This is a genomic window from Bacillus sp. FJAT-25509 (assembly GCF_001420605.1).
In the GTDB taxonomy this organism is placed as follows: Bacteria; Bacillota; Bacilli; order Bacillales; family Bacillaceae_G; genus Gottfriedia.
The window spans coordinates 288,356-346,026 of the sequence record NZ_LJIZ01000021.1; the positions used below are offsets into that span (position 1 = coordinate 288,356).

52 protein-coding genes and 1 pseudogene (1 of these 53 cut by a window edge) are annotated in these 57,671 nt (G+C 34.4%); 37 read left to right on the plus strand and 16 right to left on the minus strand.

Annotation, left to right across the window (positions count from 1 at the left end):
• Positions 1 to 97: 97 nt before the first annotated feature.
• Positions 98 to 178 (plus strand): annotated as a pseudogene (locus AN960_RS24080) (IS200/IS605 family transposase); the annotation flags it as partial.
• 34 nt (positions 179 to 212) lie between these two features.
• On the plus strand, positions 213 to 1,346 hold the full coding sequence (gene tnpB, locus AN960_RS14475; RefSeq protein ID WP_056472818.1) for an IS200/IS605 family element RNA-guided endonuclease TnpB: 1,134 nt from the start codon (positions 213 to 215) through the stop codon (positions 1,344 to 1,346).
• Between the two features lie 321 nt (positions 1,347 to 1,667).
• Here tnpB and rpsT read toward each other — a convergent pair whose 3' ends face one another.
• Positions 1,668 to 1,934, minus strand: coding sequence for a 30S ribosomal protein S20 (gene rpsT, locus AN960_RS14480; RefSeq protein ID WP_056472820.1), 267 nt, complete (start codon positions 1,932 to 1,934; stop codon positions 1,668 to 1,670).
• 219 nt (positions 1,935 to 2,153) lie between these two features.
• Here rpsT and gpr point away from each other — a divergent pair, with 219 nt between their 5' ends.
• The 11 genes from gpr (at position 2,154) to mtaB (ending at position 15,305) form a co-directional block, all read left to right on the plus strand.
• Positions 2,154 to 3,254 carry a GPR endopeptidase gene (gpr, locus tag AN960_RS14485; protein WP_056472823.1) on the plus strand — a complete coding sequence of 367 codons (1,101 nt, stop codon included), beginning with the start codon at positions 2,154 to 2,156 and terminating at the stop codon, positions 3,252 to 3,254.
• A 24-nt stretch (positions 3,255 to 3,278) separates the two neighbouring features.
• Entirely contained in the window at positions 3,279 to 3,629 is a 351-nt protein-coding gene (locus AN960_RS14490) for a DUF3679 domain-containing protein (protein WP_056472826.1), read from the plus strand.
• A gap of 109 nt (positions 3,630 to 3,738) precedes the next feature.
• On the plus strand, positions 3,739 to 5,559 hold the full coding sequence (gene lepA / locus AN960_RS14495) for a translation elongation factor 4 (protein ID WP_056472831.1): 1,821 nt from the start codon (positions 3,739 to 3,741) through the stop codon (positions 5,557 to 5,559).
• 283 nt (positions 5,560 to 5,842) lie between these two features.
• A complete protein-coding gene (gene hemW / locus AN960_RS14500; protein WP_056472835.1) occupies positions 5,843 to 6,979 on the plus strand; it encodes a radical SAM family heme chaperone HemW in 1,137 nt (378 codons plus the stop codon).
• A 200-nt stretch (positions 6,980 to 7,179) separates the two neighbouring features.
• Positions 7,180 to 8,208, plus strand: coding sequence for a heat-inducible transcriptional repressor HrcA (gene hrcA / locus AN960_RS14505; protein ID WP_056472836.1), 1,029 nt, complete (start codon positions 7,180 to 7,182; stop codon positions 8,206 to 8,208).
• Positions 8,209 to 8,265: 57 nt separating this feature from the next.
• Complete coding sequence (gene grpE / locus AN960_RS14510) at positions 8,266 to 8,838, plus strand: nucleotide exchange factor GrpE (protein WP_056472839.1); 573 nt, start codon at positions 8,266 to 8,268, stop codon at positions 8,836 to 8,838.
• Positions 8,839 to 8,932: 94 nt separating this feature from the next.
• Positions 8,933 to 10,756: a molecular chaperone DnaK gene (gene dnaK, locus AN960_RS14515; RefSeq protein WP_056472842.1), complete on the plus strand. Its 1,824-nt coding sequence runs from the start codon at positions 8,933 to 8,935 to the stop codon at positions 10,754 to 10,756.
• A 225-nt stretch (positions 10,757 to 10,981) separates the two neighbouring features.
• Positions 10,982 to 12,115 (plus strand): molecular chaperone DnaJ, encoded by a 1,134-nt coding sequence (gene dnaJ / locus AN960_RS14520; protein ID WP_056472845.1) that lies wholly within the window; start codon positions 10,982 to 10,984, stop codon positions 12,113 to 12,115.
• A gap of 146 nt (positions 12,116 to 12,261) precedes the next feature.
• Positions 12,262 to 13,212, plus strand: a complete 951-nt coding sequence (prmA, locus tag AN960_RS14525) for a 50S ribosomal protein L11 methyltransferase (RefSeq protein ID WP_056473115.1) — start codon at positions 12,262 to 12,264, stop codon at positions 13,210 to 13,212.
• 1 nt (position 13,213) lies between these two features.
• Positions 13,214 to 13,966 carry a 16S rRNA (uracil(1498)-N(3))-methyltransferase gene (locus AN960_RS14530; RefSeq protein WP_056472848.1) on the plus strand — a complete coding sequence of 251 codons (753 nt, stop codon included), beginning with the start codon at positions 13,214 to 13,216 and terminating at the stop codon, positions 13,964 to 13,966.
• 4 nt (positions 13,967 to 13,970) lie between these two features.
• Complete coding sequence (gene mtaB / locus AN960_RS14535; RefSeq protein WP_056472851.1) at positions 13,971 to 15,305, plus strand: tRNA (N(6)-L-threonylcarbamoyladenosine(37)-C(2))-methylthiotransferase MtaB; 1,335 nt, start codon at positions 13,971 to 13,973, stop codon at positions 15,303 to 15,305.
• A 92-nt stretch (positions 15,306 to 15,397) separates the two neighbouring features.
• Here the strand turns inward: mtaB and AN960_RS14540 are convergent, their stop codons facing one another.
• A complete protein-coding gene (locus AN960_RS14540) occupies positions 15,398 to 16,876 on the minus strand; it encodes a S8 family serine peptidase (RefSeq protein ID WP_056472856.1) in 1,479 nt (492 codons plus the stop codon).
• A 279-nt stretch (positions 16,877 to 17,155) separates the two neighbouring features.
• Here AN960_RS14540 and AN960_RS14545 point away from each other — a divergent pair, with 279 nt between their 5' ends.
• Positions 17,156 to 17,350, plus strand: a complete 195-nt coding sequence (locus tag AN960_RS14545) for a hypothetical protein (protein WP_056472857.1) — start codon at positions 17,156 to 17,158, stop codon at positions 17,348 to 17,350.
• Between the two features lie 56 nt (positions 17,351 to 17,406).
• On the opposite strand, the gene AN960_RS14550 is transcribed toward AN960_RS14545, so the two are convergent.
• The 8 genes from AN960_RS14550 to nikC form a co-directional block, all read right to left on the minus strand.
• Positions 17,407 to 18,075, minus strand: coding sequence for a Rossmann-fold NAD(P)-binding domain-containing protein (locus AN960_RS14550; RefSeq protein WP_056473118.1), 669 nt, complete (start codon positions 18,073 to 18,075; stop codon positions 17,407 to 17,409).
• Between the two features lie 243 nt (positions 18,076 to 18,318).
• On the minus strand, positions 18,319 to 19,638 hold the full coding sequence (locus tag AN960_RS14555; protein ID WP_056472861.1) for an SLC5/6 family protein: 1,320 nt from the start codon (positions 19,636 to 19,638) through the stop codon (positions 18,319 to 18,321).
• A 2-nt stretch (positions 19,639 to 19,640) separates the two neighbouring features.
• A complete protein-coding gene (locus AN960_RS14560; protein ID WP_056472862.1) occupies positions 19,641 to 20,339 on the minus strand; it encodes a response regulator transcription factor in 699 nt (232 codons plus the stop codon).
• A 15-nt stretch (positions 20,340 to 20,354) separates the two neighbouring features.
• The gene (locus tag AN960_RS14565) at positions 20,355 to 21,104 is read right to left on the minus strand and encodes a sensor histidine kinase (protein WP_056472866.1); all 750 of its coding nucleotides are present in this window, start codon (positions 21,102 to 21,104) and stop codon (positions 20,355 to 20,357) included.
• Between the two features lie 313 nt (positions 21,105 to 21,417).
• The gene (locus tag AN960_RS14570; RefSeq protein WP_056472869.1) at positions 21,418 to 22,404 is read right to left on the minus strand and encodes an ABC transporter ATP-binding protein; all 987 of its coding nucleotides are present in this window, start codon (positions 22,402 to 22,404) and stop codon (positions 21,418 to 21,420) included.
• Positions 22,404 to 23,432 carry an ABC transporter ATP-binding protein gene (locus tag AN960_RS14575; protein ID WP_056472871.1) on the minus strand — a complete coding sequence of 343 codons (1,029 nt, stop codon included), beginning with the start codon at positions 23,430 to 23,432 and terminating at the stop codon, positions 22,404 to 22,406. The genes AN960_RS14570 and AN960_RS14575 overlap by 1 nt, the downstream gene beginning before the upstream one ends.
• Before the next feature lie 12 nt (positions 23,433 to 23,444).
• Positions 23,445 to 24,365 (minus strand): ABC transporter permease, encoded by a 921-nt coding sequence (locus AN960_RS14580; protein ID WP_056472874.1) that lies wholly within the window; start codon positions 24,363 to 24,365, stop codon positions 23,445 to 23,447.
• A gap of 12 nt (positions 24,366 to 24,377) precedes the next feature.
• Positions 24,378 to 25,280, minus strand: a complete 903-nt coding sequence (nikC, locus tag AN960_RS14585; protein WP_056472879.1) for a nickel transporter permease — start codon at positions 25,278 to 25,280, stop codon at positions 24,378 to 24,380.
• Positions 25,281 to 25,491: 211 nt separating this feature from the next.
• Between nikC and AN960_RS14590 the strand changes: the two genes are divergently transcribed.
• From AN960_RS14590 to AN960_RS14630, 9 genes are all read left to right on the plus strand, one after another.
• Positions 25,492 to 27,048, plus strand: coding sequence for a glutathione ABC transporter substrate-binding protein (locus AN960_RS14590; RefSeq protein ID WP_056472881.1), 1,557 nt, complete (start codon positions 25,492 to 25,494; stop codon positions 27,046 to 27,048).
• Positions 27,049 to 27,154: 106 nt separating this feature from the next.
• Entirely contained in the window at positions 27,155 to 28,633 is a 1,479-nt protein-coding gene (locus AN960_RS14595; protein ID WP_056472883.1) for an amidohydrolase family protein, read from the plus strand.
• A gap of 31 nt (positions 28,634 to 28,664) precedes the next feature.
• The gene (locus AN960_RS14600) at positions 28,665 to 30,152 is read left to right on the plus strand and encodes an amidohydrolase family protein (protein WP_056473121.1); all 1,488 of its coding nucleotides are present in this window, start codon (positions 28,665 to 28,667) and stop codon (positions 30,150 to 30,152) included.
• Positions 30,153 to 30,277: 125 nt separating this feature from the next.
• Entirely contained in the window at positions 30,278 to 31,843 is a 1,566-nt protein-coding gene (locus tag AN960_RS14605) for a glutathione ABC transporter substrate-binding protein (protein WP_056472886.1), read from the plus strand.
• A gap of 462 nt (positions 31,844 to 32,305) precedes the next feature.
• Positions 32,306 to 33,577 (plus strand): amidohydrolase family protein, encoded by a 1,272-nt coding sequence (locus tag AN960_RS14610; protein ID WP_502692552.1) that lies wholly within the window; start codon positions 32,306 to 32,308, stop codon positions 33,575 to 33,577.
• Positions 33,578 to 33,600: 23 nt separating this feature from the next.
• A complete protein-coding gene (locus AN960_RS14615) occupies positions 33,601 to 34,842 on the plus strand; it encodes an amidohydrolase family protein (RefSeq protein ID WP_056472891.1) in 1,242 nt (413 codons plus the stop codon).
• Between the two features lie 33 nt (positions 34,843 to 34,875).
• Positions 34,876 to 36,120 carry an amidohydrolase gene (locus AN960_RS14620; protein WP_056472895.1) on the plus strand — a complete coding sequence of 415 codons (1,245 nt, stop codon included), beginning with the start codon at positions 34,876 to 34,878 and terminating at the stop codon, positions 36,118 to 36,120.
• Between the two features lie 392 nt (positions 36,121 to 36,512).
• Complete coding sequence (locus AN960_RS14625; protein ID WP_056472899.1) at positions 36,513 to 37,418, plus strand: DMT family transporter; 906 nt, start codon at positions 36,513 to 36,515, stop codon at positions 37,416 to 37,418.
• Between the two features lie 19 nt (positions 37,419 to 37,437).
• Positions 37,438 to 38,733, plus strand: coding sequence for a uracil/xanthine transporter (locus AN960_RS14630; RefSeq protein WP_056472900.1), 1,296 nt, complete (start codon positions 37,438 to 37,440; stop codon positions 38,731 to 38,733).
• Between the two features lie 160 nt (positions 38,734 to 38,893).
• Here AN960_RS14630 and AN960_RS14635 read toward each other — a convergent pair whose 3' ends face one another.
• A complete protein-coding gene (locus tag AN960_RS14635) occupies positions 38,894 to 39,628 on the minus strand; it encodes an alpha/beta hydrolase (protein WP_056472902.1) in 735 nt (244 codons plus the stop codon).
• A gap of 217 nt (positions 39,629 to 39,845) precedes the next feature.
• The gene (locus tag AN960_RS14640; protein WP_056472905.1) at positions 39,846 to 40,925 is read right to left on the minus strand and encodes a GIY-YIG nuclease family protein; all 1,080 of its coding nucleotides are present in this window, start codon (positions 40,923 to 40,925) and stop codon (positions 39,846 to 39,848) included.
• A gap of 195 nt (positions 40,926 to 41,120) precedes the next feature.
• On the opposite strand from AN960_RS14640, the gene AN960_RS14645 reads away from it, so the two are divergent.
• Together AN960_RS14645 and AN960_RS14650 are read left to right on the plus strand one after the other, a co-directional pair.
• Positions 41,121 to 41,459: a hypothetical protein gene (locus AN960_RS14645; protein WP_156339690.1), complete on the plus strand. Its 339-nt coding sequence runs from the start codon at positions 41,121 to 41,123 to the stop codon at positions 41,457 to 41,459.
• 205 nt (positions 41,460 to 41,664) lie between these two features.
• Positions 41,665 to 42,399: an AAA family ATPase gene (locus AN960_RS14650; protein ID WP_056472911.1), complete on the plus strand. Its 735-nt coding sequence runs from the start codon at positions 41,665 to 41,667 to the stop codon at positions 42,397 to 42,399.
• A gap of 43 nt (positions 42,400 to 42,442) precedes the next feature.
• On the opposite strand, the gene AN960_RS14655 is transcribed toward AN960_RS14650, so the two are convergent.
• Both AN960_RS14655 and AN960_RS14660 read right to left on the minus strand, forming a co-directional pair.
• The gene (locus tag AN960_RS14655) at positions 42,443 to 42,790 is read right to left on the minus strand and encodes a DUF952 domain-containing protein (protein WP_056472914.1); all 348 of its coding nucleotides are present in this window, start codon (positions 42,788 to 42,790) and stop codon (positions 42,443 to 42,445) included.
• Between the two features lie 16 nt (positions 42,791 to 42,806).
• Positions 42,807 to 43,553, minus strand: a complete 747-nt coding sequence (locus tag AN960_RS14660) for a hypothetical protein (RefSeq protein ID WP_056472916.1) — start codon at positions 43,551 to 43,553, stop codon at positions 42,807 to 42,809.
• Positions 43,554 to 43,713: 160 nt separating this feature from the next.
• Here AN960_RS14660 and AN960_RS14665 point away from each other — a divergent pair, with 160 nt between their 5' ends.
• From AN960_RS14665 to AN960_RS14675, 3 genes are read left to right on the plus strand one after another with little or no spacing between them, the layout of a single operon-like run.
• Entirely contained in the window at positions 43,714 to 45,168 is a 1,455-nt protein-coding gene (locus AN960_RS14665; RefSeq protein WP_056472921.1) for a spore germination protein, read from the plus strand.
• Positions 45,169 to 45,188: 20 nt separating this feature from the next.
• A complete protein-coding gene (locus tag AN960_RS14670) occupies positions 45,189 to 46,286 on the plus strand; it encodes a GerAB/ArcD/ProY family transporter (protein ID WP_056472923.1) in 1,098 nt (365 codons plus the stop codon).
• The gene (locus AN960_RS14675; protein WP_056472926.1) at positions 46,283 to 47,404 is read left to right on the plus strand and encodes a Ger(x)C family spore germination protein; all 1,122 of its coding nucleotides are present in this window, start codon (positions 46,283 to 46,285) and stop codon (positions 47,402 to 47,404) included. The genes AN960_RS14670 and AN960_RS14675 overlap by 4 nt, the downstream gene beginning before the upstream one ends.
• Before the next feature lie 38 nt (positions 47,405 to 47,442).
• On the opposite strand, the gene AN960_RS14680 is transcribed toward AN960_RS14675, so the two are convergent.
• Positions 47,443 to 48,627 (minus strand): MFS transporter, encoded by a 1,185-nt coding sequence (locus AN960_RS14680; protein WP_056472929.1) that lies wholly within the window; start codon positions 48,625 to 48,627, stop codon positions 47,443 to 47,445.
• Positions 48,628 to 48,629: 2 nt separating this feature from the next.
• A complete protein-coding gene (locus tag AN960_RS14685; protein ID WP_056472930.1) occupies positions 48,630 to 49,073 on the minus strand; it encodes a MarR family winged helix-turn-helix transcriptional regulator in 444 nt (147 codons plus the stop codon).
• Between the two features lie 174 nt (positions 49,074 to 49,247).
• On the opposite strand from AN960_RS14685, the gene AN960_RS14690 reads away from it, so the two are divergent.
• The 9 genes from AN960_RS14690 to AN960_RS14730 form a co-directional block, all read left to right on the plus strand.
• The gene (locus AN960_RS14690) at positions 49,248 to 50,126 is read left to right on the plus strand and encodes a YitT family protein (RefSeq protein ID WP_056472933.1); all 879 of its coding nucleotides are present in this window, start codon (positions 49,248 to 49,250) and stop codon (positions 50,124 to 50,126) included.
• A gap of 183 nt (positions 50,127 to 50,309) precedes the next feature.
• A complete protein-coding gene (locus tag AN960_RS14695; protein ID WP_056472936.1) occupies positions 50,310 to 51,968 on the plus strand; it encodes an FAD-binding dehydrogenase in 1,659 nt (552 codons plus the stop codon).
• Between the two features lie 41 nt (positions 51,969 to 52,009).
• The gene (locus AN960_RS24915; RefSeq protein WP_216600080.1) at positions 52,010 to 52,429 is read left to right on the plus strand and encodes a hypothetical protein; all 420 of its coding nucleotides are present in this window, start codon (positions 52,010 to 52,012) and stop codon (positions 52,427 to 52,429) included.
• A 153-nt stretch (positions 52,430 to 52,582) separates the two neighbouring features.
• Positions 52,583 to 52,948 carry a MerR family transcriptional regulator gene (locus tag AN960_RS14705; RefSeq protein WP_082459519.1) on the plus strand — a complete coding sequence of 122 codons (366 nt, stop codon included), beginning with the start codon at positions 52,583 to 52,585 and terminating at the stop codon, positions 52,946 to 52,948.
• Between the two features lie 47 nt (positions 52,949 to 52,995).
• A complete protein-coding gene (locus tag AN960_RS14710) occupies positions 52,996 to 53,757 on the plus strand; it encodes an SDR family oxidoreductase (protein WP_056472937.1) in 762 nt (253 codons plus the stop codon).
• 247 nt (positions 53,758 to 54,004) lie between these two features.
• Entirely contained in the window at positions 54,005 to 55,723 is a 1,719-nt protein-coding gene (locus AN960_RS14715) for an alpha-keto acid decarboxylase family protein (RefSeq protein WP_056472941.1), read from the plus strand.
• A gap of 206 nt (positions 55,724 to 55,929) precedes the next feature.
• Positions 55,930 to 56,235, plus strand: coding sequence for a hypothetical protein (locus tag AN960_RS14720; protein WP_056472943.1), 306 nt, complete (start codon positions 55,930 to 55,932; stop codon positions 56,233 to 56,235).
• 35 nt (positions 56,236 to 56,270) lie between these two features.
• Complete coding sequence (locus AN960_RS14725) at positions 56,271 to 57,218, plus strand: LacI family DNA-binding transcriptional regulator (RefSeq protein WP_056472948.1); 948 nt, start codon at positions 56,271 to 56,273, stop codon at positions 57,216 to 57,218.
• Between the two features lie 47 nt (positions 57,219 to 57,265).
• Positions 57,266 to 57,671 carry the 5' portion of a Cof-type HAD-IIB family hydrolase gene (locus tag AN960_RS14730; protein WP_056472950.1) on the plus strand. Its footprint extends 365 nt past the window's final position, so only the first 406 of its 771 coding nucleotides appear in the window; the start codon lies at positions 57,266 to 57,268; its stop codon lies off the right edge, out of view.

Genomic DNA, 57,671 nt, shown 5'->3' on the forward strand with positions numbered 1-57,671 from the left:
ATTACACCGGTAATAGGTGGGAGATGAATATCGGTTAGGCGGCATGTCTAAAGGCTTTTTTATTGTCTGCTTCAAAACTTAATGAATTAGAAAAGAGCTATTGGAAGAAATGTTTTGGTCAAGAAGTTTCTGCTTACTAACTACTGGTGGTTCTCCCATCAATGTAGTTAAGAAATAAATTAAAAATCAAGGAATGAAGTGAGGTGAAAACAATGCTAGTCAATAAAGCATATAAATTCCGTATCTATCCAACTAAAGAACAGGAAACACTAATCGCCAAAACGATTGGATGTAGTCGTTTTGTATTCAATCACTTTTTAGGACACTGGAACGACTCATACAAAGAAACCGGCAAAGGATTAACGTACAATTCTTGTTCTGCTGAATTAACAAAGTTGAAAAAAGAATTAGTATGGCTCAAAGAAGTTGACAGTATTGCTCTTCAATCCTCACTGAAAAACCTCGCAGATTCGTATTCACGATTCTTCAAAAAGCAGAATAAAGCACCTCGCTTTAAGTCTAAAAAGAATCAAGTTCAATCCTATACAACAAAAGAAACAAACGGAAATATTGCAGTTGTCGGAAACAAAATGAAACTTCCTAAACTTGGTCTTGTTCGCTTTGCTAAAAGTCGAGAAGTACATGGTCGTGTTTTAAATGCGACCGTTAGACGAACTCCAAGTGGTAAATACTTTGTATCCATTCTTGCAGAAGTAGACGTAATACCACTCGAGAAAGCTGAATCATCGATTGGTATCGACTTAGGCATCACTGATTTTGCCATTTTTTCTGACGGTCGCAAAATTGACAACAATAAATTTACTACCAAAATGGAAAAGAAACTAAAACGTGAACAGCGAAAACTTTCAAGACGTGCGTTACTTGCTAAACAGAATGGGATTAACCTTTTAGATGCAAAAAACTATCAGAAACAAAAACGAAAAGTCGCTAGATTACACGAAAGAGTGATGAATCAACGTGATGATTTCCTTAACAAGTTGAGTACAGAAATAATCAAAAATCACGATCAAATCTGTATCGAAAACCTGAATACGAAAGGAATGTTACGTAATCACAAATTAGCCAAATCGATTTCTGATGTATCATGGTCTGCATTTGTATCTAAATTAGAATACAAAGCTAAATGGTATGGTAAAACAATCATGAAAGTAAGTAAATGGTTTCCATCCAGCCAAATATGTTCTGATTGTGGGCACCAAGATTGCAAGAAATCTCTTGCAATCAGGGAATGGACTTGTCCAATTTGCCATCAACATCACGATAGAGACATAAATGCCAGTAAAAATATTCTAGCTGAAGGCTTACGAGCATTGGCTTTGGCATAAATAATCATAGAACCGTAGGAATCTACGGGGATAGCTTGGTAAATAAGAGAAACCTCTGCTGGCAAAGAAATAACACTAGCAAGTATTCTCAGTTCCCAAGAATCTCCCACTTCAAACAACCTGTAAGGGTATTAAGTGGTGAGTAGTTCAAACAAGAAGAAAAGATGCGATTGACTATGTGGAGTTTATGATTGAAGAATGTAATAAACTTATTTAATCTAACATATTGGTTCGAATGCAAATATGTATTTAAAAAACGTCTAGTTGAAAAACTTTATTGCACGAAAAAATGGTGTCTCAGATGAGACACCATTTAATTCATTACGCGTTCATAGCGTTAACTTTTTTAGCTAAACGAGACTTTTGACGTGAAGCAGCGTTTTTGTGGATTAGATTGCTGTTAACAGCTTTGTCTAATTTTTTAGAAGCAGTTAATAAAGCTTCTTGCGCTTTTTCAGTTTCGTTATTAGTAACTAAAGCTTCAACAGTTTTCACTGCAGTACGCATTTCTGATTTTAGAGATGCGTTGTGAGCACGATGAGCTTCAGCTGTTTTTACACGTTTAATAGCTGATTTAATATTTGGCATACCTTTCACCTCCCGAATGCAGTCGAGAAATTTGCCTCGAATACAAATAGAACAAAACTTATTTTATCAAAACAAGTCCCATTTGGCAATAGAATTCATAAAGCTATTTTCGCCTTTTCAAAAGAAAAATAAACAATTCGTTTAGAATTGGTAACATCTAGCTAAACTAGTTAAGAAGAGAATTGTTAAATTTCGATGAGTATTGTGGAGGCTAGATAAATGAGTGAGTTGGATTTAAGTCAATATAGTGTTCGAACAGATTTAGCAGTAGAGGCAAAAGAGATGCTCGAGGAGCGTGAACAGACAAAGGAAGAAATTACCGGCGTAATCGTTAAAGAACGTGAAGCAGATGGTGTAAGTATTTCTCATGTTCATATTAAAGAATCGGCATCTGAAAGAATCGGTAAAAAGCCAGGGAATTATTTAACACTTCAAGTTCAAGGTATTCGTGAACAAGATACTGACCTTCAAGAAAAAGTTGAAAAGGTTTTTGCAAACGAGTTTTCTGCTTTCTTAAAAAATTTAGGAATTACGGAAGATCAAACTTGCTTAGTCGTCGGCTTAGGTAATTGGAATGTGACACCAGATGCACTTGGTCCAATGGTTGTTGAAAATTTAGTTGTTACAAAGCATCTTTTTGAATTACAGCCTGAAAGTGTACAAGATGGTTATCGTCCAGTTTGTGCTTTATCTCCTGGTGTAATGGGAATTACTGGTATTGAAACGAGCGATATTATATCGGGTGTCATTGATAAAGTAAAACCTGATTTTGTCATTGCGATCGATGCACTTGCAGCTAGATCCATTGAGCGAGTTAATACAACTATCCAAATTACAGATAATGGCATTCATCCAGGCTCTGGAATAGGAAATAAACGTAAGGAATTAAGTAAGGAAACACTAGGTATTCCGGTAATTGCTATAGGCGTTCCAACCGTTGTTGATGCTGTTGCTATTACAAGTGATACAATTGACTTCATTTTAAAACATTTTGGACGAGAAATAAAAGAGGGAGACAAGCCTGCTAAAGCGCTAATCCCTTCTGGAATGGCATTTGGAGAAAAGAAAAAGTATACCGACGAAGATATGCCTAGTGAAAAGGAACGAATGGCATTTATGGGGATTGTAGGAACGCTAGAAGAGAATGAAAAACGAAAACTGATTCATGAGGTATTGTCACCACTAGGTCATAACTTAATGGTTACACCAAAAGAAGTGGATACATTTATTGAAGATATGGCAAATATTATTGCTGGCGGTATGAACGCTGCACTGCATTCTAAAATTAATCAAGATAATATTGGCTCATATACTCATTAATATTTCGTAAGTGAGGAGAAACAAATGAAATATATGGTTCGGTATTTTACGCTAATCATCATTTTTTCTATAACTATCATTACTTGTATGCAAATTGCGAAAGACGGAATAAGTAAAGTTACTTCGACTGATTACTATCATGTAGATGATGTAGTAAAAATCTCAAAAGAAGATGGGAAAGCTGGTCCAGTACTTTTTGGAAAAGATTACACGAAAGAAGGACTAGCAATTAGAGAAGATCATTTAGAAAGATTAGGGGCATTTAATTATTTTACAGTTGTTGGTAAAGGACTATCCCATTTTGTTACGTATGTAACTGAAAAAGGGGTTAAGATTGTTGAAAAAATTCCTTCTATTATTGATAGCTTTAATTAGACCTTCTAAACTTCATTCGACATATACTGCTAATAGAGATTGAATATTTCCCTATTTTTTTGATATAATCAAAACTATCTATGCTGTCGAGAAATTTAGGAGTGATGAAATGAACAAAGAGTCAAGATCAGAAAGACAAAAGAGAATTAGAAACTTTTCAATCATCGCACACATTGACCATGGAAAATCTACATTAGCAGATAGAATTCTTGAGAAAACAAATGCACTAACTCAGCGTGAGATGAAGTCTCAGCTATTAGACTCAATGGATTTAGAGCGTGAACGTGGAATTACCATTAAATTAAATGCTGTGCAGTTACAATATAAAGCTAAAAATGGTGAAGAATATATTCTTCATTTAATCGATACACCTGGACATGTCGACTTCACTTATGAAGTTTCACGTAGTTTAGCAGCGTGTGAAGGCGCAATTCTTGTAGTTGATGCTGCACAAGGTATCGAAGCACAAACATTAGCCAACGTATATTTAGCTTTAGACAATGATTTAGAAATCTTACCAGTTATTAATAAGATTGACTTACCAAGTGCTGAGCCTGAACGTGTAAGACAAGAAGTTGAAGAAGTAATTGGATTAGATGCTTCAGAAGCGGTATTAGCATCTGCTAAAGCAGGAATCGGAATAGAAGAAATTCTAGAACAAGTCGTAGAAAAAGTACCAGCACCAACAGGCGATCCAGATGCACCTTTAAAAGCACTTATTTTTGATTCATTATTTGATCCATACCGTGGTGTTGTAGCTTATATTCGTATCGTAGAAGGTACTGTAAAAGTTGGGCAAAAAATTAGAATGATGGCTACAGGTAAAGAATTCGAAGTAGTTGAAGCTGGAGTATTCACACCACGCACTACACAAAGAGACGAATTAACTGTAGGTGACGTAGGTTTCTTAACAGCTTCTATTAAAAATGTTGGAGATACTCGCGTTGGGGATACAATTACCCTTGCTGAGAATCCAGCAACTGAGCCTCTACCAGGTTATCGTAAATTAAATCCAATGGTATTCTGTGGATTATATCCAATTGATACTTCTAAATATAATGATTTACGTGATGCACTTGAAAAGCTTCAATTAAATGACGCAGCTTTACAATTTGAAGCAGAAACTTCACAAGCTTTAGGTTTTGGTTTCCGTTGTGGATTTTTAGGATTATTACACATGGAAATCATTCAAGAGCGTATTGAACGTGAATTCAAAATTGATTTAATTACAACAGCACCAAGTGTTATTTATAATGTTTATACAACAAAAGACGAAATGATTATCGTTGATAACCCTGCTCATATGCCAGATCCTCAATCAATTGATCGAGTGGAAGAGCCTTACGTAAAAGCAAAAATCATGGTTCCAAATGACTTTGTTGGAGCAATCATGGAGCTTTGCCAAAAGAAACGCGGTAACTTTATCGATATGCAATATTTAGATGCTAACCGTGTAACATTAACTTATGAAATTCCATTATCTGAAATTGTTTATGATTTCTTTGATCAATTAAAATCAAGTACAAAAGGCTATGCATCATTTGACTATGAACTAATTGGTTACAAAGTTTCTAAACTTGTGAAAATGGATATTTTATTAAACGGTGAACAAGTAGATGCTCTATCATTTATCGTTCATAAAGACGCTGCTTATGACCGTGGGAAAATTATCGTTGAAAAATTAAAAGAACTTATTCCAAGACAACAGTTCGAAGTTCCAGTTCAAGCGGCAATCGGACAAAAAATCGTTGCTCGTTCAACAATTAAGTCAATGGGTAAAAACGTATTAGCTAAATGTTACGGTGGGGATATCTCTCGTAAACGTAAGCTATTAGATAAGCAAAAAGAAGGTAAAAAGCGAATGAAAGCTGTTGGATCTGTAGAGGTTCCACAAGAGGCATTCATGGCTGTTTTACGTATGGATGATTAATAATCAATAGGAATTCATCGATTATAGAATTGATGATTATCTAGAGAGGCCACCGTAATTTATTTGCGGTGGCTTTTTTAATGTTAAATTGATAATTTTTCACTCAAATTGTTATTAATAAAAAGTAAGATGTAAATAATGATTAATAATAGTAAAGCGATTCATTAGACAAATATCATAAGAAAATATACAATCATAAAAGTTAAAATCAACAAAAGTCCCTGAATCTGCACCTTAGGTGGTATTGGATCAGGGGCTTTTCACATAGAAAAGAGGAGAAGGTATGGCATCTTCCGTTTATATTCATATACCATTTTGTCAGCAGATTTGTTACTACTGCGATTTTAATAAATTTATGATGGACCGTCAGCCGGTTGATCAGTATTTAGAATATCTAGAGAAAGAAATTGTTGAAAGTCTAAAAATAAATCCGATTTCAGATTTGAAAACAGTTTTTGTAGGTGGAGGAACACCTACAGCATTAACTTTGGCCCAAACTCAAACGTTAATAGATATAATTAATAAACAGATCATTAAAGGGAATAAAGAAATCGAAATCACTTTTGAAAGTAATCCAAATGAAATTTCTAAAGAAAAGCTTCAAATTTTAAAAGATGGTGGAGTGAATCGAATTAGTTTTGGAGCGCAAACATTTGATGAAGGTTTACTTAAAAAGATTGGAAGAACACATTCACCTAATGAGATAGAAGAAGCAATTCAAACTGCAAAAGAAGTTGGAATTGATAATATCAATCTTGATTTAATGTATGCTTTGCCAGGTCAAACAATGGAACAATTCGTTGATTCGTTGGATAAAGCTATGAAGTTACCGATTCAGCATATTTCAGCGTATTCATTAATTATTGAACCAAAAACCGTGTTTTACATAGAAATGAATAGGGGCAAGCTTAAACCGGCTCCTGAAGAAGATGAAGCAGCTATGTATGACTTTTTAATGAAGTATTTAGAAGAAAAAGGTTTTCATCAATATGAAATAAGCAATTTTGAAAAGAACGGTTTAGAAAGTAAGCATAATCTTGTTTATTGGAATAATGAAGAGTATTTTGGATTTGGTGCAGGAGCACATGGCTATATTAATGGCATTCGATATTCAAATGCAGGACCGTTAAAGAAATATTTTCAGTTGATTGATGAGACTGGTGTCCCAATTGTTCATGAGCATACGGTAACGAAGCAAGAAAAAATGGAAGAAGAAATGTTTTTAGGATTACGTAAAATGGAGGGAGTTTCAGAAAGAAAATTCCAAGAAAAATTTGGTTCAAACTTTAATGAAGTATTTCCGAACGTAATTGAAAAACTAATGAAAGATGGATTAGTGGAGATGAATGGAGTATTTCTTCGATTAACCCACAAAGGGAAGTTACTCGGAAACGAAGTATTTCAAGCATTTTTACTTTAAAAGCAGTAAGTGTGAAGAGCAGGAAAAGCGGATGAGATATGTGAATATAGAATAGATCTTATGTATTTAAAAATTCCTAATCCATTCATCCTGTACTTCTTTATTACTGCCCTTAACTTCTTGACATCGTATAAAGGATTTGTTAAGTTAATAATATATTTAGCACTCACTAGATAAGAGTGCTAATAGAGGTGATAAACATGTTGACTGAAAGACAGTTATTGATACTACAAATTATTATCGATGACTTTATTCGCATGGCACAACCTGTTGGTTCAAGGAGTTTATCTAAAAAGGAAGGTATTTCATTTAGTTCAGCAACGATACGAAATGAGATGGCTGATTTAGAGGAACTTGGTTATATTGAAAAGCCTCATAGCTCTGCAGGTCGAATCCCTTCTGAAAAAGGGTATCGTTTTTATGTAGACCATTTGTTATCACCACAAATTGTTAATGACGATGATGTTCGTTCGATAAAAGGTATTTTTGCCGAGCGTATTTTTGAAATAGAAAAGCTTGTGAAAAATTCAGCTGATATACTATCTGACTTAACAAATTACACAACAATTGCACTAGGACCAAAAGTTACTGAAAATAAGCTTAAAAATATTCAGCTTATTCCAATAGGACCTAATACAGCAGTATCAATTATTGTGACAGACACAGGTATTGTTAAAAATCGAACAGTAACTATACCACCTGGTGTGTCTATGAGTGATATTGAGAAAATGGTAAATATATTAAATGAACGACTAGTAAATGTACCGATTCATCAAATAAATGACAAGCTTTATAAAGAAATTGCTATGATTTTACGTACGCATATTTCGAATTATGAGAGCGTTATAAAGATGATTGGTGGCACTATTGACGTACCGATTGAACAAAAACTGTTTTTAAGTGGAAAAACGAATATTTTAGCTCAACCAGAATTTAATAATGTTGAGACAATGAAAATTTTGTTAAACATGATTGAAAGGCAAGATGAACTAAAAAGTATTATTCCTCTTGAACACATGGGTTTAAGTGTCAAAATTGGTAAGGAAAATGAAAAGTCTGGATTAGAAAATGTAAGTATCATTAGCGCAACCTATTCTTTAGGTGAAGATCAAATTGGTACAATCGCAGTATTAGGACCAACTCGAATGGAATATTCTCGAGTAATCTCATTAATGCATTTAATTACAGGACAATTGAATTTATTATTTTCATCTAAGGATGTTGAATAAATCCATTGTGAAAAGAAACAATGGATTACATATAAAAAAATAGGAGGTGAAGGTGACATGACAGAACGTCAGGAAGAACTTTTAAATGAAGAAGTAGTGAATGAAGAAACTACTGTTGAAGAGCCTTCAATCTTTACAGAAGAAAATACAGAAGAGAAAACTGATAATGTGAATTCTTCTGAAGAAGAGCTACAAAAACTTCGTGCTGAAGTAGATGAGAAGGAAAATAAGTACTTACGTCTACATGCTGATTTCGAAAATTATAAACGTCGTGCACTTTTAGACCAACAATCTTTAATGACTTATCGTGCTCAAAGTTTAGTGACTGATTTATTACCAGTACTAGATAATTTCGAACGCGCACTACAAGTTGAAGCAACAGATGAGCAAACTGCTTCTTTAAAACAAGGTATGGAAATGGTTTACCGTTTGCTTGTTGAAGCTGTGAAAAAAGAAGGGGTAGAAGAAATCCCGGCACTTGGTGAACAATTCGATCCGAATGTACATCAAGCTGTAATGCAAGAAAGTGATGATTCTAAACCATCTAATGAAGTTCTACAAGAATTCCAAAAAGGCTATAAGCTAAAGGACAGAGTAATTCGTCCATCAATGGTTAAAGTAAACGAGTAATTCGTTAAGCGTCTATTTATATCGCTAACATAAATATAAAATTTTTTTAAAAAAACTAAAATATAACTTATGTAGATTTTAGGAGGAACATGCAATGAGTAAAATTATTGGTATTGACTTAGGTACAACTAACTCTTGTGTCGCAGTATTAGAAGGTGGAGAGCCAAAAGTAATTCCGAACCCAGAGGGTGGACGTACAACTCCGTCAGTTGTTGCGTTCAAAAATGGTGAGCGTCAAGTTGGGGAAGTGGCAAAACGTCAAGCAATTACAAACCCTAACACAATCATGTCAATTAAACGTCATATGGGTACTACACATAAAGAAAACATTGAAGGTAAAGATTTTTCTCCTCAAGAAATTTCTGCCATCATTCTTCAAAACTTAAAGGCATCTGCTGAAGCTTATTTAGGTGAAGCAGTAACGAAAGCAGTTATTACTGTACCTGCATACTTCAATGATGCTGAGCGTCAAGCAACTAAAGATGCTGGTAAAATCGCAGGTTTAGAAGTAGAACGTATCATCAATGAGCCAACTGCGGCTGCATTAGCATACGGTTTAGATAAAATGGATGAAGACCAAACAATCTTAGTTTATGACTTAGGTGGCGGTACATTCGACGTTTCAATCCTTGAATTAGGAGATGGAATTTTTGAAGTTAAAGCTACAGCTGGTGATAACCGTTTAGGTGGAGATGACTTCGACCAAGTGATCATTGATTATTTAGTAGCTGAATTCAAAAAAGAAAACGGTGTTGATTTAAATCAAGATAAAATGGCGTTACAACGTTTAAAAGATGCTGCTGAAAAAGCGAAAAAAGATTTATCAGGTATTACTTCAACTCAAATTTCATTACCATTCATTAGCATGGGTGCAGCTGGTCCATTACACTTAGAGTTAAACTTAACTCGTGCAAAATTCGAAGAGCTTTCTCACAACTTAGTAGAAAGAACTTTAGGCCCAACTCGTCAAGCGATGAAAGATTCTGGCTTAACTGCTAGTCAAATTGATAAAGTAATTTTAGTTGGTGGTTCAACTCGTATTCCTGCAGTTCAAGAAGCAATCAAAAAAGAAACAGGAAAAGAGCCACATAAAGGTGTAAACCCTGATGAAGTAGTAGCACTAGGTGCTGCAATTCAAGGTGGAGTATTAACTGGTGATGTAAAAGACGTAGTATTACTAGACGTAACACCATTATCATTAGGTATTGAAACAATGGGTGGAGTATTTACAAAGTTAATCGAACGTAATACAACAATCCCAACAAGTAAATCACAAGTATTCTCAACAGCTGCTGACAATCAACCTGCTGTAGACATTCACGTACTACAAGGTGAGCGTCCAATGGCTAATGACAATAAAACATTAGGTCGCTTCCAATTATCGGATATCCCACCAGCACCACGTGGAATTCCTCAAATTGAAGTATCGTTTGATATCGACAAAAATGGTATCGTAACAGTGCGTGCAAAAGACCTAGGTACTCAAAAAGAACAAAACATCGTAATTCAATCTTCTTCAGGTTTAAGTGATGAAGAAGTAGAACGCATGGTAAAAGAAGCAGAATTAAATGCTGATGCAGATGCAAAACGTAAAGAAGAAGTAGATCTTAAAAACGAAGCGGATCAATTAGTATTCCAAGTAGAGAAAACTTTAAAAGATCTTGAAGGAAAAGTTGAAGAAGCAGAGGTTACTAAAGCTAACGAAGCTAAAGACGCATTAAAAGCTGCTTTAGAAGCTGGTAACTTAGATGACATCCGTACGAAGAAAGATGCTCTTTCTGAAATCGTTCAAGCTTTATCAATGAAACTTTATGAGCAAGCTGCTGCTGCACAACAAGCTGCAGGTGGAGCTGAAGGCGGAGCGAAACAAGACGATGTAGTAGACGCTGAGTTTACTGAAGTTAAGGAAGATAAATAATAACGAAAAGTGGAAGGCGTTTGCTCAGTAACGCCTGGAACTAGACAATAACGAAAAGTGGAAGGCGTTTTGGTCAGTAACGCCTGAACTAGACAACATATATATTTAAAACATTAAGGGAAGTCAAAGTCAGGGAAGCCTTGGCTTTGACTTCTTCTTTTTCTTTTAGAAAAGCACAGGATGTGTTAAAATATTCTTTATGTGAAAGGAGCGGATTGTAACACTATGAGTAAACGTGATTACTATGATGTGCTTGGTGTTAGTAAAAGTGCATCACAAGATGAAATAAAAAAATCGTTTCGTAAATTAGCAAAAACATATCATCCGGACGTTAATAAGGATCCTGATGCACCTGAAAAGTTTAAAGAGGTGCAAGAAGCATACGAAAATTTATCAGACGATCAAAAACGTGCTCATTATGATCAGTTTGGTCATACAGATCCAAACCAAGGTTTCGGCGGTGGCGGATTTGGCGGCGGCGGATTCGGTGGATTCGAAGATATTTTCAGTCAGTTTTTTGGTGGTGGCGGTGGACGTCGTCGTGACCCGAACGCACCAAGAGCAGGGGCTGATTTACAATATACAATGACAATCCAGTTTGAAGAAGCAGCATTTGGAATGGAAAAAGAAATTGAAATTCCAACTGAAGAAACATGTCATACATGTAGTGGATCAGGTGCGAAACCTGGTACATCAAAAGAAACATGTAATCATTGTCAAGGCTCAGGACAAATGAGTGTTGAACAAAATACTCCATTTGGACGTATTGTGAACCGTACGACATGTTCACACTGTCAAGGTACTGGTCAGATAATTAAAGATAAATGTAATACTTGTCATGGTGCTGGCCGAGTGAAAACTCGTAAGAAAATCATGGTTAAAGTGCCAGCTGGTATCGATGATGGACAACAAATTCGTCTTTCAGGTCAGGGAGAACCAGGTAAAAATGGTGGTCCTGCTGGAGATTTATATATTGCATTCCATGTTCGTGAACATGAATTCTTTGAACGTGACGGAAATGATGTTTACTGCGAACTTCCATTAACATTTGCACAAGCTGCATTAGGTGATGAAGTTGAAGTTCCAACATTACATGGTAAAGTAAAAACAAAAATACCTGCTGGAACGCAAACTGGCACTAGAATGCGTTTAAAAGGTAAAGGTATTAAAGATGTACGTGGATATGGTCAAGGTGATCAACACGTAATCGTAAAAGTTATCACACCTACAAAACTAACAAGCCGTCAAAAAGAATTGCTTGAAGAGTTTTACAATATTGGAAAAGGTCAAAAAGACGATAAACACGATTCTTTCTTTACAAAGTTAAAGCGTGCGGTTAAGAATTTTGGCGAACAATAAGGAAGTTATTAATTCAGTACGTTAGTTAAGGTAAAAAGTGGAAACACTAAATAGAAGAAGTAATTTAAATGGCACCCTCTAAATCTGACTATGATTAGAGGGTATTGCCAAGTAAAGAAGAGAGTATGAATGGAGTTGGTAGTTTTATGAAATGGTCAGAATTAAGTATTCACACTACACAGGATGCGGTTGAACCGATTTCTAACATTTTACACGAAGCTGGTGCAAGTGGTGTTGTCATAGAGGATGTGTTTGATTTGACGAAGGAGCGAGCACAGGTTTACGGTGAAATCTACCAACTTAACCCAAAAGATTATCCAGAGGAAGGTGTAATCGTTAAAGCATACCTTCCTGTGAATAGTTTTTTAAACGATACAATCGACGGAATAAAAGAAGCAATAAATAATTTAATTTCATATGATATTGATTTAGGAAAAAATACATTTGCTGTGCATGAAGTAAACGAAGAAGATTGGGCTACTGCATGGAAAAAATATTATCATCCAATTTCAATCTCAGATCGATTTACAATTGTACCTTCTTGGGAAGAGTATGAAGTCAAATCATCAGACGAATTAATTATCGAATTAGATCCAGGAATGGCGTTTGGTACTGGTACTCACCCGACAACTGTTATGTGTATTCGTGCACTTGAGAAGGTTGTAAAATCAACTGACCGTGTAATCGATGTAGGTACTGGCTCAGGAGTATTAAGTATTGCGGCTGCTAAACTGGGATCTACAAATATAGAAGCTTATGACTTAGATGATGTAGCAGTTCGAAGTGCAAGAGAAAACGTTGTATTAAACAAAGTAGACGATGTGATAAAAGTTGGACAAGGTAACTTACTACAAGGAATTGAAGGTCCGTTTCAAGTAGTTGTTGCGAACTTACTTGCTGAAATTATTCTTCGTTTCGTAGACGATGTTTTTAATGTTTTAGAACCAGGTGGAACATTTATTTCTTCAGGAATTATAGGTGCTAAACAAGCAGACATCGAAAATGAGCTTAAACGAGTTGGCTTTGAAGTGAAAGAAGTACTACATTTAGAGGACTGGGTTGCAATTATTGCAAAAAAGCCAGAACAAGGAATGTAATATGCAAAGATATTTTATAGAAGAAACGCAGCTTCAAAATGATCTTGTTACAATAACTGGTGATGATGCTCATCATATCGCAAATGTTATGCGAATGAAGCTTGATCAAGAGATCATTTGTACAGTTCCAGGATCTTCAACTGTTCGTTGTACACTTACAAATATTTCTAGTGAACAAATAACAGCAGCTGTTGTAGAATATGTTGAGAATACAAATGAACTGCCGATATCAATTACGATTGCTAGTGGACTACCAAAAGGTGATAAACTAGAGTTAATCATTCAAAAAGGTACGGAGCTTGGAGCTTCTGGTTTTTTACCATTCGCTGCAGCTAGATCAATTGTTAAACTAGATGATAAAAAAGCTGGTAAAAAGGTTGATAGATGGCAAAAAATTGCAAAAGAGGCAGCTGAACAATCATATCGATTTATTGTACCAACTGTGGAACAGCCAGCATCTTTTCAACAATTACTTAACTCAATACAGCATTATGATGCTTGTATTGTTGCATATGAAGAAAGTGCAAAAACAGGAGAATCAGCAGGACTTGTTCAGACATTCCAGTCACTAAAGGAAGGCTCACGATTATTAGTAGTTTTCGGACCAGAAGGTGGTTTGTCAGATAAAGAAGTTGATCAGCTAGAAGAAAAAGGTGCTAAGCTATGTGGACTTGGACCAAGAATTCTGCGAACAGAAACAGCACCATTTTATGTTTTAGCTGCTGCCTCCTTTCATTTTGAATTAATGGGGTGAAGAAATGCCACAAGTAGCTTTTCATACATTAGGCTGTAAAGTTAACCATTACGAAACAGAAGCAATTTGGCAACTGTTTAAAGCAGCTGGCTATGAACGTACAGAATACGAAACGAAAGCTGATGTTTATGTAATTAATACTTGTACAGTTACAAATACAGGTGACAAAAAAAGTAGACAAGTAATCCGTCGTGCCGTGCGCAAAAATCCAGATGCAGTAATTTGTGTAACTGGATGTTATGCACAAACATCTCCAGCCGAAATCATGGCAATTCCTGGGGTGGATATCGTTGTTGGTACACAGGACCGTACGAAAATGCTGGATTATATCGAACAATTCCGAGTAGAACGTCAACCAATTAATGGCGTAGGAAATATTATGAAAGCACGAGTTTATGAAGAGCTAGATGTACCTGCTTTTACTGATCGTACACGTGCTTCATTAAAAATACAAGAAGGTTGTAATAACTTCTGTACGTTTTGTATTATTCCATGGGCACGTGGTTTAATGCGTTCTCGTGATCCAAAAGAAGTTGTAAAACAAGCTACTCAATTAGTTGAATCAGGCTATAAGGAAATCGTTTTAACTGGTATTCACACAGGTGGATATGGTCAAGACATGAAAGATTACAACTTAGCAATGTTATTAAAAGATTTAGAAACAGTTGAAGGATTAAAACGTGTTCGTATTTCTTCAATTGAAGCTAGTCAAATTACAGATGAAGTAATTGAAGTACTTCGTCATTCAAATATTGTAGTTCGACACCTACACGTACCTTTACAATCTGGATCAGATACTGTTCTTAAACGTATGCGTCGTAAATATACAATGGCTGAATTTGCTGAAAGAATTGAAAAACTACGCGAAGTATTACCAAACTGTTCAATTACATCTGATGTAATCGTAGGTTTCCCAGGCGAATCTGAAGAAGAGTTTATGGAAACATACAATTTCATTCGAGATAATAAATTCTCTGAATTACACGTATTCCCATACTCTAAACGTACAGGTACACCAGCTGCACGTATGGAAGATCAAGTTGACGAAGAAGTTAAAAATCAACGAGTACATCGTTTAATTGAATTATCAAATCAACTTGCAAAAGAATACGCATCAATGTTTGATGGAGATGTACTAGAAGTTATTCCGGAAGAAAAGTACACTGAAGATGATGCAGAAGGACTATTAATTGGTTACACAGACAATTATCTAAAAGTCGTGTTCGAAGGAACAGAAGACATGATCGGTAAAATTGTAAAAGTTAAAATCGCTGAAGCTGGTTATCCAGTAAATAAAGGTGAATTTGTCCGAGTATTAGAAGATGTAGCTGTTAACTAAGGAATATATAAATAAAAGGATAGATAATCTAGAAATCTTCTGGATTATCTATCCTTTTTTATTTTACTTGCTTAAAAATTTAATTTATTCGCTTATTTATCTTTAGATAAGAAGGAATAAATGTTTGCTTCACCAGAACCATAAAGTGGATCTTGTCCTTTTTTCCCATAATCAAGTGCACTTTGTCTTATTGCTGCTGCTACTTGAGCAGGATTATATTCAGGATGAGCTGCCTTAATTACGCCTGCAATACCTGCAACCTTTGGTGCTGCCATTGAAGTTCCATGTAGATATGAATAGCCATGCCATTTTCCGTCACTAAATTGTGTTGTTGCATTCGTACCATTTGGATTAGCTGCATTTACACCTACTGGATATGTAGGATAAGTAGACAAAGTACGATATGTATAATCACGTTTATTTAAAAAGTTACCTGTTGGATTTTGACGGTATAATCCATCGTATACAGGCCCGTTGTCTCCACCAGGAGCAGCTACATCGATTACACTTCCATAATTTGAGTAGAATGCAATACTATCTTTTGACCACTGATTAGATGAAGAAACTGTAATGACACCTGGGATTTGTGCAGGAACAACACGTGAAGGTCCCTTAATATCTAAACCGTATGTAGTTTTCCAATAATCTTGCATATCGTGTATATTGTTAAAATCTCTTGAGTCATTCCCCGCAGATACAACGACCGTTACACCTTTTTTAATTGCATATTGAATCGCTCGATGATATGCCACCATTGAAGCTGACTCACCTTTTTCGTCTAAGTTATTAGCCATCCAACGCCAGCCGCCGATTGACATATTAATTACATCTACTCCATCGTTTGCAGCTGAAACAATTGCATCTGTAATCCATGACTGTTCAGCTCCACCAGTTGCACCGAAAACTCGATAAGCTCGAACTGTTAACTTAGGTCCAACGCCTTTAACTTTTCCATTTGCTGCAATTGAGCCAGCAACATGCGTTCCATGGCCATTTTTATCCCATGCATCTGTCGTTCCTGGAACAAATGTTTTTGATCCAGCAAGATCTGCATTAGCTTTTAAATCTGGATGACCAAAGTCGATTCCTGTATCGATTACAGCTACGACCGTTTTATGACTTCCTTTGTTAATATTATAGGAATCTCCATTGTGAGTTAAGTTCTGCATGTCCCATTGTTTGTCCCAGTAGGAGTTAGAGTTAGCATCAAGTGTTACTTTTTCACCATTCGGTGTTCCAGGAGTAAACTCAATTTTATCATCTGGGTCAGCTTCCAAGTATGCTTGAAGTTCTTTACCAGCTGATTGAATGCTTGTATCTTTTTTAATATTAGTTAAAAATTCACTATTAGATGATGAAACTTCAACAATTCCAACTTCTGAAATAATTCGTTCCACAGAACCTCCAGCTTTTGAAATTGTATCTGTGAAATTGCTTGGTAAATTACCTTTATAAGCTAAAACATAATGAAGCTCCTCAGGTGCAGCTTTTGCTGGTTTGGATTGTGTACCAATAAGTAATGAAAATGATAAAACAGAACAAATCGATAAGGCAGCAATTCTTTTTTTCATGAAATCTCTCCAATTTGTATTATTTACGTATACACGTATTTAATCAAATTTTAATAAAACTCCCTTTAAAAACTTGTCGAAATTTGGAAAAGAAAATACAAAATTTTTTGACAATTTATCGGGGAATAAATCGATAAGGGTATTTTAACTACATAAATGGGAGATAAGTGAAAAAAACAACATGATATAACCTTTGAAATGGATGTAATAATTCCCTCAAACTACCTGTAATTTAATGTTAACATCCATACACAATATAAATACGGAGGTGAACTTATAATGTCAGAACATAAAACATCAAAAGATACTGATGACAATCATATCCACGTTGCTACTAACTCATACTTAGACACAAGCGAGAACGATTCCTATAAAATTAATTATGACGAAGGTGGTAGCCCATACTTAGATACTAGTGAGGACGCATCATCCGCAGCAAACACAAGACGAGGAGCTCCATATTTAAATACTTAATGAGAAGAAGGTTAGGGGAAAGAAGGAAAAATACTTTCCCTATGCCTTTTTTACTTTCACTTTTCTGCTGTCCTATTAATATCTTCAACCTCAATTAAAGGCTTATGATAACCAGCCTTGGCAATATTGATCATGGATCGACCAATTTGTTCTGAATTTGTTATTGAGTTTGGAAATACTTTTTTTAGTATCGGATAGATAGGTTTCGTTACGTTATAGCCGTATTGATATAGTTTAGTTTTTGATTTTATATCTTTATGAGGAATAATAGCACCTGGTCGATACATGTATGCAGCTTTAAATGGTAATTTTAACAAGTCATTTTCTGTTTTTCCCTTCACTCTAGCCCACATTGTACGACCTTTCTCCGTACTATCGGTACCTGAGCCAGTGACATAAATGAAAGTCATTTGAGGATTCAATATTGATAATGTACGTGCAATGGATAGTGTAAGGTCATATGTAATCTTACGATAATCTTCCTCTGTCATTCTAAATGATGAAACACCTAGACAAAAAAAACATGCATCAAATCCGGTTATTTGACTCTCAATTGTAGATAAATCAAGCAGATTATAATGCTTAATTTCATAGAATTTTTCATGTTGAATACCTGTAATACTGCGACCAATTGAATAAATCGAGCTAACAGAAGGATCTCGTAAGCATTCTCTTAATACACTTTGTCCAACCATTCCAGTTGCTCCAAAAAGTAAAATCTTCATAATGTAACCCCCATAATTTAATTTCATCGATTTAATCTCATGGGCAAATAATAAATGATAAATCATTTTTAAGCAATTTAAAAATGAAAGGCGAGGAGGCTCAGGTCTCGCCCCATTGAAAGCGAGCATCCTGTAATGGAAATCAACAACACTCAACTCCTTTTACGAAAATTTTGGTAATTAATTACAAGATTGTTTTTCAACAACAAGAAGAGCTAATCAAGTCAACTGATTAGCTCTTCGTTACGACATATTTACAGTCTCTTTCTTACTAAAAAATTGGAGTGTAAAACCAAGAATAATAATCACAATAGAAAATAATAAGCTCAACCAAATACTTTCAAATTCACCTACATACGGCTGAACAATATAAGAAAGTATAATACTAAGTACAATACTAATTGGAATATAATTACCGACCTTATTCTTACTAAAGACAATAACTAAAATTGGAAATAACAATGCTGAATAGACATTTCCTGAGTAAAATAATAGCTCAATAATTTTTTTTGATTGAATAATTGTAGCGAAAAAGATGATCGCGCCAATAATCACAGATAGAAGATAAGCAAGTTTTATTTTTTTTTGATCATTTTTTATCGTATGAAATGGCTCTATTATATTGATAATGATTAAGCTAGCAAGCGAATGTAGAACCGCACCAAATGTAGAAGTAATTGCATTAAATGCACATAAAACAAAAAGTATGAAAAAAAATGGTGTTGTTATTTTATTTGCTAAACCGACTAATATTGATTGAATATCTGTAAAACCACCTGTAAATATAACAATAATAAAAAGGCATGAAAATGAAAGTGGGAAAATACACCATATTAAGCCTGATATTGAGAATGTTAAGCGGAGTTTTTTCGGTTCAATCATAAATAATCGGTGCCATGAAGTAATGTCAAAGAAAAACTGACCAAATCCGACTAATAAGCCAGAAAATAAAAAACCCCATAAATCGTAATGATCAATAACGAGCATGTATGGATGGTATAATTTAATCCCATCATATACGGGTTGAACACCCTCTTTTACGAAAAAATACAACGGAATTAAAATTGCCGCTGCAAACATTGTAATGACTTGGAATCCTGCTAATCCATGTATCATTTTTAATCCACCCAAACCTGCAAAAAGTACACAAAAGCTTATAAAAATGATTATTTCTATGTACAACGGTAAATTAAAAAGAAAATGAAATAAAGTAGAAGCAGTGATCGACTGTATATATAATATGTGTAAACTAGTTAATATTAAAATACAAATCATAATCCAATAACCAAGTGGGTGTAGTTTTTTCTTCAAATAATCTCCAATTGTTAGACCATCAGGGTACTCCTGTCGAACCTTTTTCCCAATAAAACTAAATACAAATAAAGCAATAGCACCTAAAAATGCATATCCGATTCCACCAAATACGCCATATTTAATCATTGATTCTGGCGAAGATAATATCGTAGTTCCTGTTACCCAACGTGCCAAGAGAGAAATAATTCCCATTCCCATTCCAATTTGAATAGGACCTTGCACGTATTCTCTAAATGAACGTGAATTCACTGTTATTTTCCTTTCTCACGATACTCTTTTGGAGTAATGCCCTCAATTTTGCGGAATAAAGTACTAAAGTAATGCTGACTATTGAAGCCTGAGTTTTCTGCTACATCGGATATATTCCAATTTGGATTATTTGTTAAATATCGCTTAGCTGCTTGTATTCTATAGTCTATTAAATATTCTGAAAACGACACACCGACTTCTTCGTGAAATTTTCTACTTAAATAAGTATGATTCGTATGAACTTCTCGAGCTACGTCAGAAAGAGACAGTTTTTCAGCGAAATGCTCATGAATATATAAAAGAGTTTGATGTATTAAACTAGAATATTGGTTTGACGTATCGGTATCACTATATTTAGATAAAACTTTATATAATTCACTTTCAATAATTGGCTTTGTTAAATAATCTAGAACGCCGATTCGGATTGACTGTTGAGCATAATCAAAACTTTGATATGCTGTAACCATAATAATATCTACGTCTTTATTTTGTGCTCTAAGCTCTTCGCCAAACTCTAGTCCAGACCGCCCAGGTAGATTTATATCTAGAAACGCAATGTTAATTTTATGATTTTGATTAATTGTTATTGCTTGGCATGCATCAGCAGCTTTATAAAATTTCCATAATGGAAACATATTTTTTATCAAATATTCCATCTGTTCAAGCTCTAATGGTTCATCATCTACTAATAATACATTCACTTCATTTTCCCTCCTTTACTCTATAGAGTCATATATAAGTGGCCAAACGACCTTAACATTTGTTCCTGATTCATTTGATGTAATCAGTACATGTCCACTGTTACCAAAATATAGTTGTAATCTCTTTTTTATATTGTCTAATCCATGGCCTTCTTGATTAGAAAAAGAATTAGTCATTCCCATTAAACCATTATCAATTACTTCTAAACAAACTAGCTCGGAATCTTGATAAAATCGAATATCCAGTAAAGCTTCTCCAACCTTTTTTTCTAAACCATGTTTAAATGAATTTTCTACTAATGTTTGCAAAATAAAAGGGGGGACTAGCGCTTTATATAATTCTTTTGGACAATCTAACTGAGTTTTAAGACGATCTCCAAATCGTAGTGTTTGAATATCTAAATAATATTGAGTATATTGTATTTCTTGATCTAAAGGAATTAATGGCTCTGAAGATTTATATTTAAACTTTAAAAATTGAGAGAATGTTTCTAGAGCTCGGATTAATTCCGAGGTTCGGTTTAAACGAGCTAAGCTTAATATGACATTGAGTGTATTAAATAAAAAGTGCGGTTGAATTTGCTGATTTAATTTATTGTACTGGGCTTCTTGTAATGCATGCTCTAACCGAATTTCTCTATTTTTATTTTCAAGTAAGTCAATTCTTTTTTCAAAGATAAACAAAAATAATAAAGCAATAGCTCCCATAATAGGAGCTAAAATAAATAGCATAATTAGTAAAGTAAATCCCTCGTAACTAAGCATGAAGAACCTCAATTAGTTTTTTTAATAATATTTTTAATTTTTTCGAAAACTTTGTTTATAAATGGTTGATTAAAACTAAAGTATCTCCAATGGAATGGAACGAAGCTGAGCATCCCATTGGAGATACTTAGAGGAGTCTCTAGCCTTCGCGCCTTTTTCCATAGGAGCATTAGAACATCTTGATCAAATCAAAATTCGATATATAATCCAATTTTATAAGCATTTAATATTTTTAATAGAAGTAGAATTTCTACATGGCAGGTTCAATTCTCTTCTTTTCTTTTCCTTTACTTCACGCCTATAAGAATACTATTTAATTAATTATGTGACAAGCAACTTGATGATTTTGTTCAGATATTTTTAATTCAGGTACTTTTGTTTTGCAAATATCGATCGCGAAAGGGCATCTTGTGTGAAAACGACAACCGCTTGGAGGATCGATTGGAGAAGGTACATCTCCTGTTAAGATGATTCGTTCTCTTTGATGTACCGGGTTTGGTACTGGAATAGCAGATAATAGTGCACGTGTATAAGGATGCTGCGGATTTTCGAAAATAGATTTTTTATCGGCAATCTCAACAATCTTCCCTAAATACATTACCATTACACGGTCAGAAATATGTCTTACTACACCTAAATCATGTGAGATGAAAAGAAAGGTAAGTGAGAATTTTTTCTGTAACGATTTTAATAAGTTTAATACTTGAGCTTGGATTGAAACATCTAGAGCAGATACTGCTTCATCACAAATGATTAGTTTTGGATCAACTGCAAGTGCACGTGCAATTCCGACACGCTGACGTTGACCACCACTAAATTCATGAGGATATCTCTCCATTGCTTCTGGTCTTAAACCAACATGCCCTAATAATTCCTCAATTCTTGCTTTACGTTCTTCTTTTGGAACGACATCTTGAATTGCTAATGCTTCAGCTAAAATTTGTCCAATTGTTTGTCTAGGGTTAAGTGATGCAAACGGATCCTGGAAGATTACTTGCAGATCCTTTCTTATTTTACGCATTTCTTTTTTTCCTAAGCTTAATAAATCTTTTTCCTTAAAATGAATGCTTCCACTTGTAGGCTCGTCCAATCTTAGAATGGCTCTACCAGTAGTAGACTTACCACAACCGGATTCTCCAACAATGCTTAAAGTTTCTCCCTCATAAATGTTGAAGCTAATATCGTCTACAGCTTTTACGTGATTGACCGTTCTTCCTAAAATGCCACCTTTGATTGGAAAGTATTGTTTTAAATGATCTACATTAAGTAGTATTTTTTTATCCACTAGTTGTAATGACATTATTCAATCCCAACTTTCTCTTTGATGGTATAGTCTGTTTCCCATTGCGATGTGTACATCCAACAGCTGACTTCAGTATTTTTGTCGATTGTTTGTAAATCGGGCACTGACTGATGGCACATTTCCCTTGCGTGTGCGCAGCGTGGCGCAAAACTACAGCCTTTAGGCATATTATATGGACTAGGTACAGTACCAGGTATTGTTGTTAATTCATCTTGATCCATATCGAGACGTGGAAGAGAGTTTAATAACCCGATTGTGTATGGGTGTTTAGGGCTATTAAAAAGTTCTTTTGCTGAAGTATATTCAACAATTCTTCCAGCGTACATAACAGCCACTCGATCACAAGTCTCATAAACAACGCCTAAATCATGCGTGATTAATATTACGGCTGTACCTAAATCTTTTTGAAGTGATTTAATTAATTCCAGAATTTGAGCTTGAATTGTCACATCAAGAGCGGTAGTCGGTTCATCTGCGATTAATACTTCTGGGTGACAAGCAAGTGCCATTGCAATCATAACCCTTTGTCTCATTCCACCACTAAGCTCATGTGGCTCTTGCTTTGCACGTTTTTCAGGAGATGGGATCCCTACAAGTCGAAGCATTTCAACTGCTTTCTCCCAAGCTTCCTTTTTGCCTAATTTTTGGTGAAGACGAATCGCCTCTGCAATTTGTTCGCCAGCTGAATATACAGGATTTAGAGATGTCATCGGCTCTTGAAAAATCATTGAAATTTCATTTCCTCGAATGGAACGCATTTGCTTTTCTGTTTTTGTTAGTAAGTCTTCACCTTTAAAAAGAATACTGCCACCAGCTATTTTTCCTGGAGGAGATGGGATTAATCCTAAAAGGGATAATGATGTAATACTTTTACCACTTCCGGATTCTCCTACTATTCCAAGTGTTTCACCTTTTTTTAGTGAAAAGCTAATTCCATTAACTGCTTTACTTGTTCCTTCATCTGTATAAAAGTAGGTTTGTAAATTTTTAACCTCAAGAATTGTTTCATCAAATTGTTTTTTCATTGTAGGACCTCCTTAATTCAAGTCAACTCGTTTATTAAAGTAACGGTAGAGAATATCGACAGCTAGATTCATAAATACAAAGATAACTGAAGCGATTAAAACTCCACCCTGAACCATCGGTAAATCTCTCGTTCTAATTGCATCAACAATTAATCTACCTAGTCCATTAATTGCAAAAACCGACTCTGTTAAAACGGTACCACCTAGTAATGCACCAAACTGAAGTCCAACAACAGTAATAACAGGAATAAGAGCATTCTTTAAACCATGTTTATAAATAATGACATGCTCTTTTAATCCTTTTGCTCTTGCTGTACGCATATAGTCTTGACGAACAACCTCAAGCATACTTGACCTAGTCATTCTAGCTACAATTGCCGCACCACCTGCACCTAATGTTAATGCTGGTAGGACCATATGTTTAAACGTTCCCCAGCCAGCAACTGGGAATATATGAAGATTAACTGAAAAGAAGTAGATCAGCATCAAACCAAACCAGAAACTTGGTAAAGAGATTCCTAGTAAAGCGACAATCATAATTGTAATATCAGCCGCAGAGTACTGTTTAGTCGCTGATATAATTCCTGCTAGCATACCAAGTACAACTGTAATGAAAATACTAGCCAGTGCAAGTTCAATTGTAATAGGCAAACGAATCATAATCTCATCTAATACTGGACGATTATTTCGAAGCGATTCACCAAAATCTCCTTGTAATACATGAACAACATAGTCGAAATACTGAATAATGACAGGACGATCAAGTCCAAGTGAATGACGAACCATTTCGATTGTTTGTTTCGTAGCACCTTCACCAGCAAGTAGTGTTGCTGGATCACCAGGAACCATCTGCATGATTAAAAAAACGACTAAACTTACACCAAGTAAAACCGGAATAGTTTGTATAATTCTTCTGACAATAAATAGAAACATTGACTTTCCTCCTTATTTTTTCATTCTTGGATCAAGAGCATCTCTTAGTCCATCTCCGAAAATATTAAATCCTAATACAAGTGTTGAAATCGCAATACCCGGAAATAAGGCAATGTGGGGTGCCGTAAATAAGTAATCACGTCCACTACTTAACATCGCTCCCCATTCTGGTGATGGAGGCTGAGCACCTAATCCTAGATATGATAAGCCTGCTGCTGAAAGAATAGCTGTAGCAAGTTTTAACGTAGCTTGGACAATTATTGGTGAAAGAATATTCGGGAAAATATGTTTGAAAATAATAGTTGAATCAGTTGCACCTAATGCACGAATTGCGTCTATATACTCAAGCTTTCTGACGGATAACGTAGATCCTCTAACGATTCGTGCAAACGTTGGGATTGAAAAGATACCGACAGCAACCATTACATTAATTAGACTAGGACCTAGTGCACTAATGATCGCAAGTGCTAGTAGAATACCTGGGAATGCTAGTAAAACATCAACAACCCTCATAATAATCGTATCAACCCATTTTCCGTAATAACCTGCAATCAACCCAAGAGTGATACCGAAAATTGCTCCAAATAGGACAGATACGAAACCAACAGAAATTGAAAGACGACTTCCATAAATGATTCTACTTAAAATATCTCTTCCTTTATCATCTGTTCCCATCCAATGTTCCAGCGATGGAGGTTGCAGTTTGTGCATTAAATCAATCGCAAAAGGATCCTTCGGTGAAATGAGTGGTGCCAAAAAAGCTACTAAAATATAAAAAAGTACGATATATCCACCAACTAGTGCCAATTTATTTTTTTTAAACTTCTTATAAAATACTTTCCATCTTTTTAGTTTTTGAGATTCTTTTTTTTCTAATTTGATTTCATTGTTATTCAATACAATCTCTGTTTTCATTCTTTTTCCCCCTTTTCTTTGTTTAAATTTATTCAAAATTGGAATTGAAGTAAATATAATGCGGAAAAGCAGTAAAGATAATTAAAAAACGAGTAAAGATTCTGAAAATATAAAATTTTATTTTTTTTTATAATTTGAATAAGCCTACGTACTCAGGAAAAATGGTGAACAAGAGAATCATGGGGGCAAGTATAAGAGGAGGAAGAAAAAAATGAAGAAAAAGACAGCTGGAGTATTATTTGCATCATTATTAACAGTTTCTACTGCGCTTGCAGGTTGTACATCAGACCAAACAAGCAGTAGTGCAACAGGAACAAAGGCAAAAGCAGGGGGAACATTGGTTGTAGCTAGACTATCTGATGCGACTACATTAGATCCACATTTTATTACTGATATACCATCAGCAAACGTTGTTTATGAAAAGGTATATGAAACATTAGTTGAACCAGATAAAAATATGGAGCCAAAACCTCTTTTAGCAACAGAATGGAAGCAAATTGATAACGTGACTTGGGAGTTCAAATTACGCAAAGGCGTTAAGTTTCAGGATGGATCACCATTTAATGCAGATGCAGTTAAAACAAATTTTGATCGAGTACTTGACCCAAAAACTGCATCACCACAAGCTGGTAAATTTGAAATGATAAAAGAAGTTAAAGTGGTAGATGATTCAACTGTTCAATTTATTTTGAAATACCCATATGCTCCACTTTTATCAATTTTAATGAGTAATGAAGGAGATATTATTAGTCCAAAATCGATTAAAGAAAACAGTGATAAAATTGGACGAAATCCAGTTGGAACTGGTCCTTATGTATTTAAATCTTGGAAATCAGGGGAAGAAATTAAAATTGAAAAAAATAAAGATTACTGGGGTAATAAGCCTAAAATTGATGGTGTAGTCTTTAAAGTAGTTCCTGAAGATGCTACAAGATTAGCAATGATCGAAACTGGTGAAGCACATGTAACTGATCAAGTGCCTGTAACAGAAATCGATCGAATTGAAGCTTCTGACACAATGGATTTATACCGTACAGATGGACTAGCTGTAGAATATTTAAGCTTCAATACAAAGAAAAAACCATTTAATGATGTTCGTGTCCGTCAAGCGATTGCACATGCAATTGAAGTAGATTCAATTATTAAAGGTGTATATAACGATGTTGGAACAAAAGCAAATTCAACAATGAGTCCAAAAGTATTTGGATATGATCCGAATATTAAAGGCTATAATTACGATATTAATGAATCTAAAAAACTATTAAAAGAAGCAGGAATTAAAGACGGCCTATCATTTACACTTACAACTAGTGACCGTAAAGAAAGAATAAATATGGCTGAAGTTATTCAATCTCAATTAAAAGGGATTGGTATTAATGTGAAAATTCAAGTACTTGAATACGGAGCTTATATTGATGCAATTGCAAAAGGTCAACATCAAGTTTCAATTGGTGGATGGGGAAATGCTACTGGTGATGGCGACTATAACCAATTTAACTTATTTGATAGTAAATCCCAAGGTGCAGCAGGAAATAGTTCATTCTATAGTAACCCAGAAGTTGATAAATTAATTGAATCAGCTCGTCAAGAATCGGATAGCGAAAAACGTAAAGAACTTTATGCTCAAGCACAGGAAATTGAAAACAAAGATGTACCATATGTACCTATTCGTAACTATGAGCATTTAGCAGTTACTGCCTCATCAGTTAAAGGACTTTGGTTAAACCCAGCAAGTTATTTAATGCTTGATGATGTAACAGTGAAATGAAATTTTAGAACTTTGTCTACAAACTGACAGCATAATCGTATTATGCTGTTTTTTTGAGAATATCACAAATTGATGAAGATCAGCCTACAGAATAGGAGGAGAAAAAATGATTGATTTGCTATTAGTTAATGGAACTGTTATCACAATGGATGCACAAAGAAGAATTATCCAAAATGGTGCAGTTGCAATTCATAATGGGAGAATTGTAGACGTTGATTTAACTGAAAACTTGAATACTAAGTATGAGGCTAAGAAAGTAATTGATTGTAGTCATCAATGTATTTTACCAGGATTAATAGATGTTCATGGCCATGGTGGTCATTCGATGTTTAAAACAATTGCGATGGAAAATATCGATTTTTGGATGCCGATTATGACGAATACATACAAGCATTATGTGACTGATGATTTTTGGTATTACGAAGGAAAGTTATCAGCACTTGAACGTTTAAAAGCAGGCATAACAACGGGAGTTAGCGTTTTAGGCTCAGAACCGAGATCGGATGATCCAATCTTTGCAATAAACCATGCAAAAGCATACAACGAAGTAGGTGTGCGTGAAGTAGTTTGTACTGGTCCGTGTAACCCACCTTGGCCACATTCATTTAGTAGATGGGTTGATGGGAAAAGAATTGAGAAAGAAGTTACTTATGAAGAAGTACTAAAAGGAGCAGAAGCTGTTATTGAAGCGTTAAATCATGCAAATGATGATCGAACAAGAGCTTTTATTACACCATTTGTTATTGTAACGTCTGTTGATCCTTCATACCCGACTTCTCCAGATCGACTTTACGGGTTAACAAAACATGATCTTTATCAAGCTAAAAAAATAAGAGAGATTGCTAGGAAATATAATACAAGAATTCACTCAGATGCATTTGGTGGAATGATTCATTTAGCAATTCAAGATAAAGAAAATGCGTTATTAGGTCCTGATGTTCATCTTCAGCATTGTCGAGGAATTTCATTCGATGAAGCCAAAATATTAGCTGAAACTGGTACAAATATTAGTGCTTCTCCAGGCTTTGGACAAATTAATGCACGTACACCAATTACAGAATTAATTGAAATGGGAGCAACTGTTGCGATTTCTACAGATGGTACCTCACCATCTACGAGCTTTGATTTATTCCAAGCAATGAGGAAAACACAGTTTGTACATCAAGCAGCGCTTAGAGACTATTATTATTTACCACCTGGCAAGCTTTTAGAAATGATCACGATTGATGCAGCAAAATGTATTGGCTGGGATGATGAAATTGGTTCACTTGAAATTGGGAAAAAAGCAGATGTCATCACAGTTAATCTTCATCAACCACATTTGACGCCAGAGTATATGCATGTTCATCGCTTAGTATTTCAAGCAGTAGCAAATGATGTACACCACGTAATTGTAGATGGAAAACATATTATGGAAGGTAGAAATGTACATACCGTTCATGAAAGCACTGTTTTAAATGAAGCAAATGAAGAAGCTTTTGCAACGATTAAACGCGCTGGATTAGAAAAATATATGCAACCTACAAAGTATTTCTGGGGTCATGCCCGTGCCTATGTTGACGAGATGAGGTATGTTGAAAAATAAAATAAAATTTTCAAATTCGAAGGGAGAAAAAATGAAAACGAAGCTAAAGGGAAGATATGTAATTGGATTTGACGGAAGAGAACATGTCATATTGGAAAATGCAGAAATCGTATATGAAAAAGATACAATTTTGTTTGTTGGAAAAAACTATACAGAAGAAGTAGATCAAGTAATTGACGTTGGAAACGCGATCCTTAGTCCTGGTTTTATTGATTTAAATGCTCTAGGTGATATTGATCATGATATTTTGCATTTAGAAGCGAAACCAAATAGACAAAAAAATCTTCTTTGGTCTGAGGAGTTTGTAAAGAATGGGCATCATGAGCTAATGAGTGAGGAGGATGAAGCATTTAAATCTTTATATGCATATTCTCAGCTTATTTTAAATGGAATTACTACTGCTATGCCGATTACATCCGTTTTTTATAAAAATTGGGCTGAAACATTTGAAGAGTTAGTAGCTGCAGCAAATCATGCGGGAAAACTAGGATTGAGAATTTATCTTGGACCAAGCTATCAAGCGGGAATTAGAGTAGTCGAACCTGATGGGAATATTAAAATTCATTGGGATGAAAAAGCGGGTGAGGATGGGTTAGAAAGAGCAGTAAAGTTTGTTGAAACTTTCGATGGTGCATTTGATGGATTGGTCAGAGGGATGTTAGCTCCAGAAAGAATAGAATCACAGACTGAAGAAATTTTAGTAAAAACAAAATATTACAGTGAAAAATTAAACGTTCCAATCAAGCTCCATGCAGCGCAAGGAAGTTTTGAATTTAATACAATTTTAAAAGAGCACGGAGTTACACCAATTAAATATTTATATAATCTTGGATTCTTAGGTCCAAATACAGGAATACCACACGCTCATTTTGTATCGGGCTATAGTGGAGCGAATTACAATATTGATAATGACATTTCACTTCTAAAAGAAACAAATACGACTGTTATCCATTGTCCACTTATTATAGGAAGACATGGAGAAGGGCTTGAATCATATGCAAAATATAGAAAAGAAGGAATCAATATTGCATTAGGTACTGATACTTTCCCTCCAGATATTTTTCAAAATGTACGTACTGGTAGTATGCTTTCAAGACTTGTAGAAAAAGAAGTTGAAGGATCTACATACGCTGATTTCTTCAATTCTATCACTCTAGGTGCAGCGGCATTTCTAAATCGTGAAGATTTAGGTCGCATTGCCGTCGGAGCAAAGGCGGATATCATTGCGATTGATTTAAATGGATTCCATATGGGCGTTATTGATGATCCAATTCGTACTATGTTTGTAAGTGGTTCAGGTAGAGATGTAAAACTATCAATTATAAATGGAAGAATTGTGATGCAAGATCAAGTAATTCCTAATCTTGATATGGAGGTATTAAAAGAAAAAGGTCAAGTGTATTTTAATAAGATGAGAAGAGGATATATGGAAAGAGATTACGAACAACTTCCTGAAAATGAGCTATTCTCAACATCTTTTAAAAGGCTTGAATCAATTAAAGAACTAGAAACAAAGTAAAATGATTGAAAAAGAAGTAAAGAAACTGAAAAAACAGGTAAAGATATTCAAAAATAATTATCAGAATATTTTATATAATTAGATAAATATTTGTAAGACAAACTTTAAACAGGGAGGCAGTGCCATTGAAACTAAAATCAGGAATAGGTAAATGTTTTCTAGTATTATTTTCTGCTATCACAATTACAGGATGTTCATCTAATCAAGACGTAGGTACGAAAGCAAATGGACAAGCAAATGATTCCAAAGGAGGAAGCACGCTAGTAATCGCTCGGTTATCAGATGCCGAAAATTTAGATCAGCAATTTATGTCTACAATAAATGCTGCGAGTGTTACCCATCATAAAATTTATGAAGGTCTAGTCCAACGAGATGAAAATAATGAAATTCAACCGATGCTAGCAGAGTCATGGAATCAAATCAATGATAAAACTTGGGAATTTAAACTACGACATGATGTGAAGTTTCACGATGGTACACCATTTAATGCAGAGGCTGTAAAGAAAACATTTGATCGTTTATTAGATCCTAAAGTTGCTTCACCAAGAGCTGTAGTCTTCAAAATGGTAAAAGAAGTTAAAGTAGTCGATGAATATACTGTTCAATTTATTTTAAGCGAGCCATTCTCACCACTTCTATCAATTTTAGCAAATCATGAAGGTGGAATTATAAGTCCTAAAACAATTGATAAATATGGTAAGAACATTATTCAAGAACCAAACGGAACAGGTCCATTTAAATTTAAATCATGGTCTCCAGGTCAGGATATTATACTAGTTAAAAATGAAGATTACTGGGGGAAAAAACCAAAGATTGACAAGGTTGACTTCAAGGTTGTTCCAGAAGACTCAACAAGAATTTCAATGATAGAAACAGGAGAAGCTCAAATCGCAGAACCACTCCCAATAGCAGTTATGAAACAAGTTGAATCATCCTCGGCTATGGAAGTGTACCGAAGTGAAGGATACGGAACAGAGTATATCGGATTCAATGTAACGAAAAAACCGTTTAATGACGTACGTGTACGTAAAGCAATCGCTCATGCAGTTGAAATGGATTCGATAATTAAAGGTGTATTTAACAATGTCGGTAAAAAAGCAAATTCAGCAATGGGCTCAAAAGTATTTGGATACGATGAACAATTAAAAGCATACAATTACAATTTAAAAGAAGCGAAGAAACTATTAACAGAAGCTGGTTATCCTGATGGATTTGATGCAACGATCCTAACGATGGATAGTAAAGAAAGAGTAAATTTAGCAGAAGTTCTTCAATCACAATTAAAAGGAATTGGCATTAATTTAAAAGTACAAGTGATGGAATACGGTTCGTTCGTTGAAAAAGTTAATAAAGGTCAATCAGAAATGTTTATTATTAGCTGGAGAAACGCAACAGGAGATGCTGATTACAACCAGTACAATCTATTCCACTCAGACTCACGCGGCGCTGCCGGAAACACATTCTTCTATAGCAATCCAAAAGTAGATGACTTAATTAATGCTGGAAGAAAAGAAAAAGACGAAGCAAAACGTAAAGAAATTTACGCTCAAGCACAAGAAATTGAAATGGAAGATTCACCTTATATTCCTGTAAGAGTAATTGAAAATGTCGCAGCCATCTCGAAAAATGTAAAAGGCTTCTCAATCAGCCCTTCAGGCTATTTAGAGATTAATGACGTAACAATTAAATAATCTGATTTTTCTGCAAGTGAAGGTTCATCCTGATTTAGGGGTGAACTTTCTTGCGTGTAGAAGTAAAACTATAACTTACTCAGACAGGTATTTGAGTAACGGGTTCATGAGGAAGTAAAACAGCAAAAAGAAGAAAATAACTTCCTCATAGAGGTTTCATGGGGAAGTAAAACAGAGCCTTAAAGATAAACTTTTACGTGATGAATAAGTTGATTGGAACGAATTTTGCTCGACTCTTATGGGAGATGCGGGAAGCCAAAGACCCCACAGGTGCGCCGAGGAGTGTCAGGTCTCACCCCATGGAAAGCGAGCATCCTGTAGTGGAAATCAACCAACGAACAATTAATTAACAACAAAACTAATGATGAAATAGCAATTAGTAAAAATAACTTAAAAATATGTAAATATACTAAAATCAAAATATTTCAAACAGACTTATAATTAAAATAGAATCAAAATTTAATGTGGGATGGAAGGGTGAGTATATTGTCAAAATCGTATTGGTTAACAAATGTAAGTCTGGAAAATGGTTTTACTTATAATGACAATGAAGTAATCAACGGAACTGCAACTGGAAAGTACAACGTTAAAATTGAAAATGGAAAAATTGCTTCTATTCAATTAGTTAGTGATTTAATTGCTGATCAATTGCCACAATATGATGTGCAAGGCCTTCTAATGGTTCCTTCATTTAAAGAAATGCATATTCATATTGATAAAACTTATTATGGTGGACCATGGAAAGCGTGTATGCCAGCAACAAATGGTGTGAAAACACGTATTGAAGAAGAGCAAATTTTATTACCAAAATTATTACCAACTGCTAAAGAAAGAGCAGAAAAAATGCTAGATCTATTATTAAGTTACGGTACGACTCACATTCGTACACACTGTAATATTGATCCAGTTATCGGATTAAAAAACTTAGAAGCAACACTGCAAGCTTTAGAAGGATATAAAGATAAATTAACACATGAAATTGTTGCATTTCCACAACACGGACTTTTAAGAAGTCACTCTGTCGAACTAGTAAGAGAAGCGATGAAATATGGAGCAAATCTAGTAGGTGGAGTTGACCCAGCTTCAATCGATGAAAACATCGAACGTTCTCTTGAGACGATTATGGAGATAGCAGTTGAATCAAATTCTGATATCGATGTTCATTTACATGACCCAGATCATCTTGGTTTATTTACAATGCAAAGATTAGCAGCATTAACTGAAAAAGCTGGATGGCAAGGAAGAGTTACAGTAAGTCATGCAAGTGGTTTAGCTGATCTTTCTGTTCCAGATGCTACTGCGATTGCTGAGAGATTTGCTGATTTAGGAATTTCGATTACTTCTACAGTTCCAATTTTTAGAACAATTCCAATTCCTTTACTAAGTGAAAAAGGCGTAAAAGTCGAATTAGGGAATGACAGCATTACGGATCATTGGACTCCATTTGGAATTGGAGATAATCTTGAAAAAGTTGGACGACTTGCTGAAAGATTTAGATATATTGAAGAAAAATCACTTGCTAATAGTCTTGGATTTATTACAGGCGGAGTAACTCCTTTAAATAATGAAGGTGAAAGAGCATGGCCAAATGTAGGAGATGAAGCAAACATCGTACTTGTAGAAGCTACTTGCTCAGCTGAAGCTGTTGCGAGACGAGCAAAACGAGCTGCAGTTATTTTTAAAGGTAATGTTGTAAGTGGTTCAATTTCAAATCTTGAATCAACAACAGTTTAAGTTTTATTAAAGAGAGTGATGAGATGAATCAATCATATTGGCTTAAGAATGTAAAACTTGATAGCAGATTTGTATTTGAAAATGGAAAAATTGATCGTACTGAGACTACTCTATACAATTTACTAATTAATGATGGGAAAATTGAACAATTACAATTGGCTAATTTACCATTACAAACAGATCTACCAGTCCAAGACGCAAAAAATTTACTAGCTTTACCTGCTTTTAAAGAAATGCATAATCATTTAGATAAGACTTATCTTGGACTTCCATGGAAGGCTTGTATTCCTGCAGCAAATTTAGTAGAGAGATTAAATTTGGAAGCAGCCGAACTTGTTGAACTAGCTGAAACAGGTCAACATCGTGCTGAACAAATGCTTCATCTATTATTAAAAGGTGGCGCGACCCATGTTCGAACACATGTTAATATTGATCCGTTTATTGGCTTGAAAAATTTAGAAGAAATTCAAAAAGCACTTTATACGTATAAAGATAAGATGACTCACGAAATTGTTGCCTTTCCTCAGCACGGATTACTTCGTACAAATAGTAAATCTTTCATGAAAACTGCGATGAGAGAGGGAGCAACGATTGTCGGAGGATTAGATCCTGGTGGTATTGATCAAAATATAGAACTTTCATTATTTGAAATGGTTGATCTAGCAGTACAGTTTGATGCTGATATAGATATTCATATTCATGACCCAGGCCATCTTGGTTTTTATACAATACAAAAACTAGTTTCATTTATAGAACAAGCTGGTTGGTATAATCGCGTAGCAGTAAGTCATGCATTTGCGCTAGGTGACGTATCGAAAAATGAATCAGTTGAAATGGCTAGCAAACTAGCAAACTTAGGCGTATCGATTATGTCGACTGTTCCAATCAACAGAATAATGCCTCCTGTTGATTTACTACATTCAAAAGGTGTACAAGTTGCTTTAGGTTGTGATGGTTTCTATGATTCTTGGTCTCCACATGGAACTGGAGACATGTTAGAAAAAGCTGGAAGATTAGCTGAGAGATACAATTGGAATAATGAATACGGGCTATCTCAAACATTACAATTTATTACTGGTGGTATAAGGACTCTTGATGAAAAGGGTACCCAGTTATGGCCAAAGGTTGGAGATGAAGCAAGTATGGTTTTAGTAGATGCATCATGTTCTGCAGAGGCCGTTGCAAGACGCACAAAACGTGCTGCTGTTATGGCTAAAGGAAATATTGTTTATGGTGGACTGAATTACGAAGCAGCTTTGAAGTAAAGGAACAATTGATTACAAGAAGGGGTGAAATTCATGAAATCTAGCTATTGGTTAAAAAATGCTCGATTAGAAATTGGTTTTGAAAAAGAAGACGGAAAAGTGATTGGTACTGCAACTGAATTATTCCATCTATTTATAGAAAATGGAAAAATCACGCGAATAACAAAAGATGAAACGGCTATTACAAGTGAATTTACAGTTCAAGATGCAGAAGGATTACTAGTTTTACCTTCTTTTATTGAAAAACATGTACATCTAGATAAAACGTTAATGGGAGATGTATGGAGAGCTTGCACTCCAACTTCAAGTGTTATAGAACGTTTTGAATATGAAAAAATGGTTTTACCAACAATTGCTTCAAGTACGAAGGAGCGTGCAGAAGCTTTACTTGAAAACCTTTTAGCTTCAGGCTCTACACATGTGAGAACGCATGTTGATATTTACCCAGAGGTTGGAATAAGAAATTTAGAGCAAGTCGAACAAGCATTAGCTAATTATTCGAACCGACTTAGCTCCGAGGTTGTAGCATTTGCTCAACATGGATTATTAAGATCAAATGCTTTCAATTATGTCAGAGAAGCCTTAAGAAATGGAGCAGGAATTGTTGGCTCAGTTGATCCTGCTATTGTAGACCAAAATATTGAGGAGTCGTTATACCAACTTTATAATTTAGCAGTTGAAGCTGATGCAGATATTGATATACATTTACACGATCCAGGTCATCTAGGCTCATTTACGATGAAGCGTATAGTAGAATTTACTAAACAAGCAGGCTGGGAAGGAAGAGTAGCCATCAGTCATGCATTTGGAATCGGTGATATCCCAAGGGAAGAAGCGTACGAACTGGCAAATAGTTTTAGAGACGCTGGAATTTCGATCGTTACAAGTGTTCCAATTAATAGACAAATGCCTCCAGTGGATTTACTAAATGAGCGAGGTGTCGAAGTAGCAGTAGGTAATGACAATATTTTTGATGTTTGGTCTCCACTAGGAAATGGCGATATTCTTGAAAGAGCGGGAAGACTAGCTGAACGCTTTAGATGGATTGATGAAGTATCTTTAGCACAAACATTAAAATATATTACAGGTGGAAAAACTCCACTAGATATTGATGGAAACCAAGTGTGGCCAAAAATAGGAGATTCAGCAAATCTAGTATTAGTTGATGCAAGCTGTTCAGCAGAGGCTGTTGCAAGACGCGCAAATCGTAAAGCAGTTATATATAATGGGAAAATCGTTAGTGGTTCATTATGTGAAGAAAAATTGATTCGTAAATAAATAGAACAATTAGAAGTATAGGATAGGGAAAAGCTAAGTGGGCTTTTTGCTAATCTCATTTAGCTAATGTTAAAAAAGGATGCCAAAAAGCCTCCCCAAGGAAAATAAACATCCAAACAATAGACTATAAACTACTTAACCTGTCCGAAAAAATAGTAACAAAGCTTAGAAAAAAGCCTAAATATTAGAAGAAAAAGGATCTCTAGAATTTTCTAGATTTCCTTTTTCATTTTTTCACATTAAGAAATGATAAATCGGGAACTAGGAAGATTATTCGACGTCGTAGTCAATTTTAGGAATTAAGTATAAGTGCAACTACGCCTCTGTCTTCTCCTGAAGGCTCGTCAATCGACGGGTTTACTTTAAAATAATTCGAGAAAGCAGGCTGTAAAATGGTTCGTTCTTACCTATTATTACTTTTTTGTGTAATCTGTTGGGGAAGTAATTTTGTTTTTGGTTCAATATTAGTAAAAGAATTTCCACCAATATTATTGTCAGCGTTAAGATTGTGCTTTATATTACTATTTATGGCTTTCTATGCGTTAATGAAGAAAAAGTGGAAAAAGATTAAGACAAAAGATTGGTTTATGATTGTTTTACTAGGGTTAATTGGTACTTGTATTAATCAATGGTCATTTTATTCCGCTTTAGAAACAACCCATCCTACAACTTCTGCATTAATACTTGCGCTTGCTCCTCTTACTACATCTTTTTTAGCTTCAATATTTTTAAAGGAAAGACTAACAAAAGGTTTTGTATTAGGTTCAATTATAGCTTTTATAGGTGTTTTTTTTGTGATTACAAACGGACAAAAGCTTCAAATTACAATTGGCTTGATTTGGATTTTTCTAACTATGCTCACTTTTTCAATCTCAATTATTATGATAAAAAAGCTAACAGCTAACTATGAATCCGCCACAATCACACTTTACTCCAATTTTATTGGTTTTGGAGGTTTACTACCGATTGCACTTTTATCAGATACTTCAGGGGCTTTGAGTAGGGAAGCGATGCCTTGGATCCTATTAATTGTAACAGCTATTGTTATGCATGGAATTTGTACTTTAATTTGGAATCATCAAATTCAAATAGTCGGAGCATCAAAAGCGGCTATGTTTCTAAACTTAGAACCTTTTGTGGCAATGCTAGTTGGATTGATTGTCTTAAAAAATCATATTACTGTATCACAACTTTTAGGTGGAGCACTCATTATTATTGGTGTTTTTCTTTCAACTTCATTAAAATGGAGAAAGGTGATTAAAGACCCAGTCTATATAAAAGACACAAAGAATTTTTAAGCAAGAGGAGGAGGAAACTATGAAAAACGCGAGGGTTTCTACTACTCTTTTTTCATCGGTTCAATGGCTATTTTTTATTTTTGCGAATACGATTGTAGTCCCTATATCAATAGGAGCTGCATTTCATTTGCCTTCAGATGTTATTGAAAGTACGATCAGAAGTTCACTGATCTTCACTGGTATTGCATCCGTTTTACAAGGATGGATTGGCCATAAATATCCAGTCATGGAGGGGCATTCTGGTTTATTGTGGGGAGTTATGCTAAATCTAGGATTATCAGCCTCTTCTTTTGGGTTAAGTTATACAGAAATTGGAGGGGGAATGGCAACTGGATTTATTGCAGCAGGTATTGTTACATTACTTTTATCTGCATTTAATTTGATTTCATTTCTTCAAAAAATATTTACTCCAATGGTTATGACAGTTTATTTATTTTTACTTTCATTTCAACTTATATTTGTATTCTTTAAAGGAATGCTTGGAATTACGAGTAAAGGTCAAATCAGTATATCAATCAGTATACTTTCTTTATGCATCGTATTATTTGTTAGTATTTTAAAATTAAAAGGTTCTCGTATAATTAGCAATTTTTCAATATTAATTGGCATTATCGTAGGGTGGTTATTCTACTCGATTTTATTTGGATCAGATGCAAAAGAAGTAGGGGCGGCAAGTGCTCACTTTTCTTTATTCCCATTAGGAGCACCAAATTTAGAAATAGGCATTATTGCGATCTCATTTTTTGCAGGAATTATGAATTTAAGTAATACATTTGCATCAATTAAAGCTGCATCTGATTTGCTAAAAGAAGAAGCGAGTACAAAACAATATCGTTTCTCACTATTATTCACTGGCGGCTTTACAATTATTGCTGCATTATTTGGAATTGTTCCATACACTCCATTTACATCATCACTTGGATTTTTGCAAAGTACACAAATATATGAAAGAAAGCCATTTATATACGGGGGAGCACTGCTAGCAATAATTGGCGTACTTCCACCATTAATTTCATTTTTAGCAACTATGCCTGTCACAGTTGGAAATGCAGTATTATTTGTCGCATATCTTCAATTGTTTGGAACAGCATTTAGTAGTACGAATGGAAAAGTATTTACATCAGATACAATTTTTAGACTGGCAGCCCCAGTTTTAGTAGGGGTAAGCTTAATGAATATTGCCCCTGGAACATTTGGAAATCTTCCAACGATTGTTCAACCATTTTTAACAAATGGACTAATTATGGGTGTAATTCTTTCAATTTTATTAGAGAAATCGATTAACTGGAATCAGTTTGAGAAGGTAAAAGGATAGAAAACGGCTCGAGGAAAATTTCCTCGGGCCTATTTTTATTTAAGGCCTGTCAATTTTACCACCTAAGAGGTCTTAACTTTTCAAGTAATGAAAAAAGAACCTTCTTATATTGAAGATTCTTTAACTTACTCTCTAGCATGATCATGACGATAAAGTCATTTTATTTTCCTTGCTCATCCAGCCACTTGGTTGTGACTTCAATCATTTTATCTTGTTGTTGCTTCGCTGTTATTGTAGCGTTTTTATCTCCTTTTTGCTTACCGTACATCCCAAATTGTGCATGGTTGCCACCTAGCACCTCATACATGGTTGCGTCTTTTGATAATAAATGTTTCGTTTCATTAATTTTTGACAATGTAGATAATCCATCACGTTCTGCGTATAACGATAACATTGGTACATTAAAGTTTGAAAAGTCATTAGAATTACTTGGATACGACCCTAGAAAGATTATACCTCCTATCTTGTTCATATTCTTATAGGCATAAGAAGCAGCCGCGGCTCCGCCAAGGGAATGCCCACCAATATACCATTTCTTTATAGAAGGATAACTTTCCATTACTTCTTCAGCTTTATTCACATCAAAAATAGCAAAATTAAACTTAACACTTGGAATAATAACAGTATAGCCATCTTTTGCTAGTCCTTTTGCAAAATAACTGTAAGCTTCAGGCTCAACCTTAGCTCCAGGATATAAAATGATTCCAGTTTCTTTATTTTCCTGAGGTTTAAAAATATCCCAATGGTGTTTTTGATCAGTATCCACGTTACCGACTAATGAGTACATCTCCTTTGAAGGCTTATACGACTGTTGAGACCAAATATAAAATCCTGTAAATGCGAGTAATAGTAAAATAACTAAACTAATTATGCCGTACTTTAAAATAGTTTTCATTAATGACTCCATTTTTGTTATTTGTTGTTCAATTGGAAAAATTAGAAGGCTGGATGTTTATAAATTAATCATTTTTGCCGCAAATTATCTAGTTTAATAGGGGGATGTTTCAGCACTTTTTATTGATAATATAATATCTTATCCACCAGATTATATACTTGGTCGCACTATCCTAACATTTGTTCTCCAAGCGTCACGATTGTACTTTAACAGAGTCTTAAATATAGAAGTTAACTAATTTTTGAAGTTCTTTTTTTAATTTTGTACTTGTAAGATTAAGCCATCTTTTTGGAACAATTAGATGTTTGCAATTCTTACTATTTAAATAGCTGTATATAATTTGAGCTTCGTCGATTTCATCGCGGCTTACATCTTTAGAAGATTGAACATGATTATTTTTGAAGTAATCAAGTGAATTTGAATACAATTGTTCAATCAGCTGATCAAATGAATCGGCTTCAATATTTACCAATTCACAATGCAATATTTGTGTCCGATGGATTAGGAAGTACTTGAATTTGTTGTTTTCTAATTGTTCAAGTGTAATAATATTATGATTTTGTTCAGTAAATTCGATTAGTTTTTCTTTATTAGTTAAAGACTTAACCATCTCAATCCAATCTCTGTATTTTGCTGCAGCCTCAAAATCAAATTGTTCAGATGCTGTTAACATAAGCTGTTCCATTTCTTCAAGAAGACTCATATCAGTACGATTAAGAAATCGAATAACTTTATCAATTATTAGATTGTACTCTTCAAGCGCTGATCCGCCTAAACAAACTCCATTACATGTCCCTAATGAATAATTTAAACATGCGCTATTTTTTACTGCCAGATGACCACAATTAATTTTAAAGCATTCCTTAATACCAGTAACTGCTCTTTCAACAGTACTTCTACTTGTAAAAGGACCAAATATTAATACGTTTTCGCTTTCAATCGGCTCGTAGCTAATTTCAAATGAAGGAACTTTTTTATTTAAGTTGATGACTAAGTAAATAAATGATTGCGGACTTTTCATCATACGATTATACATTGGTTTAATTTCTTTAATTAGATGACACTCAAGCATAAAAGCATCAAATTCAGTATCAGTCAATAAATAATCAAAATCCTTTAAATGGGTTACCAGTTTTTTCACTTTTGGTGAATGTCCTTTGGAATTTTGAAAATAAGATTGAACTCGTTTTTTTAAGCTTTTTGCTTTTCCGACATAAAGGATTTGCCCTTTTGAATCCTTCATTAAATAAACGCCAGGAGATAACGGCAGATTTTTTACTTTTTCTTGAAGATTAATAGTAGTTCATCCCTTTTCATGTAGTAAGTATAATCTCATTTTAACATGAGAAAGGAATTAAAAGTCGGAACAATTATGTGGAATATCTTTAACAAAACTTAATAAAAAAACAAAATTTAAAGTCTATAATACACGCATAAAAGAACGACTAGACGCGTAAAAATTGACTACAGATGATTTAAAGGAGAAGTGATTTTGATGAAAACGATCTATACGACATCCTCTTTCTCCAATTGGATTCTAGCTTGTGTTGTTAATGTATTCATAATTTGGTTATGTAGTTTATTTGCTGATTTAGTCAACTGGAAGTATGCTGACATGGGATTCTTCCTATACTTTGTCATTCTAGTTTTCTATCTTATTTGTTTAAAACTGAATGAAGGATTCCCAGCACTTTTTCGGAAATTTGTACTCCGCAAAAATTTCGAATTAGTTAATGTATCTGCTTATGAAGTAACGATTATTCTAGTAGCTATTTTTCACGTAGTAAGAGCAATTGTGATTTATAGAGATGCCCTTAGTAATGTATTTTGATCTAATCTCATTGACCTTCATAAAAAACGAGGGAATCCTAGTAGTCTAACTACTTAGGAGAACCCTCTTTTTTTATTTTAATAGCAAAAAGGATTGAGCTGCAAATAAGTCTTAGAGTACAGGAATTCATCAATAAACGTACTTCCTCACAATAAAGTTTTAGATCAGGATCATAATTACTGTATAATCTTTATAGGTGATGAAAATGTTTCTAAAAAAAATTACACTTTTGCGCGATGATATCAATTCCTTTATCCAATATCCGTTTTCAATTCCTTCGATTAAATCTTTTGATGATTTGGACCTAAGAAGTAATGTAACCTTTTTTGTAGGTGAAAATGGTTCTGGAAAGTCTACTTTATTGGAGGCAATTGCTGATAAATGTGATTTTAATACAGCAGGTGGAGGACGTAATAATAATTATGAAGTTTTTGCATCGGAGTCACAACTTGGAAATTACATAAGACTTTCTTGGTTGCCGAAAATTTCGAATGGATTTTTCTTACGAGCGGAATCATTTTACAATTTTGCTACTTATTTAGATGAATTAGAAGATCCAAAAAATGAAAAATATAACAGCTATGGCGGACAGTCTCTCCATCATCAATCACACGGGGAATCATTTTTGACCCTGTTTTTAAATCGATTTAATGAAACGGCAATCTACTTGTTAGATGAGCCTGAGGCAGCATTGTCGCCAGCTAGGCAATTATCATTTTTAAAAATAATACATGATTTAGTAGAAAACGAAAATTCGCAGTTCATTATTGCTACGCATTCTCCAATTCTTCTTGGTTATCCAAATGCAGATATTTTAAGCTTTGATCATGGAGAAATTTCTAGAATTGATTATGAAAATACAGATCACTATCAAATTACTAAATATTTCTTACAAAACAGGGAAAAGTTTTTAAGTGATTTATTACGAGATGATGAGTGAAGCTAAAAAAACTCAGTTCACCTATGTGAAACTGAGTTTTTTGTTATTCTTGCTCTATTAATTCATCTTGTAATATAAATTGCCCAGTTTCATCACTGTAAAGTTCAACAACTTTAAAAACAGCATCTAAGTTTAATGGACCATATAGATGAGGGAAAAGTTTACCGAAGTTTTCGGTATCTTCATAAACGATTTTTGATTTTGTTTTTTCTTCATCGATGCATAGAATTTTTAAATCAGTTACTCCTTTGAAGAATAAGTTTGCGATTTCTACAGTTTGTTCTAGCGTAGAGCAGTGGATAAACCCATCGGTATTTAAACTAGCTGGTAAATATTCACCTATTTTAATTGCGTTTTGCCAATCTTTATTTTCGATAATATGTAAAATCATTTTGGTTCTCCTTTATTCATTTCTCAAAATAGTCTTTAATTTTTTGTTTCATGTCTTCTTTGTTTTCCGCAAATTGTTTATGTCGATGCCCGTTTCCACCAGAAGTATGTGGGAATCCGTATAAAATTGAGTCCGAGTTTAAATAATCATTCGTTGTTAGATAGGTTAAAACTTTTGAAACATTAACTCCTAATGGGATAATGAGAGGATGTTCTAGTCTTATGATTTCTTCCGCAAACGTATTAACAATATACTTTTTAAGTAGGTCGGTTCTTAAAATATTCGGAGTTGAACCATTATAGTTTTTTCCTTTATAAAAAGCAGGATATTTAATAACGGATGTTGTTTGGACTAAATGACTTGCTGTACTAAAAAGTTCGCTAGTTGAATTTAATCCAAGATAATAATGTAATTCTAATTCATCTAACATAGCAATTAAATTTTTTCGCATCGGTCCTTCAAAGCTAGAATTCTTTTTAACTTCATGTAAAATTTCTTCGTCATCCATCTCCGTATCCTTAAACCTGATCACAGTAGAATAAGATTGTTTCATTTGATGTAAGCCGGGTGTAATCCCTACTATGATGACTTTAGCTCGTTCATTAATGTACTCAAAAGGAGCGTAATAAATTTCTAAATTTTTCTTTTCATCTTTATCTACTAGAAATTTTTCACTTTTTAATATATTAGTTTCAAGTGAAGGAGATAAAGAAGATATTAACGTTTTATATTCGTTAAATTTTGCATTTGCTAACATAGCCATATTTTGCCTCCATCACATCTATTTATAGTTCATTGTATCGAAAGTTCTCCGTGAAATCCAACTATCTCCCAACTAGCCTTTCAAGTATAAAATAGGTGATTTATGATAAAACTGATTAGCTGAAAGTAAGTTGGAAATTTATGAAAGGCTGGAAGATTAAGTGGATTATCCTAGTGAACAAAAAAAGCGTTTAAGAAAATTTAATTTACGTTCTTCCGTTATTCATACTGAAGGAAATTTAAGAGAAAATCTTAACATTATTCAAAGAATCTTTCCTACCTCTGATTTAGTAACGAAAGACTTGATAATTCGAAATAAACAGGCTACGCTTTGCTATTTGTCTAGTATTGTCAATGAACAAAGAATATCCCAATTTATTAATACAATAAGTTCAAATACAGAAGAAATTGAATTATTCATAACGAATAATACTGTTCGGACTAATCAAATCTTAGATATTGAAACAGCAATATTGGATGGTAAAAGTATTTTACTAGTAGAAGGTGATCCAGTCGCATTTGTTTATTCGACTGAAAAATTACCACAAAGAGCGTATACGCCTCCAAGTATTGATAATTCTTTAAGAGGTTCAAAAATATCCTTTGTTGAAACTGATCAAGCAAATATTGCGTTACTTCGTAGATTTATTAAAAGCAGAGATTTTCAAATTAAGCGGGTTGAAATCGGAAGTGAAAATAAAAGTATTGTATCAATTGCGTATATCGATGGATTAGTAGATGAAGATTTACTATCTGGCATAGAACAAAATATCTCAAAGATAAAACTTGATTCTGTTTTAAATGCAAACCATTTAGGGCAATTGATGGAAAGGAACCCATTTTCGCCTTTTCCGCAATATTTTACGACTGAAAGACCCGATGTTGCAGCTACGACATTACTTGAGGGGAAAGTAGTTTTAATCGTAGACCGATCCTCTGAAGTTATTATTTTACCGATTAATTTTGCAATATTTTTTAAAACGATTGATGATTATGCTGCAAGAGCGATGGTGGCGTCATTTAATCGTTTACTTAGAGTAGTTGCATTTTTTTTAACAATTTTTTTGCCAGGAATCTATATTGCAATTATTTCATTCAATTATGAAATCGTTCCTTTAAAATTACTTCTATCCATCGGGGAATCTAGGGCAAAGGTTCCATTTGATCCTTTATTTGAAGCCATTGTTATGGAGATAACTTTAGAAATGTTAAGAGAAGCAGCTATTAGGCTACCAGCACCTATTAGTACAACAGTTGGCATTGTAGGCGGGATTGTAATCGGGCAAGCAGCTGTTCAAGCAGGAATCGTTAGTAATATTATGGTAATCGTTGTAGCTCTAACTGCTATTTCATCATTCATTATTCCAAACTATGAAATGGCATCTAGTTTACGAGTCATTCGATTTCCAATTATGATTATGGCTTCATTATTTGGTTTAATTGGTTTGATTGTAAGTACTATGGTTCTCATGATCCATGGATTGAGTTTATCTAGCTATAACAAACCTTATACATTACCATTTTCCCCAATCAATCTTGATGCATTTAAAGATACATTCATAAGGGTACCTTTAAACTATCTTTGGAAAAAACAAAATAAACGTAATGAAGAATGAATGTTAGAAGGGATTCTTTCATGGTTATTACGAAGTCAAAAATTACACAGTTTCAATTTATTTTAATGATTTTTGGTATTCAAGTAGGGATTGGAATGTTGTCACTTCCTAGAGAACTAGCTCTAAAAGGAGGTACAAGTAGCTGGATCGCAATTCTTTTTGGGGGGATCATTTCTACTTTTATTAGCATTTTATTTGTTAAATTAAGAGAGAAGGCTCCTAATTTAAATTACGTAAGTTTTTTTACTTTTTATCTAGGAAAAATAATCGGATCAATTGTAGTCCTTTTACAAGCGATCTATTTCCTTTATGCTGGGTATCTCGTATTATGTAGAGCCATCTTATATATTCAATCCTACATTCTTCAAGAAACAAAAGGGTATATTTTATTAGTGTTATTTCTTTTTCCAACTTATCAGCTGATAATAGGTGGAATTCATTTAATTGGAAAATATATAGAAGCAATTTTTCCAATTGCTTTTTTTACTTTATTCATGCTACTTTTCACGCTTAAAGATGCTGATCTAAATTTTATTTTACCAATTATAAAGAATGGCTGGATGCCGATTTTTAAGACAATTCCATTAACGACAACTTCATTTCTAGGAATTGAGTTAATCCTAGTTTTTTATCCCTATTTAAAGTCGAAAGAAAAAGCAATTAAAGGTGTTATTATTGGAAATGCATTAACAACATTTACATATATTTTTGTAACAATTATTTGCTTTGTTATTTATAGTCCTTATGAAATCAAAATGACGTTTGAGCCCGTAATCGATATTTTAAGTATAATGGAATTCCAATATGTTGAGCGATTAGATTTCATTTTATTCTCATTATTTTTAATGATTATATCGAAAACATGGGTTACGTATATTTGGGCCGGGATGAATGGGTTTTCAGAGTTATTTAAATTTAAACTAAAACCTTTTATCATTATTTTTCTTTTTATCGTAATTTTCATACTTACGTTTATTCAAGTACCGACGTTTACAAATACGACTATTCATTTACATTATATAATGGTTTCTGGAACATGCATAATAATCGGTATTCCAATCCTCTTATTGGTGGGCGGTTTAATAAAAAATAGGTTAAGTAAGGTGAAAATCAATTGAAATATTTTCAAGTATGTTTGCTTAGTATTTTTTTAGTAATCGGCGTTTCAGGTTGCAGAGGGAAAATTAATATAGAAGATGTCACATTATCGATGATTTTAGGAATCGATGTAAATGATGAAAATAAAGTAGAAATATATATGGCAAGCCCAGTCTTTAGTGAAGAAACAAAAGAGAAAACTGAACATTTTAGTGTACAAACTCTTTCTATTAAAGAATCAAGAAATTATTTTGATACCCGAGCTAATGGTGTTACTGGTGGTGGTAAAATTCAAGCAATCTTAATTGGATCGAAGGTTCTTGAACATAAAAATTGGTTTTCAATAATGGATATGTTTTATCGAGATCCAAAGTTTCGATTAAATGCCGATCTTATTTTTGTAGATGGTCCACTTTCCGATGTTTTTAATTTAAAACCAAAGGATAAACCAGAGTTGCCAATCTATATTCCTCAATTAATACAAACTGCTGATTTTCGAAATGTTGCTTTCAGAACGTCTTTACGAATGTTTCATCAAATGTATTATGAGAAGGGAATAACACCTTTTGCACCTGAACTTACAGTACAAGGTGACCATTTAGTAGTCAATGGAACGACAATATTAACCAAAAATAATTTGTATAATCGAACCCTATCAATGAATGAAACACAAATGCTAAAAATTTTAAAAGATCATTTAGTAGGGCAATTAGTTGTTGCATTGGATCTTAAAAAATTTAAAAGAGATCAAGATGATGTTTTTACTGAAGAAGAAACTAGTTTTTATATTAAAGATGTAAAGCGGAAAATCGATAAAAAATATTCAAATGGTCGCTATACCTTTAATGTAAACTTGACAATGCCGATTATGATTACAGAATCCCCAATAGGATTGACAAATGCAACAGAAAAAGAATTGAAAAATGCAATACAAAAAAAATTACAAAAAGATTTAAATGATTTAGTCCAATCTTTTCAAAAAGATAAAGTTGATCCAGTCGGATTTGGCATTCTTGCTCATTCATTTCAATATTCTGATTGGGAGAAAAATGAGAATCATTGGCTTGATACATTCCAAAAATCGAATATAAAGGTAAAAGTAAAAGTTATTGTTATCGATAAAGGAATAACGATGTAAATGTAGAAAACCCACCAAAAAAATTGGTGGGTTTAAGCTTATGCAGCTGCATTTTCAATAGCTGTTGCTTTTCTTTGTTTACGGTCATGCAATAAATAGTAAATGATACTCGTCGATAATACAGCAATTGCCGTTATTACGTACATAATATGGAAGGAACTTTTTGCAGATATAATTCCAAGAACGTAAGAGCCAATCCCCATACCGGTGTCAAAAAACATAAAAAATGTCGCTGTTGCCATTCCCTTTTTAGCAGGGGCAGCCGTGTTAATCGCTAACGTTTGGAAACTAGGTACGATTGAACCATAGCCTAGACCGATTAATGCAGCGGAAAATAAAAAGATTGTTTGTACTGTTGAAAAACTCAATACAACTAGACCAATCGTAAATAAAATGATCCCAGGGTAAACGATTATATTTGCTCCTTTACGATCAAATAGTTTACCAGTGAAAGGTCTTGAACCTAAAATGAAAACTGCATATACAATAAAAAAGAAACTCGCAACATCTACAAAACCTAATTTCTTTGCGTATAATGTGATAAATGAAATGATACCACTGTAACCAAAAGAGATAATTGCTGAAGTAATTGAGATTGGTAATGCTGAATGCTCAATTAATTGTGATGGTTTTATTCGAGTTTTTGCTTTCAATGTTTGTTTAGGAATCGCAATGAATAGACCGAATATAAGTGAAATAATTGCGAAGAATCCACAAACAAAAAACAAAATGTGGAAGGTGAAATGATTCATTAAATTTATACCAAGATAAGGACCAAATACCATTGCAAGGATCATGGATGAACTATAATAACTCATACCTTCGCCCCTACGTGATACAGGAACTATTTCAGCAACTATTGTACCCGTTGCGGTTGTTCCTAGGCCAAAAGCAATCCCTTGTGCAAAACGCAATAATAGTAATAATGCAAAATTATTTATAAAAGGATATAAAAATGTTGTTAATGTAAAGAAAACTAATGAAATGATTAATATTTTTCTGCGACCAATTGTATCAAGCCAGATACCTGCAAATGGACGAATTGCAACTGAGGCGATAAGAAAGCATGTTACTACAAGACCAACTTTACTATCTTCTTGGCCTAAATTATCAATCACAAAAATCGGCAATGTCGCCATCAACGTATAAAATACTAAAAACACAAAAAATCCACTTAAGCTTACACTTAGAAAATCCTTTGTCCATAAACGCTCGTTTTTCAAACTTATTCCCCCTGTTTAGTAACCTCCGACGCTTTCATATTGTTCATCATTTTTTGAAAAACTTGAAGTGCAATATCAAGCTCTTCATCGGGTATATCTTTAATAACATCATTCTCAAATGAGATGATTTGTTCTTTCCAACTATCAAATTGATTTATAGATTTATCAGTTAGATGAATCATTTTTTCTCTTTTATCCGTTCCTTCTTTGCGAACGATTAAGTCTAAAGTTTCCATTCTACGTAGTGTACGTGTCAATGTAGGTGGCTCAATATTCAAATTCGAACAAATTGTTCGTTGAGTACATGGTCCATGTAAATGGATATAATGAATCACGGACCATTGTGCTAAATACAATCCAGTAGGAACGAGATGCTCATTAAATGATTTCGAAAACTGACGTGTAGTTTGATTTAATAAAAAAAAGAAAGGCTGCTTTTTGCGCATAAAAAAGTCTCCTTGAGAAAATTAGTTAGCTAGCTAATTAAAATAGTTGTCTAGCTAATTATATTTGAACAAATTGTGAATGTCCAGTGAATGAACTTAATTAGTATAAATTGAGCATAAGAGCAAATATTAAATGTAGAAAAATTTTACAAAACAGTTAGGACGGTATTTGAGATGGCAGGAGCAATACATGCAACAAACGGTAAATCTCACAAAATGAAGATTGTACAAAGAGCAATCGCAATGCTAGTAGGTGCTTTACTTGTAGCAACTGGTCTTGAAATTTTTTTAGTTCCAAATGATGTTATTGATGGTGGAATAACAGGCATTTCAATTATGTTTTCCCATCTTACAGGACTTCCACTTGGGGTATTTCTATTTGTACTAAACCTACCTTTTTTTTATTTGGGTTATAAGCAAATTGGGAAAACATTTGCAATTTCCACCATTCTTGGTATCACTGTTCTTTCTTATTTAACAAGCAGATTTCACCATATCTCTGCTTTTACGGAAGATATTCTACTTGCAACAATTTTTGGAGGAATGGTCGTAGGTGTAGGAGTAGGATTAGCCATACGATTTGGTGGCGCACTGGACGGAATTGAGATTCTAGCGATTATTATTAATAGTAAGATTCCTTTTTCCGTTGGTGAAATCATTATGGTCTTCAACTTATTTATTTTAGGAGCTGCTGGATTTATCTTCTCTTGGGATCGCGCAATGTACTCAATTATTGCATATTTAGTCGCATTTAAAACAATTGATATCGTAGTTGAAGGATTGGAACAATCAAAATCAGCATGGATCATTAGTGATAAAAATGATGATATTGGAGAAGCGATTCTTTTTAGAATGGGCCGTGGTGTTACATATATAAATGGTACTGGAGCATACTCAGGTGAAACTACAAAGGTTATCTATTGTGTTATCACTCGATTAGAGGAAGCAGAATTAAAAACAATTGTTGATGACATTGACCCATCTGCCTTTTTAGCTATTTCAGATATTGCAGAAGTACGTGGTGGAAGATTTAAAAAGAAAAATGTACATTAGGTTTATGGTCAACAAAAGCATAGAAATAAGGAGGAAGGTTCACGATTGATGAACCTTCTTTCCTTTTATTATCTTACTATTTGCTGTATTATTTAATTGATAACTGAAAATTTAGAAAACTGTTCTTGTACCGAAAAATTCATCATTTTATAGATTAGAAGGCTTAAAAGGAGGGGGAGTTGGATGGAGAAGTTCGATGTGATTGTTGTTGGCGCAGGATTGGCTGGTTTAGTTGCAACTGCTGAGATGGCTGATGCTGGGAAAAGTGTATTGTTATTAGACCAGGAACCGAAAACATCAATAGGTGGTCAGGCTTGGTGGTCATTTGGTGGGTTATTTTTAGTAGATTCTCCTGAACAACGTAGATTAGGAATTAAGGATTCGAAGGAATTAGCTTGGCAGGATTGGCTTGGAACAGCGGGATTTGATCGAGAAGATGATGAGGATTATTGGGGAAAGAAATGGGCAGAGGCATATGTCGAATTTGCATCAGGTGAGAAAAGGCAATGGCTCTATGACCTGGGTGTGAGATTTTTTCCAATCGTCGGTTGGGCTGAACGTGGTGGATATCTTGCAGAGGGACATGGGAATTCCGTGCCACGATTTCACATAGTATGGGGCACAGGGCCAGGAATTGTTGCTCCTTTCGAACGAAGAGTTCGCGAGCATATGAAAAAAGGTTTAGTAGAATTTAGGTCCCGTCATCGTGTAGATCAACTATTAACACAAGATGGAGCAGTAGTCGGGGTAAGTGGTTCTTTATTAGAACCAAGTAAATCAGAGCGAGGAGAAGATAGCTCTCGTGAAATAATTGGTGACTTTCAATATGGGGCAAAAGCCGTTTTAGTATCAAGTGGCGGTATTGGAGCGAACTTTGAATTAATACGCCAAAATTGGCCAAGTCGACTAGGTACCCCGCCGAAAAGGATGATATCTGGTGTACCAGCACATGTTGATGGTCGAATGCTTGCTATTACTGAGAATGCAGGTGGTCGAATTGTTAATCGTGATCGAATGTGGCACTATACTGAAGGCATAAAAAACTGGAATCCAGTATGGAGCAATCATGGAATCCGTATTCTTCCTGGACCATCATCAATTTGGTTAGATGCACGTGGACAACGATTTCCTGCACCTAATTTTCCTGGTTTTGATACTTTAGGTACATTAGAAACTATTCAACAAACTGGTTATGATTACTCCTGGTTTATTTTAACGAAAAAAATCATTCAAAAAGAGTTTGCACTTTCAGGTTCGGAACAAAATCCTGATTTAACAGGAAAGAGCATAAAACAAGTGATGAAAAGGGCAACTTCAGGGATACCAGCACCTGTAAAAGCTTTTATGGAAAAAGGAGAGGACTTTGTCGTTGCAGACACATTAGAAGAGCTTGTCGAAGGCATGAATAAAATAACCGGGGAAAATTTACTAAACTATGATGAAATCGAACGTCAACTAATCGCACGTGATCGTGAAATGGATAATAAATTTACGAAAGATTTACAAATCACTGCCTTAAGAGGAGCGCGAAATTATATTGGTGATAAATTAATTCGTGTTGCATCTCCTCATAAAATTTTAGACCCTAAAAACGGTCCATTAATTGCTGTCCGTTTAAATATTGTGAGTCGTAAAACACTAGGTGGGCTTCAAACAAATTTAGATGGTAATGTATTAAATTCTTCAGGAGATACAATTCCTGGATTGTATGCAGCAGGTGAAGTTGCTGGATTTGGCGGTGGTGGTGTACATGGTTACCGCGCGATGGAAGGAACATTTTTAGGTGGTTGTTTATTTTCAGGTAGACAAGCAGGAAGAGCGATTGGTAGAGATTTAGAATGAAATATTGGAGAACTCAGTGCCATATACTAGAGGTGTTTTAATTGATAAAAGAGGAGAAAATAATTAAATTTGTTTCACAAGGAAAGAAGCAATCCGAGGAAATACTAGAAATATTTGAAGAAGCACCAAACAATGAAGATATGGTTATGTTAAGAATAGGATTAAACGGCCAAGACTTTTGTTATATTAACGAAAACTTTTTTGATGCATTATTAATGCTGAGACAAGATTTAGAAGAAATGAACATTCAAATTCATTGCAATGGAGCTGCATTAGATGTTTATCCATCTCCAATGTCATTATCTATGGGGAATGGACGTTTAGCTTATAAATTACAGTCCGGTAAACAAGCCAAATCAGAGGATCTAGTCGATCTATTTGATTGTGACTTTAATTTGAATTTTGTTAGCATTGATGAACAACAAAGATTCTATAAAGAATGGCTTAATAGTTTAGGATGAAAATGTAAAGTCGTATTCATCCACACATGAGTATATTAAACAAATTTGATCGACAAACTAGTCGATCTTATTTTTTCTTTTGTTGACTTAAACCATAGTTTAAGTCGTATGATATTCTTGTCGACAATGAAAGCTATATTTTTGGGGGTCCCAATGAAATATTGTTCAATTAGTGAAGCTGCAGCAAAGTTCAATATTACTGAATCAACCTTACGTTATTATGAAAAAAAAGGGCTATTACCACTGATTGAGCGTGATCAAGCAGGTAGAAGGCTATTTTCAGAAAATCAAATGTCACTCCTTGAAACCGTTATTTGTTTAAAAAATACGCATATGTCCATTAGTAGTATTAAGCAATATATTGATTGGGTCGTAGAAGGAGATAAAACGGTTGATCTCAGACTTGAAATGATGAGGAATCATAAGCAAGCAGTTCTTGAAGAAATTTCGTTAATGACCAAATCGTTAGAGGGGATTGATTTGAAAATTAATCGTTATACAAATCAATCGGATTTTTGAAAAAAGTATAATATCAAGTGGAAAATATATGGAAAAGAGGAATTAAAATGAAACTTTCAGGAAATACAATCCTTATTACAGGTGGAAGTACTGGGATCGGATTAGCTTTTGCAGAACGGTTTATTAAATCGGGAAATAAAGTCATAGTGACTGGACGACGTGAAAATGTCCTTAAAAATGCGAAAGAAAAATTTCCAGATCTTATTACACATGTTAGTGATTTGAGTTCTGAGTCTGAACGTGTATCATTGTTTAATTGGGTAACAAAGAATTATCCAGAAGTGAATGTGCTAGTGAACAATGCAGGGATTCAACAACGTTTTAATGTTTTAAAAGCAGATGCTCAGAACGATTGGCATTATTTCAATAAAGAAATCACAACAAACATTGAAGCACCATTCCATCTATCTATGATGTTTGCTCCATATTTTGCTACAAAAGAAGCGGCAACGATTATGAATGTTTCATCGGGATTAGCTTTTACTCCTTTGGTCATTGCTCCAATCTATTCAGCTACAAAAGCAGCAATTCATTCCTTTACAATGAGTTTACGTCATCAACTTTCCGAAACATCTGTAGAAGTAATTGAAGTTGCTCCTCCGGCAGTTAATACTGATTTAGGAGGAACAGGATTGCATACTCACGGCGAACCTTTAGATGAATTCGCAGATGGTATTTTCAAGGGATTAAAAGAAGGGAAACAAGAAATTGGATATGGAACATCAGTTGAACGACTTCGTATGTCACGAGATCAAGTCGATGAACATGTTACAAATATGTACAATATGTTGAAAAATACAATTCAATAACCATCTTTTTTCAGCAGTATAATTTTCAATAAAAATCACTTTATTTGTTGATCATAATATCTGAAGTGGAAAAAAATAAAAAAGGGCAAATTTGTTAATTCGAATTTGTCCTTTTGTTGTTTTGTATTGGCTTTACAGTATTCCTTATTCCAAACATCCGTATAGCCTCTTCAATGAAAGGGTACGAATAAAAAGGGTACTAGAAAAATGAACAAGCTATAAACACTGGTAAAGGAGTGAGTGTGTAATGGATAAAATGAAGAATACGGTTAATCCCGACACGCTTTCTGGAATGGCCCAAAAAACAGTTGGACAGTTTTTGTTTGATTGCTTGAAGCTAGAAGGCATTACAAAAATTTTTGGCGTCGCAGGAGACTATAATTTTTCACTACTTGATACTTTGGAGCGATATAACGGAATCCAGTTTATCGAAGGTCGGAACGAACTAAACGCGGGTTATGCTTCAGATGGTTACGCAAGAATCAAGGGGATTTCCGCTCTTATTACGACGTTTGGGGTTGGGGAGTTGAACGCATGTAATCCGATAGCAGGAGCATATAGTGAACATGTTCCGATAATTCATATTGTTGGTTCGCCAAAAGAAAAAGATCAAAAAGAACACAAACTGATGCACCACACTTTAATGGATGGAGATTTTAATGTATTTCGCAATATGTATAAACAGATAACGGCCTATAATGCCGTTATCACACCTGAAAATGCCATGATTGAAATTCCGGCTGCTATTCGCATTGCAAAAGAAAAGAAACAGCCTGTTTACCTCGTTGTGGCCGATGATTTAGTTGATCAGCCGATTATGAACCGGATAGAACCAACACCACAACAAAAAACGTCTAACTTAATATCTCTTCAGACTGCAGCAGAACATGTCCGTCAGTTGCTAGATTGTGCAAAGCGGCCAGTCATCCTAGTGGATGTGAAAACCATACGTTTTGGCCTTCAGGCTGCAGTTAAGCAGCTAGTTGACGCAATGAATATACCCGTTGTTTCCATGATGTTTGGTAAAGGGGCATTCGATGAAACCCATTCTAATTATATCGGAATGTACTTAGGCTCGTTTGGATGTTCTGAAGTTCAAAGTACGGTAGAAAATGCAGACTGTATCATTGCGATTGGCTTGGTACCCGCGGACACCAACACAGCGAATTTTACCGCAAAACTGAATTCAATGGTGACGATCGATATCCAATCAGACCTAGTTAAAATTGCAGGTGCAGTATATCCAAACGTTCTTGCTACCGACTTGCTTCAAGCAGTACAAAATGTTGGTTATAAAGGTCAAGGATTACTCAAACAGGTGTCATTTCCATACAATCAAAACAATGTAAGTAATGATGAACCACTTAAAGCGGCCGGCTATTATCCACTTTTTCAACGTATGCTGAAAAAGGATGACATTTTGATTGTTGAGATTGGTACACTCTTCAATGGTATGGCGGAGGTGAGGCTGCCGAGTAATGTTACATATATTGGGCAAGGAGGCTGGGGATCCATTGGATATGCAACCCCCTCGACGTTCGGTGCAAGTATCGCGGCTCCAGAACGTCGGGTGTTACTGTTCACAGGTGATGGATCACTACAGTTAACTGCTCAAGAAATCAGCTCGATGCTCTATTACGGCTGTAAACCTATCATTTTTGTCTTAAACAATGACGGTTATACGATTGAAAAATATTTAAATGTCAAAACTAAAAATCAAAAATACAACAAAATCCCTAGGTGGTCTTATACTAAGCTGGCTGAAGCCTTTGGGGGCAATGCGTTTACTGCGATTGTCAGTACCAATGGAGAGCTTGAACAGGCAATTAACCAAGCTGAAATTGAATGTTCTGAAAGACTCTGTATTATTGAAATGATTGTAAAAGACCCATTGGACGCACCAGAAAATATGAAAAAGATATACAAGTATTTGGAAAAGCAGGCGATACACAACAGCCAAAAATAGTCAGTATATAAAAAAGTTGGAATCAATAAAAAAGATGATTCCAACTTTTTTTTGATTGTCAATTCTCTCTATTTCTTATGGCTATTAACCTTAATCTACTTCCAGATAGCTGGCTTGAAATTTAGTTTGATTTTTTCTCTTGACTTGAAATCCATTTCATAAATTAGATTGAAAGTAAGCCGATTTTCAACGAAGGGAGAAAAAAGATGAACAGTAAAATTGATTTTAAATACGATGAACATCTATTGTTTACCGTTACAGGTTTATTGGATATCTTTGATGGAACACAGAATATTTACTTTGGAGATTTGTATTTAACCAATAAAAGATTATATATTGTAAGCAATAAGCTATTAAATTTGGAAAAATCCTTCTGGTTTGAAGGAGAAAGAAGAGAGTTTGAACATTCTACATTCATTGTAGGTGAACACAGGATTACGGTAAGATGGGCATACAGTGGAAACCTTGTTTCCTTTATAAACGCTTTTTCCAAAATGAATGTTAAAACATAAAAATCCTAAAAATTCATATGTGTTGGAGGTGTGTGATGGCAAATATTAACGATATTGCAAGATTAGCAGGTGTATCTGTCTCTACTGTTTCTAGAGTCTTAAACAATTATAAGTATGTTGCTAGTGATAAACGAGAGGCAGTTCTAAAAGTTATTGAAGAAATGAACTATACACCAAATAAAAATGCAATTGATTTAATTCGAGGAGAAACAAGGACAATTGGTGTTATTCTCCCATATAACAACAATCCAGCATTTGATCAAATATTAAACGGAATACTGAACAAGGCATTAGAGAAAGATTTTTTGATAACGGTACTTCCTTCAAATTATCGTAAAGAAAAAGAAGTGGAGTATTTGCAAAAGTTAAAAAGCAAGCTGTATGATGGCATCATTATCACTTCACGAGCAAATGATTGGGAAACAATCATTCCGTTTAGCGAATATGGTTCAATTGTTGCTTGTGAATATACACAACACAAAGAAATTGGTTGTTCTTATATGGACCGCTATTCTTCTTATCTAGATGCTTTCCAACTTTTAAAAAACAAAGGGCATGCTGTGGTAGCATTCACAACAGCTAGGCTGGAAAGTAATAGCACGAAACAAATGATTACTGCTTACAATGAGATTTTTGGTGAACTTCAACCTGAATACCATCTATCAGATTGTCATTGCTTAGAAGACGGATATGAAGCTGCAAAGAAATTCCTGGAATTACAAAAAAAGCCAACTGCTATCTATGCAAATGGAGACGAAGTGGCAGGGGGCATGTTTTTATACGCAAAGTCACAACAAGTGAAAATCCCTAATGATTTAGCAATCATTGGTCAAGAAAATCAACCAATTGGTATCGGGATGGGAATTTCTACAGTGGATCACCAATTAACGAAAATCGGTGAACAAGCTTGTAGCCTTGTCATAAAGAAATCTAGAGAAAAAATAAAAATACCTTATCGAATTGTAGAAAGAGATTCTGTTTAAAGCATAATTAAAGATAAAAAAAATAGAGAAAAATGTGGGGAAAGAAAATGAGTAAAAAATTTATAGTTTTTGACATTGATGGAACATTATTAACGACTGAAATGAAGTTTCTAGATAGTACGAAACAAGCTTTAGTTTCTCTTAAAGAAAATGGACATGAAATCGTAATCGCAACAGGAAGAGACTACACTTCTGCAATATCAATTGTCGACGAACTCGAAATTGATACTTATGTTTTATGCAATGGGTCAGTAGGGTATGTCCGCCATGAATTAGCACATGAGGAAGTATTTTCAAAAGAATCGATTATGAAACTAATTAATATTGCGAAGGAAAACAATGACCAGATTGTGTTCCAAACATTGGACGGAGTAAAAAGACATTTTGAAGAACCTGGAGAGTCATTAACAAGTTCTTATGAAAGTTTAGGGTTGATTATCCCTGATTTTGATG

Coding starts and splice junctions, on each gene's coding strand:
- AN960_RS14590 (WP_056472881.1), top strand. CDS start 25,492: ATGAAGAAAAAGACAGCTGGAGTATTATTTGCATCATTATTAACAGTT.
- AN960_RS14625 (WP_056472899.1), top strand. CDS start 36,513: ATGGTTCGTTCTTACCTATTATTACTTTTTTGTGTAATCTGTTGGGGA.
- AN960_RS14695 (WP_056472936.1), top strand. CDS start 50,310: ATGGAGAAGTTCGATGTGATTGTTGTTGGCGCAGGATTGGCTGGTTTA.
- grpE (WP_056472839.1), top strand. CDS start 8,266: ATGACAGAACGTCAGGAAGAACTTTTAAATGAAGAAGTAGTGAATGAA.
- AN960_RS14720 (WP_056472943.1), top strand. CDS start 55,930: ATGAACAGTAAAATTGATTTTAAATACGATGAACATCTATTGTTTACC.
- AN960_RS14635 (WP_056472902.1), bottom strand. CDS start 39,628: ATGAAAACTATTTTAAAGTACGGCATAATTAGTTTAGTTATTTTACTA.
- AN960_RS14620 (WP_056472895.1), top strand. CDS start 34,876: ATGAAATCTAGCTATTGGTTAAAAAATGCTCGATTAGAAATTGGTTTT.
- AN960_RS14705 (WP_082459519.1), top strand. CDS start 52,583: ATGAAATATTGTTCAATTAGTGAAGCTGCAGCAAAGTTCAATATTACT.
- AN960_RS14685 (WP_056472930.1), bottom strand. CDS start 49,073: ATGCGCAAAAAGCAGCCTTTCTTTTTTTTATTAAATCAAACTACACGT.
- rpsT (WP_056472820.1), bottom strand. CDS start 1,934: ATGCCAAATATTAAATCAGCTATTAAACGTGTAAAAACAGCTGAAGCT.
- AN960_RS14660 (WP_056472916.1), bottom strand. CDS start 43,553: ATGGCTATGTTAGCAAATGCAAAATTTAACGAATATAAAACGTTAATA.
- AN960_RS14570 (WP_056472869.1), bottom strand. CDS start 22,404: ATGTCATTACAACTAGTGGATAAAAAAATACTACTTAATGTAGATCAT.
- dnaJ (WP_056472845.1), top strand. CDS start 10,982: ATGAGTAAACGTGATTACTATGATGTGCTTGGTGTTAGTAAAAGTGCA.
- AN960_RS14630 (WP_056472900.1), top strand. CDS start 37,438: ATGAAAAACGCGAGGGTTTCTACTACTCTTTTTTCATCGGTTCAATGG.
- AN960_RS14655 (WP_056472914.1), bottom strand. CDS start 42,790: ATGATTTTACATATTATCGAAAATAAAGATTGGCAAAACGCAATTAAA.
- AN960_RS14715 (WP_056472941.1), top strand. CDS start 54,005: ATGGATAAAATGAAGAATACGGTTAATCCCGACACGCTTTCTGGAATG.
- hrcA (WP_056472836.1), top strand. CDS start 7,180: ATGTTGACTGAAAGACAGTTATTGATACTACAAATTATTATCGATGAC.
- AN960_RS14600 (WP_056473121.1), top strand. CDS start 28,665: ATGAAAACGAAGCTAAAGGGAAGATATGTAATTGGATTTGACGGAAGA.
- AN960_RS14530 (WP_056472848.1), top strand. CDS start 13,214: ATGCAAAGATATTTTATAGAAGAAACGCAGCTTCAAAATGATCTTGTT.
- AN960_RS14580 (WP_056472874.1), bottom strand. CDS start 24,365: ATGTTTCTATTTATTGTCAGAAGAATTATACAAACTATTCCGGTTTTA.
- tnpB (WP_056472818.1), top strand. CDS start 213: ATGCTAGTCAATAAAGCATATAAATTCCGTATCTATCCAACTAAAGAA.
- AN960_RS14725 (WP_056472948.1), top strand. CDS start 56,271: ATGGCAAATATTAACGATATTGCAAGATTAGCAGGTGTATCTGTCTCT.
- AN960_RS14550 (WP_056473118.1), bottom strand. CDS start 18,075: ATGAAGATTTTACTTTTTGGAGCAACTGGAATGGTTGGACAAAGTGTA.
- lepA (WP_056472831.1), top strand. CDS start 3,739: ATGAACAAAGAGTCAAGATCAGAAAGACAAAAGAGAATTAGAAACTTT.
- AN960_RS14575 (WP_056472871.1), bottom strand. CDS start 23,432: ATGAAAAAACAATTTGATGAAACAATTCTTGAGGTTAAAAATTTACAA.
- AN960_RS14595 (WP_056472883.1), top strand. CDS start 27,155: ATGATTGATTTGCTATTAGTTAATGGAACTGTTATCACAATGGATGCA.
- nikC (WP_056472879.1), bottom strand. CDS start 25,280: ATGAAAACAGAGATTGTATTGAATAACAATGAAATCAAATTAGAAAAA.
- AN960_RS14615 (WP_056472891.1), top strand. CDS start 33,601: ATGAATCAATCATATTGGCTTAAGAATGTAAAACTTGATAGCAGATTT.
- gpr (WP_056472823.1), top strand. CDS start 2,154: ATGAGTGAGTTGGATTTAAGTCAATATAGTGTTCGAACAGATTTAGCA.
- AN960_RS14545 (WP_056472857.1), top strand. CDS start 17,156: ATGTCAGAACATAAAACATCAAAAGATACTGATGACAATCATATCCAC.
- AN960_RS14710 (WP_056472937.1), top strand. CDS start 52,996: ATGAAACTTTCAGGAAATACAATCCTTATTACAGGTGGAAGTACTGGG.
- prmA (WP_056473115.1), top strand. CDS start 12,262: ATGAAATGGTCAGAATTAAGTATTCACACTACACAGGATGCGGTTGAA.
- mtaB (WP_056472851.1), top strand. CDS start 13,971: ATGCCACAAGTAGCTTTTCATACATTAGGCTGTAAAGTTAACCATTAC.
- dnaK (WP_056472842.1), top strand. CDS start 8,933: ATGAGTAAAATTATTGGTATTGACTTAGGTACAACTAACTCTTGTGTC.
- AN960_RS14690 (WP_056472933.1), top strand. CDS start 49,248: ATGGCAGGAGCAATACATGCAACAAACGGTAAATCTCACAAAATGAAG.
- AN960_RS14540 (WP_056472856.1), bottom strand. CDS start 16,876: ATGAAAAAAAGAATTGCTGCCTTATCGATTTGTTCTGTTTTATCATTT.
- AN960_RS14670 (WP_056472923.1), top strand. CDS start 45,189: ATGGTTATTACGAAGTCAAAAATTACACAGTTTCAATTTATTTTAATG.
- AN960_RS14610 (WP_502692552.1), top strand. CDS start 32,306: ATGTGGGATGGAAGGGTGAGTATATTGTCAAAATCGTATTGGTTAACA.
- AN960_RS14650 (WP_056472911.1), top strand. CDS start 41,665: ATGTTTCTAAAAAAAATTACACTTTTGCGCGATGATATCAATTCCTTT.
- AN960_RS14490 (WP_056472826.1), top strand. CDS start 3,279: ATGAAATATATGGTTCGGTATTTTACGCTAATCATCATTTTTTCTATA.
- AN960_RS14565 (WP_056472866.1), bottom strand. CDS start 21,104: ATGCTTAGTTACGAGGGATTTACTTTACTAATTATGCTATTTATTTTA.
- hemW (WP_056472835.1), top strand. CDS start 5,843: ATGGCATCTTCCGTTTATATTCATATACCATTTTGTCAGCAGATTTGT.